Source organism: Sphingomonas melonis, from assembly GCF_013409985.1.
GTDB lineage: Bacteria > Pseudomonadota > Alphaproteobacteria > Sphingomonadales > Sphingomonadaceae > Sphingomonas > Sphingomonas melonis_A.
The window spans coordinates 388,246-444,483 of sequence record NZ_JACCBY010000003.1 but is presented as its reverse complement, the minus strand read 5'-3'; the positions used below and the strand labels follow the sequence as shown (position 1 = coordinate 444,483).

General features: G+C 68.5%; 57 protein-coding genes (2 of these 57 cut by a window edge). 27 read left to right on the top strand and 30 right to left on the bottom strand.

The window, feature by feature from the left end; all coding sequences use genetic code 11:
- Positions 1-281 carry the beginning of a crotonase/enoyl-CoA hydratase family protein gene (locus HD841_RS12935; protein ID WP_179509273.1) on the bottom strand. It extends 646 nt beyond the left edge of the window, so 281 of the gene's 927 nt are visible here — the first part of the coding sequence; the start codon lies at positions 279-281; the stop codon falls past the left edge of the window.
- On the opposite strand from HD841_RS12935, the gene HD841_RS20760 reads away from it, so the two are divergent.
- Positions 280-414 carry a hypothetical protein gene (locus HD841_RS20760; RefSeq protein WP_257015521.1) on the top strand — a complete coding sequence of 45 codons (135 nt, stop codon included), beginning with the start codon at positions 280-282 and terminating at the stop codon, positions 412-414. The genes HD841_RS12935 and HD841_RS20760 overlap by 2 nt on opposite strands.
- A gap of 87 nt (positions 415-501) precedes the next feature.
- On the opposite strand, the gene HD841_RS12930 is transcribed toward HD841_RS20760, so the two are convergent.
- Positions 502-1,206, bottom strand: coding sequence for an HAD-IA family hydrolase (locus HD841_RS12930; protein ID WP_179509272.1), 705 nt, complete (start codon positions 1,204-1,206; stop codon positions 502-504).
- Positions 1,207-1,378: 172 nt separating this feature from the next.
- Between HD841_RS12930 and HD841_RS12925 the strand changes: the two genes are divergently transcribed.
- Complete coding sequence (locus HD841_RS12925; protein WP_257015519.1) at positions 1,379-2,167, top strand: acid phosphatase; 789 nt, start codon at positions 1,379-1,381, stop codon at positions 2,165-2,167.
- A gap of 10 nt (positions 2,168-2,177) precedes the next feature.
- Here the strand turns inward: HD841_RS12925 and HD841_RS12920 are convergent, their stop codons facing one another.
- A complete protein-coding gene (locus HD841_RS12920; protein WP_218845526.1) occupies positions 2,178-4,295 on the bottom strand; it encodes a TonB-dependent siderophore receptor in 2,118 nt (705 codons plus the stop codon).
- 138 nt (positions 4,296-4,433) lie between these two features.
- Between HD841_RS12920 and HD841_RS12915 the strand changes: the two genes are divergently transcribed.
- The 3 genes from HD841_RS12915 to HD841_RS12905 are packed head-to-tail and all read left to right on the top strand — an operon-like array spanning position 4,434 to position 7,845.
- Positions 4,434-5,165: an ABC transporter ATP-binding protein gene (locus HD841_RS12915; protein ID WP_179509270.1), complete on the top strand. Its 732-nt coding sequence runs from the start codon at positions 4,434-4,436 to the stop codon at positions 5,163-5,165.
- The gene (locus HD841_RS12910) at positions 5,162-6,595 is read left to right on the top strand and encodes an ABC transporter permease (RefSeq protein ID WP_179509269.1); all 1,434 of its coding nucleotides are present in this window, start codon (positions 5,162-5,164) and stop codon (positions 6,593-6,595) included. The genes HD841_RS12915 and HD841_RS12910 overlap by 4 nt, the downstream gene beginning before the upstream one ends.
- On the top strand, positions 6,595-7,845 hold the full coding sequence (locus HD841_RS12905; protein WP_179509268.1) for an ABC transporter permease: 1,251 nt from the start codon (positions 6,595-6,597) through the stop codon (positions 7,843-7,845). Before HD841_RS12910 ends, HD841_RS12905 begins: the two co-directional genes overlap by 1 nt.
- Positions 7,846-7,855: 10 nt before the next feature.
- Here HD841_RS12905 and dmeF read toward each other — a convergent pair whose 3' ends face one another.
- Entirely contained in the window at positions 7,856-8,803 is a 948-nt protein-coding gene (gene dmeF / locus HD841_RS12900) for a CDF family Co(II)/Ni(II) efflux transporter DmeF (RefSeq protein ID WP_179509267.1), read from the bottom strand.
- Between the two features lie 8 nt (positions 8,804-8,811).
- Positions 8,812-9,087, bottom strand: a complete 276-nt coding sequence (locus HD841_RS12895; RefSeq protein ID WP_179509266.1) for a metal/formaldehyde-sensitive transcriptional repressor — start codon at positions 9,085-9,087, stop codon at positions 8,812-8,814.
- A gap of 158 nt (positions 9,088-9,245) precedes the next feature.
- Here HD841_RS12895 and HD841_RS12890 point away from each other — a divergent pair, with 158 nt between their 5' ends.
- The 4 genes from HD841_RS12890 to HD841_RS12875 all read left to right on the top strand — a co-directional run bounded on the left by HD841_RS12890 (position 9,246) and on the right by HD841_RS12875 (position 11,959).
- The gene (locus HD841_RS12890) at positions 9,246-9,551 is read left to right on the top strand and encodes an ArsR/SmtB family transcription factor (protein ID WP_179509265.1); all 306 of its coding nucleotides are present in this window, start codon (positions 9,246-9,248) and stop codon (positions 9,549-9,551) included.
- Positions 9,552-9,554: 3 nt separating this feature from the next.
- Positions 9,555-9,725: a metallothionein gene (locus HD841_RS12885; protein ID WP_179509264.1), complete on the top strand. Its 171-nt coding sequence runs from the start codon at positions 9,555-9,557 to the stop codon at positions 9,723-9,725.
- A 122-nt stretch (positions 9,726-9,847) separates the two neighbouring features.
- Positions 9,848-10,228, top strand: a complete 381-nt coding sequence (locus HD841_RS12880) for a hypothetical protein (RefSeq protein ID WP_179509263.1) — start codon at positions 9,848-9,850, stop codon at positions 10,226-10,228.
- 75 nt (positions 10,229-10,303) lie between these two features.
- Complete coding sequence (locus HD841_RS12875; protein ID WP_179509262.1) at positions 10,304-11,959, top strand: thiamine pyrophosphate-binding protein; 1,656 nt, start codon at positions 10,304-10,306, stop codon at positions 11,957-11,959.
- 430 nt (positions 11,960-12,389) lie between these two features.
- Here the strand turns inward: HD841_RS12875 and HD841_RS12870 are convergent, their stop codons facing one another.
- From HD841_RS12870 to thiS, 5 genes are all read right to left on the bottom strand, one after another.
- On the bottom strand, positions 12,390-13,232 hold the full coding sequence (locus HD841_RS12870) for a type 1 glutamine amidotransferase (RefSeq protein ID WP_373563014.1): 843 nt from the start codon (positions 13,230-13,232) through the stop codon (positions 12,390-12,392).
- Positions 13,233-13,256: 24 nt separating this feature from the next.
- A complete protein-coding gene (locus tag HD841_RS12865) occupies positions 13,257-13,448 on the bottom strand; it encodes a hypothetical protein (protein WP_179509261.1) in 192 nt (63 codons plus the stop codon).
- A gap of 72 nt (positions 13,449-13,520) precedes the next feature.
- Positions 13,521-13,805 (bottom strand): hypothetical protein, encoded by a 285-nt coding sequence (locus HD841_RS12860; protein WP_179509260.1) that lies wholly within the window; start codon positions 13,803-13,805, stop codon positions 13,521-13,523.
- Between the two features lie 80 nt (positions 13,806-13,885).
- Positions 13,886-14,068 (bottom strand): CsbD family protein, encoded by a 183-nt coding sequence (locus HD841_RS12855; RefSeq protein ID WP_179509259.1) that lies wholly within the window; start codon positions 14,066-14,068, stop codon positions 13,886-13,888.
- A gap of 105 nt (positions 14,069-14,173) precedes the next feature.
- On the bottom strand, positions 14,174-15,181 hold the full coding sequence (gene thiS / locus HD841_RS12850) for a sulfur carrier protein ThiS (protein ID WP_179509258.1): 1,008 nt from the start codon (positions 15,179-15,181) through the stop codon (positions 14,174-14,176).
- 181 nt (positions 15,182-15,362) lie between these two features.
- Between thiS and aroQ the strand changes: the two genes are divergently transcribed.
- The 6 genes from aroQ (at position 15,363) to HD841_RS12820 (ending at position 21,410) form a co-directional block, all read left to right on the top strand.
- Positions 15,363-15,797 carry a type II 3-dehydroquinate dehydratase gene (gene aroQ, locus HD841_RS12845; RefSeq protein WP_179509257.1) on the top strand — a complete coding sequence of 145 codons (435 nt, stop codon included), beginning with the start codon at positions 15,363-15,365 and terminating at the stop codon, positions 15,795-15,797.
- A 14-nt stretch (positions 15,798-15,811) separates the two neighbouring features.
- The gene (gene accB / locus HD841_RS12840) at positions 15,812-16,312 is read left to right on the top strand and encodes an acetyl-CoA carboxylase biotin carboxyl carrier protein (protein WP_179509256.1); all 501 of its coding nucleotides are present in this window, start codon (positions 15,812-15,814) and stop codon (positions 16,310-16,312) included.
- A gap of 4 nt (positions 16,313-16,316) precedes the next feature.
- Positions 16,317-17,669, top strand: coding sequence for an acetyl-CoA carboxylase biotin carboxylase subunit (gene accC, locus HD841_RS12835; protein ID WP_179509255.1), 1,353 nt, complete (start codon positions 16,317-16,319; stop codon positions 17,667-17,669).
- 398 nt (positions 17,670-18,067) lie between these two features.
- A complete protein-coding gene (locus HD841_RS12830; RefSeq protein WP_137899602.1) occupies positions 18,068-18,406 on the top strand; it encodes a P-II family nitrogen regulator in 339 nt (112 codons plus the stop codon).
- A 96-nt stretch (positions 18,407-18,502) separates the two neighbouring features.
- The gene (gene glnA / locus HD841_RS12825; RefSeq protein WP_179509254.1) at positions 18,503-19,915 is read left to right on the top strand and encodes a type I glutamate--ammonia ligase; all 1,413 of its coding nucleotides are present in this window, start codon (positions 18,503-18,505) and stop codon (positions 19,913-19,915) included.
- Positions 19,916-20,063: 148 nt separating this feature from the next.
- A complete protein-coding gene (locus HD841_RS12820; RefSeq protein ID WP_179509253.1) occupies positions 20,064-21,410 on the top strand; it encodes a glycoside hydrolase family 27 protein in 1,347 nt (448 codons plus the stop codon).
- A 5-nt stretch (positions 21,411-21,415) separates the two neighbouring features.
- Here the strand turns inward: HD841_RS12820 and HD841_RS12815 are convergent, their stop codons facing one another.
- The 6 genes from HD841_RS12815 to rpiA all read right to left on the bottom strand — a co-directional run bounded on the left by HD841_RS12815 (position 21,416) and on the right by rpiA (position 28,289).
- Positions 21,416-22,162 (bottom strand): HAD-IIB family hydrolase, encoded by a 747-nt coding sequence (locus HD841_RS12815; RefSeq protein WP_179509252.1) that lies wholly within the window; start codon positions 22,160-22,162, stop codon positions 21,416-21,418.
- Positions 22,159-22,980 (bottom strand): Cof-type HAD-IIB family hydrolase, encoded by an 822-nt coding sequence (locus tag HD841_RS12810; RefSeq protein ID WP_179509251.1) that lies wholly within the window; start codon positions 22,978-22,980, stop codon positions 22,159-22,161. The genes HD841_RS12815 and HD841_RS12810 overlap by 4 nt, the downstream gene beginning before the upstream one ends.
- A complete protein-coding gene (gene gnd / locus HD841_RS12805; protein ID WP_179509250.1) occupies positions 22,977-23,960 on the bottom strand; it encodes a phosphogluconate dehydrogenase (NAD(+)-dependent, decarboxylating) in 984 nt (327 codons plus the stop codon). The genes HD841_RS12810 and gnd overlap by 4 nt, the downstream gene beginning before the upstream one ends.
- A gap of 354 nt (positions 23,961-24,314) precedes the next feature.
- The gene (gene tal / locus HD841_RS12800; protein WP_179509249.1) at positions 24,315-25,439 is read right to left on the bottom strand and encodes a transaldolase; all 1,125 of its coding nucleotides are present in this window, start codon (positions 25,437-25,439) and stop codon (positions 24,315-24,317) included.
- Positions 25,432-27,507: a transketolase gene (gene tkt, locus HD841_RS12795; protein ID WP_179509248.1), complete on the bottom strand. Its 2,076-nt coding sequence runs from the start codon at positions 27,505-27,507 to the stop codon at positions 25,432-25,434. Before tkt ends, tal begins: the two co-directional genes overlap by 8 nt.
- Positions 27,508-27,587: 80 nt before the next feature.
- Positions 27,588-28,289: a ribose-5-phosphate isomerase RpiA gene (gene rpiA / locus HD841_RS12790; protein ID WP_179509247.1), complete on the bottom strand. Its 702-nt coding sequence runs from the start codon at positions 28,287-28,289 to the stop codon at positions 27,588-27,590.
- A 234-nt stretch (positions 28,290-28,523) separates the two neighbouring features.
- Here rpiA and HD841_RS12785 point away from each other — a divergent pair, with 234 nt between their 5' ends.
- The 4 genes from HD841_RS12785 to HD841_RS12770 all read left to right on the top strand — a co-directional run bounded on the left by HD841_RS12785 (position 28,524) and on the right by HD841_RS12770 (position 35,179).
- Positions 28,524-29,699: an efflux RND transporter periplasmic adaptor subunit gene (locus HD841_RS12785; RefSeq protein WP_373563023.1), complete on the top strand. Its 1,176-nt coding sequence runs from the start codon at positions 28,524-28,526 to the stop codon at positions 29,697-29,699.
- A 5-nt stretch (positions 29,700-29,704) separates the two neighbouring features.
- Complete coding sequence (locus HD841_RS12780; protein WP_179509245.1) at positions 29,705-32,953, top strand: efflux RND transporter permease subunit; 3,249 nt, start codon at positions 29,705-29,707, stop codon at positions 32,951-32,953.
- The gene (locus HD841_RS12775; protein ID WP_179509244.1) at positions 32,950-34,542 is read left to right on the top strand and encodes an efflux transporter outer membrane subunit; all 1,593 of its coding nucleotides are present in this window, start codon (positions 32,950-32,952) and stop codon (positions 34,540-34,542) included. Before HD841_RS12780 ends, HD841_RS12775 begins: the two co-directional genes overlap by 4 nt.
- A 133-nt stretch (positions 34,543-34,675) precedes the next feature.
- Positions 34,676-35,179, top strand: a complete 504-nt coding sequence (locus HD841_RS12770; protein ID WP_179509243.1) for a GNAT family N-acetyltransferase — start codon at positions 34,676-34,678, stop codon at positions 35,177-35,179.
- 67 nt (positions 35,180-35,246) lie between these two features.
- On the opposite strand, the gene HD841_RS12765 is transcribed toward HD841_RS12770, so the two are convergent.
- Positions 35,247-35,666 (bottom strand): phasin family protein, encoded by a 420-nt coding sequence (locus HD841_RS12765; RefSeq protein ID WP_179509242.1) that lies wholly within the window; start codon positions 35,664-35,666, stop codon positions 35,247-35,249.
- Positions 35,667-35,809: 143 nt separating this feature from the next.
- Here HD841_RS12765 and HD841_RS12760 point away from each other — a divergent pair, with 143 nt between their 5' ends.
- Positions 35,810-35,995 carry a hypothetical protein gene (locus HD841_RS12760; RefSeq protein WP_179509241.1) on the top strand — a complete coding sequence of 62 codons (186 nt, stop codon included), beginning with the start codon at positions 35,810-35,812 and terminating at the stop codon, positions 35,993-35,995.
- Between the two features lie 22 nt (positions 35,996-36,017).
- Here the strand turns inward: HD841_RS12760 and HD841_RS12755 are convergent, their stop codons facing one another.
- The 6 genes from HD841_RS12755 to HD841_RS12730 form a co-directional block, all read right to left on the bottom strand.
- Positions 36,018-36,491 (bottom strand): hypothetical protein, encoded by a 474-nt coding sequence (locus HD841_RS12755; protein WP_257015511.1) that lies wholly within the window; start codon positions 36,489-36,491, stop codon positions 36,018-36,020.
- Positions 36,488-36,955, bottom strand: a complete 468-nt coding sequence (locus HD841_RS12750) for a hypothetical protein (RefSeq protein ID WP_179509240.1) — start codon at positions 36,953-36,955, stop codon at positions 36,488-36,490. The genes HD841_RS12755 and HD841_RS12750 overlap by 4 nt, the downstream gene beginning before the upstream one ends.
- Before the next feature lie 45 nt (positions 36,956-37,000).
- The gene (locus HD841_RS12745; protein ID WP_179509239.1) at positions 37,001-37,366 is read right to left on the bottom strand and encodes a hypothetical protein; all 366 of its coding nucleotides are present in this window, start codon (positions 37,364-37,366) and stop codon (positions 37,001-37,003) included.
- Positions 37,367-37,409: 43 nt separating this feature from the next.
- Positions 37,410-38,000 carry a helix-turn-helix domain-containing protein gene (locus HD841_RS12740; protein WP_373563013.1) on the bottom strand — a complete coding sequence of 197 codons (591 nt, stop codon included), beginning with the start codon at positions 37,998-38,000 and terminating at the stop codon, positions 37,410-37,412.
- A 211-nt stretch (positions 38,001-38,211) separates the two neighbouring features.
- Positions 38,212-38,502, bottom strand: a complete 291-nt coding sequence (locus tag HD841_RS12735; RefSeq protein WP_179509238.1) for a hypothetical protein — start codon at positions 38,500-38,502, stop codon at positions 38,212-38,214.
- A gap of 620 nt (positions 38,503-39,122) precedes the next feature.
- Positions 39,123-39,680: a hypothetical protein gene (locus HD841_RS12730; RefSeq protein ID WP_179509237.1), complete on the bottom strand. Its 558-nt coding sequence runs from the start codon at positions 39,678-39,680 to the stop codon at positions 39,123-39,125.
- Positions 39,681-39,857: 177 nt separating this feature from the next.
- On the opposite strand from HD841_RS12730, the gene HD841_RS12725 reads away from it, so the two are divergent.
- From HD841_RS12725 to HD841_RS12715, 3 genes are all read left to right on the top strand, one after another.
- Positions 39,858-40,499, top strand: coding sequence for a L,D-transpeptidase family protein (locus HD841_RS12725; RefSeq protein ID WP_257015509.1), 642 nt, complete (start codon positions 39,858-39,860; stop codon positions 40,497-40,499).
- Between the two features lie 152 nt (positions 40,500-40,651).
- Complete coding sequence (gene acnA, locus HD841_RS12720) at positions 40,652-43,336, top strand: aconitate hydratase AcnA (protein WP_179509236.1); 2,685 nt, start codon at positions 40,652-40,654, stop codon at positions 43,334-43,336.
- A 174-nt stretch (positions 43,337-43,510) separates the two neighbouring features.
- Positions 43,511-43,984, top strand: a complete 474-nt coding sequence (locus HD841_RS12715; RefSeq protein WP_179509235.1) for a DUF2141 domain-containing protein — start codon at positions 43,511-43,513, stop codon at positions 43,982-43,984.
- A 42-nt stretch (positions 43,985-44,026) separates the two neighbouring features.
- On the opposite strand, the gene mtnP is transcribed toward HD841_RS12715, so the two are convergent.
- The 7 genes from mtnP to HD841_RS12680 all read right to left on the bottom strand — a co-directional run bounded on the left by mtnP (position 44,027) and on the right by HD841_RS12680 (position 51,605).
- Entirely contained in the window at positions 44,027-44,893 is an 867-nt protein-coding gene (gene mtnP, locus HD841_RS12710) for an S-methyl-5'-thioadenosine phosphorylase (RefSeq protein WP_179509234.1), read from the bottom strand.
- A complete protein-coding gene (locus HD841_RS12705) occupies positions 44,890-46,284 on the bottom strand; it encodes an amino acid permease (protein WP_179509233.1) in 1,395 nt (464 codons plus the stop codon). Before HD841_RS12705 ends, mtnP begins: the two co-directional genes overlap by 4 nt.
- Positions 46,285-46,648: 364 nt before the next feature.
- Positions 46,649-47,446 (bottom strand): transporter, encoded by a 798-nt coding sequence (locus tag HD841_RS12700; protein ID WP_179509232.1) that lies wholly within the window; start codon positions 47,444-47,446, stop codon positions 46,649-46,651.
- The gene (gene xth / locus HD841_RS12695) at positions 47,443-48,213 is read right to left on the bottom strand and encodes an exodeoxyribonuclease III (RefSeq protein WP_179509231.1); all 771 of its coding nucleotides are present in this window, start codon (positions 48,211-48,213) and stop codon (positions 47,443-47,445) included. The genes HD841_RS12700 and xth overlap by 4 nt, the downstream gene beginning before the upstream one ends.
- Before the next feature lie 3 nt (positions 48,214-48,216).
- The gene (gene erpA / locus HD841_RS12690) at positions 48,217-48,552 is read right to left on the bottom strand and encodes an iron-sulfur cluster insertion protein ErpA (RefSeq protein ID WP_179509230.1); all 336 of its coding nucleotides are present in this window, start codon (positions 48,550-48,552) and stop codon (positions 48,217-48,219) included.
- A gap of 465 nt (positions 48,553-49,017) precedes the next feature.
- The gene (locus HD841_RS12685) at positions 49,018-50,256 is read right to left on the bottom strand and encodes an SLC13 family permease (RefSeq protein WP_179509229.1); all 1,239 of its coding nucleotides are present in this window, start codon (positions 50,254-50,256) and stop codon (positions 49,018-49,020) included.
- An 89-nt stretch (positions 50,257-50,345) separates the two neighbouring features.
- A complete protein-coding gene (locus HD841_RS12680; protein WP_179509228.1) occupies positions 50,346-51,605 on the bottom strand; it encodes an MFS transporter in 1,260 nt (419 codons plus the stop codon).
- A gap of 718 nt (positions 51,606-52,323) precedes the next feature.
- On the opposite strand from HD841_RS12680, the gene HD841_RS12675 reads away from it, so the two are divergent.
- The 4 genes from HD841_RS12675 to HD841_RS12660 form a co-directional block, all read left to right on the top strand.
- Complete coding sequence (locus tag HD841_RS12675) at positions 52,324-54,072, top strand: DEAD/DEAH box helicase (RefSeq protein ID WP_179509227.1); 1,749 nt, start codon at positions 52,324-52,326, stop codon at positions 54,070-54,072.
- Positions 54,073-54,084: 12 nt separating this feature from the next.
- On the top strand, positions 54,085-54,543 hold the full coding sequence (locus HD841_RS12670; RefSeq protein WP_179509226.1) for a YaiI/YqxD family protein: 459 nt from the start codon (positions 54,085-54,087) through the stop codon (positions 54,541-54,543).
- A gap of 182 nt (positions 54,544-54,725) precedes the next feature.
- On the top strand, positions 54,726-55,724 hold the full coding sequence (locus tag HD841_RS12665) for a hypothetical protein (protein ID WP_257015557.1): 999 nt from the start codon (positions 54,726-54,728) through the stop codon (positions 55,722-55,724).
- Positions 55,725-55,939: 215 nt separating this feature from the next.
- Positions 55,940-56,238 carry the 5' portion of a hypothetical protein gene (locus HD841_RS12660; RefSeq protein ID WP_179509224.1) on the top strand. It continues 43 nt past the right edge of the window, so the window shows 299 of its 342 coding nt (coding positions 1-299); it begins with the start codon at positions 55,940-55,942; the stop codon falls past the right edge of the window.

The window sequence follows — 56,238 nt, the reverse complement described above, 5'->3', positions numbered from 1 at the left end:
CCAAGCACCAGATAGCGGATCGGCATCGCCCCTGAGGCATGCGCCTCGGCGATGTCGTTCTGCCAATGCTCGAAGGCGGCGAGCAGCTCGGGATTGAAGCTCGGCCGGCTGCGCTGGCGCATATAGGTCCACAGCGTGCCGAGCTCGGGATCGAACTGCGTCTCGAGGTCGACGAGGTCGAACGGCGCACGCTTGCGCGCCGGATGGTGCAGGTCGGCGCCGGCGGGGCCGTATTGGGTCTTGCGCTGGGCCGGGACGACAGGAGGATATTCGAGGGTCATGACGACGTCCTTCTTCACACGCAGCATCGTGCTGCAGTGCGATCCTACGTCGAATCCGCGCGCTAAGCGGCTGATGGATAAGCCTTCCCTGGTGCAGGAATGGGGCGCCAAGGCGCAAGGTCGCGGCGGATGACCGCGTCTTGCCGACCCGCGGGATCGCCCACCGCCGGCAGCCGCGACCGGCCAGCCGATCCGGGCGGACCAGCGCCGCCGGGCGAGATCAGGCCGGCGCTGCATCCTTATCATGCGCCGCGGCGGCATCGACGATCGTAAGCCCCTCCGGCGCGACCGCGACCGCCAGCCCCCGATAATCGCGGATCGCCGGATGCGCCGTCCCGAGGGGGTGACGGTGGGTGGCGGTGATCGCGAGGCCCGAGGCACCGGCCGCGTCGGCGGCGCTCAGCCCGGCCAGCGTGTCCTCGAACACCAGGCAATGCGACGCGTCCACGCCCAGCCGGTCTGCGCCAAGCAGGAAGCAGGCCGGGTCCGGCTTGCCGCGCTCGACGTCCTCCGACGTGACCAGCACCGGCGGGATGGCGATGCCGGCCTTGCCGAGCCGCGCTTCGGCCAGGGCACGGGAGGCCGAGGTTACGATCGCCCAGCGATCCTGCGGTATGCCGGCGAGGAACGCCGCCGCGCCCTCGATCGCGGTCACGCCCTCGGTATCCTCGATCTCCTGACGGGTGATCCACGCCGCCTCCGCCTGCGGATCGCTGACGCCGAGCCGCGTCATCGTCTCGATCGTGCGCACGCCATGCATGATCGAGAGGACATGGGCCGGGTCGAACCCGCGCAACTCGGCCCAGCGCGTCCAGGCGCAATTGGCGGACTCGATGCTGGTGATCAGCGTGCCGTCCATGTCGAACAGGAACGCAGCGAAGCGGCGGCCGCGATAGGGCGGCGTGGCGGGGACAGGCGCGGTCATGCCGCCGACCGTCTATGGAAAAGCGCGGCACGTGCAACCGCGCGCCGCCGCCGCACTATCCCGCCCCGCCCCGCCCCGCCCCCTGTTCGGGTCGCCGCCGCAATCCTGGCGTCACAATCGTCCGGCACAACGATGATATACTGTCACACGTCGATCACCGGAGACCATGATCATGAACCGCCTTGCCTGTGCCGCCGCCTGCCTCGTCTCGACGCTCGCCGTGGGGGCGGTGGCGCGGGATGTCGCCGGGCCGGCCGGCTATCTCGCGCCCGGCGCGTTCGACGTGCTGGCGGTGCTGCCCCCGGCGCCGCGCCCCGGCGACGCGCGCGCGGCGGCGGACCGCGCGATCTTCGCCGCGACCCGCGCGCTGAAGGACACGCCGCGCTGGCAGATGGCGACGAACGACGTGAAGCTCGCCCCCGACGATCTGTTTCGCGACTTCAGCTGCGCGGCCGGCATGACGATGACGCCGCAGACGGCGCCGCGCACCGCGACGCTGATCCGCCGTGCGCTGACCGACACCGGCGCGCAGAGCGGCACCGCCAAGACCTTCTACAAGCGGTTGCGTCCCTTCCAGATCGACACCGGCCCGATCTGCCAGCCGGCCGAAGAATTGAAGGGCAGCTACGACTATCCGTCGGGCCACACGACCGCGGGCTGGACGGTCGCCACCCTGCTTGCCCGGCTGATGCCGGATCAGGCGACCGCGATCCTCGCGCGCGGGCGCGCCTTTGGTGAGAGCCGCATCGTCTGCGGCGTCCACAATGCCAGCGCGGTGGAAGCGGGCCGCCTCACCGCGGCGGCGACGCTGACCGCGATGGCGGACGATCCCGCCTTTGTCGCCGACCTCGCCGCCGCCCGTGCCGAGATCGCCGCGCTGCGCGGCGCGGCCACCACGCCCAAGCCCGATGCGGCGCGATGCGCGGCCGAGGCGACGCTCGTCGCGCAACGCATCTATTGAGCGAGGCCGCCTACAGCCCCAGCACCAGCCCCGCGCGCACGGTGCGCGGGGCACCGGGGGCGATCCAGTTGCGGTTGTACGAGCTTTCCAGATAATAAGCGTCGAACAGATTGTCGGCGTCGAGGCGCGCCGCGATCCCCTTCGTCACCTGCCATGACAGGTTGAGCCGCGCGGTGCAGTAGCCGGGCAGGCGGAAGCCGGTGTTGGCGTCGTCGCCGGGGCGCGACCCGACATAGGTCAGCCCCGCGCCGATGCCGATCGACCCCGAATCGTTCGCGGCCGAGGTCCAATGGCCGTAGATCGCGCCCGAATGACGCGGCACGTTCGACAGCGGCGCGCCGCTCATGTTCGGCCGTGTGTCGCGGATCACCCGCGCGTCGGTATAGGCATAGACCGCGGTCAGGTCGAAGCGGCGGTCGATGGCGAGCGTCGCGTCGGCCTCGAACCCCTTGCTGCGCGCTTCGCCGGCCGGCTTGGAGAAGCCGCTGCCGGTGCCGTCGCTGATCAGCACGTTGACCTTGTCGATCTGGTAGACCGAGGCGGTGCCGGTCAACGCATGGTCGAACAGCGCATATTTGACGCCGCCTTCCCACGCGGTGCCGCGCTCGGGTGCGAAGGCGCGCGCATCGGCGCCGACGCCCTGGTTGAAGCGGAACGAGCGCCCCCAGCTGACATAGGCGGACACCTCCTCGCTCGGCGCGAAGGTGAAGGCGGCGCGCGGCGACGTGACCGACGGGGTCTGCCGGCTGACCGTGCCGAGCCGGTAATTGGCCAGCCGCTGCGTGATCCAGTCGTGGCGGATGCCGAGCAGCAGGCTGAACCGCCGGTCGAGGACCAGCAGATCCTGCGCATAGAGGCTCCGCCCGCGCTGCTGTTCGAGCGTATCCTGGTTGAGCTGCACCGCCGGCTTGGGCTGGCCATAGACGGGATCGTAGATGTCGATGTCATAGGGGACGGCATCGGTCGGTGCGGAGCGATGATAGACGTTGCGCAGGTCGTAGCTATAGGCGTCGCCGCCGATCCGCGCCTGATGCTCGATCCCCAGCAGCGTACGCCGCACGCTGATCTCGACGCGGCCGGTCAGGTCCTGCCAATCGTAATAATGCTGGCGCAACTGACGACGCGCGCGCGTGCCGACCACCGCCACGATGTGCGAGGCCTGCCCCCGCAACGTGCCGTCGCGATATTGCAAACCACCCTCCAGCGCGACGCCGTCAGCAAGGTCGACCGTCATCGATCCCTGATGCTGGCTGGTGCGCTGATGCGCCTGGCCGTCATTGGGTTCACCCAGGAAGCGCTTCCGCGGCAGTGCCTTGGCGTCGCTGCCGACCGCCAGCACGCCGCGGTCATGGACGAAATCGACGAGATTATATTCGAGCTGGTAGAGGAAGCGGACGCGATCGGAGGCGCGCCAGGCGATCGACGGCGCGATCAGCAGGCGGCTGTTCGGATTATAGTCGCGGAAGCCGCGGCTGTCCTGCCACGTGGCGATCATGCGGGTGGCGAGCCCGCCGGCAGCCGGGCCGCCGACGTCGGCGTTGAGCCGCACCGTGTCGAAACTGGCGTAGGACAGGTTGGCGGCAGCGTGGGTGTGGTCGAGCGGCGCCTTGGTCACGATATTGATCGACCCGCCCGGCTCGCCCTTGCCCGACAGGGCCGCGGCCGGTCCCTTGAGCACCTGAAAGCTCTCGACGGTCGCGATGTCGCGCCGCGGATTATAGCCGCGGTTGGCGTTGAAGCGGTTGACGAGCAGGTCGGGGCCGAGGTTCGGATCGCCCGCGAAACCGCGGATCGCATAGGCATCCCACGCCCCGCCGAAATTGTTCTGACGCGCCATGCTGCCGGCCAGATCGTAGAGCTGCGACAGGTCGGTCACGCCGGTCTGCGCGACCAGCTTGCTGTCGAGGACGCGGACGTTCTGCGGCAGCAGGATGGGATCGATGACGATCCCGTTGATGCTGGCATTGGCGAGCCGCGACCCGGTGACGGTGATATCGTCGCCGGCACGCGGCTCGCCGTCGTCTGGCGCCTCCTGTACGGGCTGGTCGCGCAACGGCGTTTGCGCCGGCGCGACCGTCGGCAGCAACAGGCAGGCCGGCGTGAGCCAGCCGCGGATGATCCCCATCATGTCCCCCATTCGATCCGGTTGGAATTGTCATGTCGATAACGGTCCGATCTCTTGCCTGTCAATGAAATGATATACTATATCGGTTGACAGGGGCCGGGGCCTTGCCGCACCCGCGCAGCACTGAAGGGAGATCATGACGTGCCAGCAGACCAGCCGATACCGATCGCGATCGAGGATGTGACCTTATCCTATGGACCGCACCGGGTGCTCGACGGCCTGTCGCTCCAGGTCGCGGCGGGCAGCATCTATGCGCTGCTCGGGGGCAATGGCGCGGGCAAGTCGACCACCCTGTCGGCGCTGCTCGGCTTCGCACGGCCGCAGGCGGGGCGGATCGCGGTCGCCGGGATCGATCCCGCCACCGACCCCGACGGCGCGCGGCGGCACCTCGCCTATCTGCCCGAGAATGTCGCGCTCTACGAGCATCTGAGCGCGGTGGAGAATGCCGATTACCTGCTCGCGCTGTCGGGGGAGCCGCGCAGCCGGGACGAGATCACCGCCGCGCTCGCCGGCGCAGGGCTGCAGGCGCGCGCCTTCGACCAGCGGCTCGGCGGCTTTTCCAAGGGGATGCGGCAGAAGGTGGCGATCGCCGTCGCGCTGCTGCGCGCGGTGCCGGTGCTGCTGCTCGATGAGCCGACCTCGGGCCTCGATCCGCGTGCGACGCTGGAGTTCAACCAGCTGCTCGGCGCGGTGCGCGCCCGCGGCACCGCGGTGCTGATGGTCACCCACGATCTGCTCAGCGCGGTCGATGTCGTCGATCGCATCGGCTTTCTCGACGGCGGACGGATCGTCGAGGAGGTCGCGGCGACGGGCCCCGACCGGTTCGACATCCGCGCGCTGCACGCGCGCTTCGCGGCGCCGGTGGCGGCATGAGCGCGGTCGGTCTCGTCGCGCGCGACGAATGGCGGTTGATGGCACGCAACCGCGTCGCGCGGATCGGACTGGTGCTGATCCTCGTCCTGACGCTGATCGCGATCGTCACCTCCTGGGCGCAGCAGCGTGCCACTGCGGAGCTGCGCGCCCGGCAGCAGGCGGCGGCGACGCAGGCGTTCGACGCGCAGCCCGATCGCCATCCGCATCGCGTCGTCCACTACGGCCATTTCATCTTCCGCCCGCTCGGCGCGCTCGCTGCCTTCGATCCCGGCGTCGATGCCTTCACCGGCAGCAGCATGTTCCTCGAAGGGCATCGCCAGAACAGCGCCAATTTCGGCGACGTGCGCCAGAGTTCGCTGCTCGTGCGCTTCGGGCAATTGTCGCCGGCCTTCGTGTTGCAGGCGCTGGCGCCGTTGCTGCTCATCTTCCTCGGCTATGGCGTGGTCGCGCGTGAGAGCGAGCGCGGCACGCTGCGCCCGCTGATCCTGCAAGGTGCGACGACGCGCCAGATCGCGCTCGGCAAGGTCGCCGCGCTGGGCCTCGTCGCCGTGGCGATCGCGGCGCCGGCGATCCTCGCTTTGGTCGTGATCGCCGGGACCGGCGCGGCGCCGGGGCCGGTGGCGATGCTCGCCGCCGGGTATCTCGCCTATCTGCTGCTCTGGGCGATCGGCATCGTCCTCGTCTCCGCGCTGGTGCGGCGTCGGCGCGACGCGCTGCTCGCGCTGCTGGCGATCTGGGCGGTGACCGTCGTGCTGCTGCCGCGGATCGGCGCCGATGTCGCGGGCGAGCTCCACCCGCTCGCCAACCGCCTGCAAACCGATGTCGCGATCGGCCGCGAGATGCGCGCGATCGGCGACAGCCATGATCCCAACGACCCGCATTTCAACGCGTTCAAACAGCGGGTGCTGGCCCGCTACGGCGTCGCGCGGGTCGAGGATCTGCCGCTCAACTACAAGGGACTGGTTGCCATGGAAGGCGAACGGATCAGCGCCAGCCTGTTCGACGCGCATGCCGAGGCGAGCTTCGCAGCGCAGGAGCGGCAGAACGCGCTCGTCCGCATGCTCGGGCTGGTCAGCCCGACGATCGCACTACGCTCGCTGTCGATGGCGGCGGCGGGCACCGACTTCGCCGGCCATCGCCGCTTCCTCGAACAGGCGGAGGCCTATCGCTATCACCTGATCCAGCGGCTCAACCGGATGGAGGCGGAGAACGTCCGCTATGCCGACGACGTCGCCGAGGATGCCGACGCCGATCGCCGCCGGCGCGTGTCGTCCGCGCATTGGCGCGCGATGCCGCCCTTCGCCTGGCGCGCGCCGGATAGCAGCGCGCTCGTCGACGCAGCACTGCCCGGCCTCGCCATGCTGCTCGGCTGGCTGGTCGTGGCGGGCGGGATGCTCGTGATCGCCGCACGCCGGCTGGGAGGACGCTGATGCGGATCTGGCTGCATGAGGCGCGGCTGCTGCTGCGCGCCCGTCTGGTGACCATCGCGCTGGTGCTGCTCGCCCTGCTGAGCGCGGCAGCGGTGACCGCGGGGATGATGGAGATCGCACGCCAGCGTGCCGCGATCGCCGCGATCCCCGCCGCGCAGGCGCAGGATCACGGCGCGGTCGCGGCGTCGGTCGCCAAGAGCAAGGATGCGGGCACCGCCGCATATTACAGCTTCCACGCGACCTGGGACCCGCCGTCGCCGCTCGCCTTCGCGGCGCTCGGGATGCGCGACGTCGCACCCTATATCCTGCGGGTGCGCGCGCTCGGGCTGGAGGCGCAGATCTACGACGGCGACATCGTCAATCCCGAGCTGGCGCTGCCCGGCCGGTTCGACTTCGCCTTCGTGCTGGTCTTCCTGTTGCCCCTGTTCGTCATCGCGCTGTTCCACGACCTCGTTTCGGGCGAGCGCGAGGCGGGGCGGCTGCGCATGCTCGATGCGCTGCCCGGCGGCGGCCGGCGGTTGTGGACGCGGCGCGCGCTGCTGCGCGCCGGGCTGCTGTTCGCGGCGCTGATCGTGCCGTTCGTGATCGGTGCGATCCTGTCGGGCGCGGGCGTCGGCGCGATCCTCGCGGTGATGGCGCTGGCGGCGGCCTATCTGCTGTTCTGGATCGTCGTCGCGCTGCTCGTGGCGCGCTGGCGGCGGGAGTCGGCGACCAATGCCGCCATGCTTGCCGCGGCGTGGATGCTGCTGGTGCTGGTGATCCCGACGCTGGCGCATGTCGCGATCAACCGGCTGGTGCCGGTCGCGCAGGGCGCGGAGATCGCGCTGGCGCAGCGCGAGGCGGTCCATCGCGCCTGGGACATTCCGCGCGAGGACACGATGCGCGCCTTCTACGCGCGTTATCCGCAATGGGCCGATTCGGCGCCGCTGCCGGTGAAATTCCACTACAAATGGTATTTCGCCTTCCACGAGGTCGGCGACGAGAGCGTCGCCGACAAGGTCCGCGCCTATCGCCACGGCCTCGAACGGCGCGCCCGCATCGCCAACACCCTGGGCTGGGTGCTGCCCTCGGTCGGCGTGCAGGCGCTGCTGACGCGGCTGGCGGATACCGACCTGGAGGCGCAACTCGCCTATCAGGACCGTATCCGCGCCTATCATGCCCGGCTGCGCGACTTCTACTACGGCTATCTCTTCCGCGACCGGCCGTTCGAGAAAGCCGACTTCGACCGCGCGCCGCGCTGGCAGGGATGAGCCGCGGCGCTCAGCGGCACTCGACGGTCAGGTGCGCCACCGCGGTCACCGGCGAGACGCGGTGGCGGATCGTGTCGCCGGTGACGCCGGGATCGGCGACGACGCTGACGATCGCGGCATGGGCGTCCGGGCCGACGCGCCAGACGTGCAGGTCGGCGATCCGCGCGTCGCCGGGTGCCTCGACCAGCGTCCGCAACGCGCCGGCGACGGGCGCGGCGGTGCGGTCGAGCAACGTCGCCGCCGTGTTGCGCATCAGCGTCCATGACCAGCGAGCGATGACGATCGCGCCGACGATGCCCATCGCCGGGTCCATCCACCCCCAGCCGAGATAGCGCCCCGCCAGCAACGCCGCGATCGCCAGTACCGAGGTCAGCGCATCGGCCAGCACATGGACATAGGCCGACCGCAGATTGTTGTCCCCGCCCGCCGCGCCATGCGCGTGGCCGTGATGATGATGATCGTGGTGGTGGTCATGCGCTTCATGGCCATGATGGTGATGCCCGCCCGACAGCAGGACGGCGCTGGCGACGTTCACCGCCAGCCCCAGCACGGCGATCACCGTTGCCTCGCCGAAGGCGACGTGCACCGGCTCGAACAGCCGCAATGCCGATTCCACGCCGATCCCGAGCGCGATCAGCCCGAGGATCATCGCGGAGGCAAAGCCGGCGAGATCGCCCACCTTGCCCGTCCCGAAGCTGTAGGCGGGATCGTCCGCATGACGCCGCGCATAAGCATAGGCCAGCGCCGCGACGAAGAGGGCGCCGGCATGCGTCGCCATATGGAAGCCGTCGGCCAGCAGCGCCATCGAGCCGGTCGCATAGCCCGCGGCGATCTCGCCGACCATCATCGCCGCGGTGAGCGCCACCACCCAGCGGGTGCGGCGCGCATTCTCGTCATGCGCATGGCCGAGGAAAACATGTGCGTGCGGCAGGGTGCCGCGGTCGGCAGCTTCGATCATGGCGGGCCTCAAGTCCTGTAGCGGCGGATGACGCCAAGCAGTTCTTCGGCGCCCTCTGCCCGGGCGGCATCGGTCAGCCCCGGCCGCGCGACATGCGCCGCGAGATGATCGGCGATGATCTCATCCATCAGCCCGTTCACCGCGCCACGCACCGCCGCGACCCGGTGCAGCACCGTGTTGCAGTCCGCGCCGCCGAGCAGCTCGCGCTCGACCGCGGCAACCTGACCGGCGATCTTGCGCACGCGCACGATGAGTTCCGGGGCGGCATTCGCGGCATGGCTCATACCCTACCCCCCTAGCCTACGGCCCTTATCGTCGCAAGCTCGTGGCGCGGGAGTCCGCCGGCCGACCGCACCGGCCAAAAAAATCTGATACGTCCGAGTCCGTTTGACAGAAACTGCGCTATATACATATTAGCACATGTTCATATATTGATGAGAACATGACACAGGATGAGGGAATTCAGCTCGCGGAACTGTTCCGCCTCCTGGGGGAGCCCAACCGGCTGCGGCTGGTGGTGGCCTGCCTCGACGGGCAGAAATCGGTCGGCGAACTGACGGAAGAGGTCGGCGTCAGCCAGAGCCTGGTATCGCAGCATCTCCGGCTGCTGCGCGCCGGGCGCCTGCTCAAACAGACCCGGCAGGGCCGCAACGTCCTGTACGAGCTGCCCGACTGCCATATCCGAACCATGCTCACCAACATGATGGACCATGTGCTGGAACCCGAAGATCAAGCGAACGAGGATTAGATCATGAGCGTCAATGTCGAAATGGTGAAGTGCGCCTGTGCCGATTGCGTGTGCGTCGTCAGCACCGCCAATGCAGTCGAAGCCGAGGGCCGGATCTTCTGCGGCGAGAATTGCGCCAACCATCACGAGGCGTCGGCCGGCTGCGACCACGCCGGCTGCCCCTGCCACGGCTGAGCCGCCGCAGCGCCGGAAGGGGTCGGTACGCCGGCCCCTTCTCGGCTCCGAACGTCTCTCCGGATCATCCGATGAACCAAGCGCCGCGGCGCTCGTTATGCACCCGTAACAGGGAGGCTCGGATGCTGTTCACCACTACCACGCAATTTGCGGCATTGGCGCTGTGCCTCATCGCCGGCTGGTTCCTCGGACTCGCCAGCAGCAGCGGCGGTCGCAAGTGGAAGACGCGCTACGCCGACGAGCGTGAAGCGCATGCCGGCTATCGCAAGCAACAGGACGGCGCGCTTGCCGACGCCAACCGCCGCATCGCCGAGCTGGAGCGCGAGAACGAACGCCTCGCCCGCGCCGCAGAAACCGCGCCGGTCGCCGCCCCCGTCACGGCTGCCCCGACGCTGACCGAACGCGTCACCGGTCGCGCCCGTCCGGTCCGCACCGTCCGCCCGGCATATCCCGCCGGCACCCGTCCCGGCTGGTTCGACTTCGGCGATCGTCCGCGCGTCTGACCGGCTCGCCGCGCCCGCCGGCCACGATGCGGGAGCGCCCTCGACTTCCGTAGCGTGAGCAGGCAAGATCGCGGGATGGAGACCATCTCGCGCACCGGCGGCCAAATCCTTGTCGATCAGCTACTTGCCCAAGGGTGCGACCGCATCTTCACGGTGCCGGGGGAAAGTTTCCTCGCCGTGCTCGACGCGCTCCACGACACGCCGCAGATCGCCACCGTCGTCTGCCGGCAGGAAGGCGGCGCGGCGTTCATGGCCTGTGCCGACGGCAGCCTCACCCATCGCCCCGGCGTGGTGTTCGTCACCCGCGGTCCCGGCGCGACCAATGCGGCGATCGGCGTGCATGTCGCCCGGCAGGATTCGCAGCCGCTGATCCTCTTCGTCGGCGACGTCGACCGCACCAACCGGGATCGCGAGGCCTTCCAGGAGGTCGATCTTCCCGCGATGTTCGCCCCGCTCGCCAAATGGGCGGCACGGATCGACGATGCCGCGCGCATCCCCGAATATGTCGCACGCGCCTATGCGGTCGCGATGAACGGCCGCCCCGGGCCGGTCGTGCTCGCCCTGCCCGAGGACATGTTGCGCGACACCGCTGTGGTCGCGGACCGGCCGCGCGTCGAACGCCTGCCGCAGGGGTGCGACGAAGCGCCGCTCGAACAGCTCACCGACCTGCTCGCCACCGCCGAACGACCGCTCGCCATCGTCGGCGGGGCCGGCTGGGACGGCGTCGCCGCGCAGGATTTCGCCGCCTGGGCCGACCGCACCGGTGTGCCCGTCGCCACCGCCTTCCGTCGGCAGGACGCGATCCCCAACGACTGCCCGAGCTATGCCGGCAATCTCGGCTACGGCCCCAACCCGGCGCTGGTCGCGCGCGTTCAGGCCGCCGACCTGCTGATCGTAGCCGGCCCGCGGCTCGGTGAGGCGACCACCGACGGCTATACGCTCATCACGCCGGATCATCCCGGCCAGCGCCTCGTCCACGTCCACCCGGATGCGAACGAGCTCGGCATGACCTATCGCACCGATCTGGCGATCTGCGCCGGCATGGCCGAATTCGCCGAGGCGTTGGTGTCGCTCGACGGCCCGCCCCATCCCGGCGGGGCGGAGGCGCATGCCGAGTGGCTGCAATGGTCGACGCCGGCGTCGCGTGACGGCGTGACGCTCGACCTCGGTCCCTGCGTCGCGGCGATGCGCGAACGGCTGCCCGCCGACACGATCATCTGCAACGGCGCCGGCAATTACAGCGGCTGGTGGCATCGCTACTGGCGCTATTGCGCACCGGGCACGCAGCTCGCGCCGACCGCGGGCGCAATGGGCTATGGCCTGCCCGCCGGCATCGCCGCCGCGCTGCGCTATCCCGAGCGGCAGGTCGTGGCGCTCGCCGGCGACGGCTGCTTCCTGATGAACGGGCAGGAGCTTGCGACGGCGGTCCAGCATGATGCGCAGTTGCTCGTGCTGGTCGTCGACAACCAGGGCTATGGCACGATCCGCATGCATCAGGAGCGGGACTATCCCGGTCGGGTGCAGGCGACGACGCTCGCCAACCCCGAATTTGCCGCGCTCGCCCGCGCCTATGGCTGCTGGGCGGAGACGGTCGAGCGGACCGAGGATTTCGACGCGGCGCTGACGCGTGCGATCGAGCAGCGCGGCGTCCGGCTGCTCCACCTGCGCACCGATATCGAGGTGATCACCACCGCCACCACGCTCGCCGCGATCTCGGCGCGGTCCGCCTAGGGCGGATCGCGCGAGGAGGCGGAGACGCGAAGGTGTATCGGGGTGAGAAGAGGGCTGCGACTGTGCAGGGCGTCGCGTAGGGCTTTTTACGCAAGCCCACCGCCTCCTACACGCGCCGCAAACTCTGAAAGTGATCGATACCTCTGCGGACCTACCCCAGTGCTCCTGCGAAAGCAGGAGCCTAGGAGTCCCGCGAACCATAAGGCGTTGTATTCCTTGGCCCTAGGCTCCTGCTTTCGCAGGAGCACTGTGATGCTTCACTGATTTGAGGGGCTTTCCGCAGAGGTCTCGACGTGTTCCGGCATGATGCGCCTTTCTGGGACAAGCCGGGGCGCCCCCAAGATCGATGCGGGTGCGAGGGATCAAATACCCCCCACACCTGCGCAATACCCCATTACCCGCGCGCTGCCCTAAGCGTCCGGGCGAAACCCTACCCCCGCCCGCGCGCCGCGCGCGTCGGCGTCACCAGCCGGTCAAGGAAGTTGCGCAACTCGGTCATCCGCGCGTGCGGATCGGTGACCTGCTCGTCGAGGCCGAGCCGCCACGCCAGATCGCGCCGTTTCGGCTCGCGATGCAGCGCCTCGACCAGCGCCGCCTGCATCTCGACGTCGAGCGCGTCGCGCGCCAGCCCGAGGTCGATCAGATCATCCGCCTGCCGCCGCAGCGCCGCCGCGACCTCCCACAGCGAAATCTCGGGGTGGTATTGGACGCCCCAGAAGATGCCGCCGTCATGGCGGATCTCGGCGGCCTGCACCTCGGTCACACCATTGGATGCGAGCAGCGTGCCGCCGCCGGGCAGGGTCGCGACCTCGTCGCTATGCACCGCCGGCACGTCATACGCCGCCGGCCGCCCGGCGAGCAACGGATGATCCTGCCCGCCCACCCGACGCACGATCCGCCGCGCGAAGCCGGCTTCGCGCCGCTCGCCCATCGCCCGCACCGCGCCGCCCGCCGCCACCACCGCGACCTGCAAACCGGCGCACGATCCGAACGCGGGCGTACCCGATCGATAGACCGCCCGCATGAAGTCGATCTCGCGTCGCGCCTCCGGCGTATCCTCGTACAGGTGCAGCGGCGATCCGGTCAGGATCACGCCGTCATAGCCATCGAGGCCCGCATCGGGTGCCGCCGAATCAGCATCGGCCGGCTTGACCCGGTCGCACAGCGCCCCCGGCACGAGGCCGGCGAGCCGCTTGAGGAAGGTCTCGCCCGAACTGCGCCCGACGCTCTCGCGCCGCCTGTCGCGGGCTGCCGGCGGCTCGCTCTCGGCCACCAGCAGCCTCAATGGCGCCGCCACTCAGCGGTCCGGCTTGGTCGTGACGACCCGGCCGCGTTCGAGCAGCGCGTCGATCGCTTCGGTTTCCAACCGCCCCGCAGTGATCAGCGCGGCCTCAGGCGTCAGCGAGACGGCAACCCCATCGGGACCGTCGACGATGATCTCGCCGTTTTCGTGGCTGACCGAGGATGGCGTGTTGTACGGCGATGTCATCGCTCCCTAACCAAGGGAATTAACCGATGTTTCCGTACGTTAGCCAAATAAACCCCGGTTCGCCCGCGACCCTCAGCGCAGCTTGTCGCTGCCGTTGACCAGCGCCGCCTTCTGGCCGTCCGACATGGCGGCGGCATTGACGTCGGCATCGTCGATCGCATCGGCCTGCTGGCTGCCGCTCTTGCGCTCGGCATCGGCCTGCGCTTCCAGATTGTCGGCGGCGCTCTCCAGAGCATCGGCGCGATTGTCGGCGGCGGCCTTGACGTTGCTGCCCAGGCTGTCGTCGCCCTTGCCGCCGCACGCCGCCAGTGACAGCGCCATCACACCCGCGCCCAGCGCGATCATCGTCTTCTTCATCGTTCGTCTTCCCTGTTGGATAAGGAAAAGGCCGCCCCGCTTCCCCGGGACGGCCTTTCGCCAGTCATCGGACCGTGAGGTCAGATATTGTCGCCGAGCGCGCCCTTGACGCTGCCCTTGAACTTCTCGCCCTTGCCTTCGGCCTGCTGGGCCTTGCCCTCTGCGGTCAGGCTGGGGTCGTCATTGTGCTTGCCGATGGCTTCCTTGGCGTTGCCGATGGCTTCGTTGACGGTGCCTTTGATCTTGTCGGTGAGCTCGCCCATGAGGACCTCCTGCTTTGACCGCGCCCCGCCATCCGGGCCGCTTGATCTACAGCAAGAACAACGGGTTCGGACCGGACCGGTTCCGTGACAAATGTGTTACAAAAATCAGATCAGGCCGGCGAGCGGACTCGACGGATCGGCATAGCGGCGCTGCCCCATCCGCCCGGCGCGATAGGCGAGCCGCCCCGCCTCGACGGCCGACCGCATCGCCGCCGCCATCATCACCGGGTCCTTCGCCTCGGCGATCGCGGTGTTCATCAGCACGCCGTCGCAGCCCAATTCCATCGCCACCGCCGCGTCCGACGCGGTGCCGACCCCGGCATCGACCAGCACCGGCACGCCCGCGCCCTCGACGATCAGCCGGATCGTGATGCGGTTCTGGATACCGAGTCCGGACCCGATAGGGGCGCCCAGCGGCATGATCGCCACCGCACCGGCATTCTCCAGCCGCTTCGCCGCGATCGGATCGTCGACGCAATAGACCATCGGCTTGAAGCCCTCATTGGCGAGGATCTCGGTCGCGCGTAGCGTCTCGTGCATGTCGGGGTACAGCGTCTTCGCCTCGCCCAGCACCTCCAGCTTGACGAGATCCCAGCCGCCCGCCTCGCGCGCCAGCCGCAGCGTGCGGATCGCGCTTTCCGCGTCGAAACAGCCCGCGGTATTGGGCAGATAGGTGACCTTCTTGGGATCGATGAAGTCGGTCAGCATCGGCGCCTTTGGATCGCTGACGTTGACCCGGCGCACAGCGACGGTGACGATCTCCGCTCCCGAGGCTTCGAGCGCGGCGGCGTTCTGCGCGAAATCCTTGTACTTGCCTGTACCGACGATCAGCCGCGAGCGGAACGTCCGCCCCGCCACCGTCCAGCTGTCGTCCGCGATCGGCTTCTGGTGATCGCCGCCACCGACGAAATGGACGATCTCGATGTCGTCGCCATCCTCGACCCGAACGTCCTTCAGCGTCGAGCGCGGCACCACTTCCAGGTTGCGCTCGACCGCCACCTTCTCCGGCACCAGCCCCAGTTCGGTAGCCAGTTCGGCGAGGCTCAGCCCCGCATTGACGCGCTTGTGCGCGCCGTTGACCGTGATCGAAACCGTTCCGTCGCTATGGGGCATAACTTTTTGCAGGAGGCGAACGCCTCCATCCGTTCGGGCTGAGCCTGTCGAAGCCCTGCTCTCCCTATCGGCCCGGTGCGAAAGTGGAGCGCTGCCCTTCGACAAGCTCAGGGCGAACGGACTAAGAGTGATGTGCCGCAACTAGGCACACGATCTTCCCGGTTCAACCGAAAGCGACCCGATGACCGACACCATCTTCGTCCTCAACGGCCCCAACCTCAACCTGCTCGGCACGCGCGAGCCCGAGATCTACGGCGCCGACACGCTCGACGACATCGCCGGCCAGCTCGAGGATCGCGCCCGCGAGCTGGGGCTCGAAATCGACATGCGCCAGTCGAATCATGAAGGGCATCTCGTCGACTGGCTGCACGAGGCGCAGGCGCGCCGCGCCAAGGCGGTGATCCTCAACGCGGGCGCCTTCACCCATACCTCGATCGCCGTGCACGACGCGATCAAGGGCATCCGCACCCCGGTGATCGAGGTGCATCTGTCCAACCCGCACACCCGCGAGGATTTCCGCCACGTCAGCTTCGTCGGGCGCGCGGCGAAGGGAACCATCGCGGGTTTCGGCGCGCTCTCCTACACCCTGGCGCTTGAAGCCGCCGCGCGGTTCTGACAGGAGGCTCCCCCATGACCGATCAGACCAACTCCGGGGCCCAGACCCAATCGATGCAGGTTGACGTGAACCTCGTGCGCCAGCTCGCCGAATTGCTCGACGCCACCCACCTCACCGAGATCGAGGTGGAGGAAGGCGACCGCAAGATCCGCGTCGCGCGCAAGGCCGCCGCCGTCGCCGCTCCCGTGCAATATGCGCCGCAGCCGATGGCCGCCGCGCCCGCGCCTGCCGCAGCCCCCGTCGCTGCCGAGGCCGGCGCGATGGCGCCGACCGTCAGCGCCGCCAATGCGGTCAAGTCGCCGATGGTCGGCACTGCCTACCTCTCCGCCGAGCCGGGCGCCAAGCCGTTCGTCACCGTCGGCAGCACCGTCGCCGCGGGCGACACGCTGCTGATCGTCGAGGCGATGAAGGTGATGAACCCGATCACCGCGCCGACCGCCGGCACCGTCCGCCAGATCCTGATCGAGAACGGCCAGCCGGTCGAATTCGACCAGCCGCTCGTGGTGGTCGAGTAACGGCATGCGCCCGATCAAGAAGCTGCTGATCGCCAACCGCGGCGAGATTGCGCTGCGCATCCATCGTGCCTGTCATGAGATGGGCATCAAGACCGTCGCGGTCCATTCCACCGCCGACGCCGATGCGATGCACGTGCGCCTCGCCGACGAGGCGATCTGCATCGGGCCGCCGGCGGCGACCGACAGCTATCTCAACATCCCCAACATCATCTCGGCGGCCGAGATCAGCGGCGCCGACGCGATCCACCCCGGCTACGGCTTCCTCAGCGAGAACGCGCGCTTTGCCGAGATCGTCGAGATGCACGACCTGCTGTTCGTCGGCCCCAAGCCCGAACATATCCGCACGATGGGCGACAAGGTCGAGGCAAAGCGCACCGCGGGCGCGCTCGGCCTGCCGCTCGTCCCCGGCTCCGACGGCGCGATCAGCGACGTCGCCGAGGCGAAGGCGCTGGCCGATAGCATCGGCTATCCCGTCATCATCAAGGCGGCGAGCGGCGGCGGCGGCCGCGGCATGAAGGTGTGCACCGGCCCCGAGCATCTCGAAACGCTGATGCAGCAGGCCGGTACCGAGGCGAAGGCGGCGTTCGGCGACGCCACCGTCTACATGGAAAAGTATCTCGGCAACCCGCGGCACATCGAATTCCAGGTGTTCGGCGACGGCAATGGCAACGCCATCCACCTCGGCGAGCGCGACTGCTCGCTCCAGCGCCGCCACCAGAAGGTGCTGGAGGAGGCCCCCTCCCCGGTCATCACCGCCGAAGAACGCGAGCGGATGGGCGGCATCGTCGCCAAGGCGATGGCCGACATGGGCTATCGCGGCGCCGGCACGATCGAATTCCTGTGGGAAGACGGCGACTTCTACTTCATCGAGATGAACACCCGGCTGCAGGTCGAACATCCCGTGACCGAGATGATCACCGGCCTCGACCTCGTCCGCGAACAGATCCGCATCGCCGAGGGCCATCCGCTGACCTTGCGTCAGGCGGACGTCCAGTTCCGCGGCCATGCGATCGAATGCCGCATCAACGCCGAGGACCCGCGTACCTTCGCCCCCTCGCCGGGGCTGGTAAAGCAATATCACGCGCCGGGCGGCATGCACGTGCGCGTCGATAGCGGCCTCTACGCCGGCTATCGCGTGCCGCCTTACTATGATTCGATGATCGCCAAGCTGATCGTCTACGGCACCACCCGCGCCGGCGCACTCCGCCGCCTGCGCCGCGCGCTCGAGGAGTTCGTGATCGAGGGCCCGACGACGACGATCCCGCTCCACCAGGCGCTGCTCGACGATCCGGAATTTCAGGACGGCCAATACACGATCAAATGGCTGGAAGAGTGGCTGGCCAGACAGGCCGACTAAGCCACGGTCCGCCCTTCGCGGGGGGGACGATTACACATGGCTGATAGGGTGAGGTTCGCTCGGTTCCCTCATCCTACCCGTCACCCCGGACTCGTTCCGGGGTGACGGGTGGTTAGAAGACGACCGGCTCAAACACACGATCAGACGCGATCGCCCTGCCCTCGCGGCGGGGAACGATGTCTCGCCGAGCGTCCCCTTCGTCATCCCAGCGCGGGCCGGGAGCCATGGACGCGCCCCCCCGATGCCTCCCTGCCCGCGCAACAGGCAACCCCGACCCATCTGCCCGTTTTCCAAGCAGCAATTCGCGCCGAATCCCGGTTGCCCCGAGGGGCCGGGGCTGGCACGTTTGGTGCACTGTCCGCGCTCGGAGCGCGGGCTTCGGTAGGGGGCGTATTGCGGTGAAGAAGGTCGAAGCCATCATCAAGCCGTTCAAGCTGGATGAGGTGAAGGAAGCGCTGCACGAGATCGGCGTCAGCGGCATCACCGTGACCGAGGCCAAGGGCTTCGGTCGCCAGAAGGGCCATACCGAACTCTATCGCGGCGCCGAATATGTCGTCGACTTCCTGCCCAAGGTGAAGCTGGAGGTCGTCGTCGACGATGCGCTCGCCGAGCGGGTGGTGGAGGCGATCGCCAATGCCGCGCAGACCGGCCGCATCGGCGACGGCAAGATCTTCGTCATCCCGGTCGAGGCCGCGCTGCGCATCCGCACCGGCGAACGCGACGAGGCCGCGATCTAAACCGTCACCGAACCGTCACCCCGATGTCCTTCGGGGTCGCCTAGTTACGAAAAGATCCCGGCCGTCGCCGGGGCACCGATAAGGAAAGAGCTGACCATGGCTGCCACCGCCAACGACATCCTGAACAAGATCAAGGACGAGGAGATCGAGTGGGTCGATCTGCGCTTCACCGACCCCAAGGGCAAATGGCAGCACCTCACCATGGTCGCCAGCCTGATCGGTGAGGACGAGCTGACCGACGGCCTGATGTTCGACGGCAGCTCGATCGAGGGCTGGAAGGCGATCAACGAATCGGACATGGTGCTCAAGCCCGATCTCGATGCGGTCTACACCGATCCCTTCTCGGCGACGCCGATGCTGATCGTGTTCTGCGACGTGGTCGAGCCCTCGACCGGCGAGCTCTACGCCCGCGATCCGCGCTCGACCGCCAAGCGCGCCGAGGCGTATCTAAAGACCACCGGCATCGGCGACACCGTCTACGTCGGTCCGGAAGCCGAATTCTTCATGTTCGACAACGTGCAGTTCGACACGAACTATGCCGCGTCCTATTTCAAGATCGACGATATCGAGCTGCCGACCAATACGGGCCGCGAATATGAGGGCGGCAACCTCGGCCACCGTCCGCGCGCCAAGGGCGGCTATTTCCCGGTCGCGCCGGTCGACAGCGCCGTCGATATCCGCGGCGAGATGGTCTCGACGATGATCGAGATGGGCCTGCCCTGCGACAAGCACCACCATGAGGTCGCCGCCGCGCAGCACGAACTCGGCATGACCTTCGGCACGCTGACCACCACCGCCGACCGCATGCAGATCTACAAGTATGTCGTGCACCAGGTCGCCCACGCCTATGGCAAGTCGGCGACCTTCATGCCCAAGCCGATCAAGGAAGATAACGGCTCGGGCATGCACACCCACTTCTCGATCTGGAACGGCAAGACGCCGCTGTTCGCCGGCGAGGGCTATGCCGGTCTGTCGGAGATGTGCCTGTTCTTCATCGGCGGCATCATCCGCCACGCCAAGGCGGTCAACGCCTTCACCAATCCGACCACCAACAGCTACAAGCGGCTGGTGCCGGGGTACGAGGCGCCGGTGCTGCTCGCCTATTCGGCGCGCAACCGTTCGGCTTCGTGCCGTATCCCCTATGGCACCGGCCCCAAGGCGAAGCGCGTCGAGATCCGCTTCCCCGACGCGATGGCCAACCCCTATCTCGCTTATGCGGCGCTGATGATGGCGGGCATGGACGGCATCCAGAACAAGATCCATCCGGGCGAGGCGATGGACAAGAACCTGTACGACCTGCCGCCGGCCGAGCTCGCCCAGGTGCCGACCGTCTGCGGTTCGCTGCGCGAGGCGCTCGACAGCCTGGAGGCCGATCACGGCTTCCTGCTCAAGGGCGACGTCTTCTCGAAGGACCAGATCGAAGCCTATGTCGAGATCAAGCGCGGCGAGGTCGCCCGTTGGGAAATGACCCCGTCGCCGGTCGAATACGACATGTATTACAGCGCCTGAGGTGCGGCGACGACCGCATCGGTGCGCGCAAGCGCACAGGCGCTGTCGGCCAGCCTCATGCAATGAGGACTGACGGCCCGGCTTTGCCGGGTCGTGACTGGGAGGGCGCCCGCAACGATCGGGCGCCCTTTTCCTTTGGAGAGGACTGATGATCCAGCCGCAACTCAACCGCCGTGCGCTGCTCGGCGCCGGGACCGCCGCCGCGCTTGCCGCGACCACCAACGGCACCGCGACCGCCGCGACCGGCTCCCTCGCACCGCGCCCGCCGATGGGCTGGAACAGCTGGAACAGCTTCGCGACGACGATCAACGAGGCGCAGGCGCGCGAGACCGCGGCGATCATGCAGGCCAAGCTGCTGCCCTTCGGCTATGACGTCTTCACCATCGACATCCAATGGTACGAACCCGGCGCGTCGAGCTACACGTACAGCGACACGCCGCAGCCGACGCTCGACGCCTACGGCCGCCTGCTCCCCGCGCCCAACCGCTTCCCGTCGAGCGCCGGCGGCAAGGGATTCGCGCCACTCGCCGCCGACGTGCACGCGTTGGGCCTGCGCTTTGGTATCCACCTGATGCGCGGCATCCCGCGCCTTGCCGTCGAGCGCAATCTGCCCATCCTCGGCACGCGCTACCGGGCGAAGGATATCGCCGACACCACCAGCATCTGCCCGTGGAACCCGGACATGTACGGCGTCGACATGACCCGCCCCGGTGCGCAGGCCTATTACGACAGCGTCTTTGCGCTCTACGCCGGCTGGGGCGTCGATTTCGTCAAGATGGACGACATGAGCCGTCCCTATGACGCGCACGCGCCTGAGATCGAGGCGGCACATGCGGCGATCCAGCACAGCGGTCGCCCGATCGTGCTCAGCCTGTCCCCCGGCGAGACGCCGGTGGCGCGCGCCGACCACGTCCGCCGCCACGCGCAGATGTGGCGGATCAGCGACGATTTCTGGGACGAATGGCCGATGCTGGAGGCGCAGTTCACCCGGCTGGAGAACTGGCATGCGGTCGACACCAGCGGCGGCTGGCCGGACGCCGACATGCTGCCGCTCGGCCGGCTGGCGCTCGGCGCCCGCGCGACCAAGTTCACGCCCGACGAACAGCGCACGCTGATGACCTTATGGGCGATCGCCCGCTCGCCGCTGATCATGGGCGGCGACCTGCGCCACCTCGACGCGGCGACGCTGGCGCTGCTCACCAACCGCGCGGTGCTCGCGGTCAACCAGGCCAGCCGCGACAATCGCCCGCATTTCGTCGCCGACGGCACCCGCATCTGGTCGGCGCGCCCAGTGGATGGCGCCGGTGCCTATGTCGCGCTGTTCAACACCACCGCCAAGCCGAAGGAGGTCGGCATATCTCTGTCGATGCTCGGCCTGCCCGCCACGGTCACCGCGACCGACCTGTGGAGCGGACAGACGATCGGCCGGGCAAGCCATCGCTTTGCCCGGCCGATCCCGCCCCACGGTGCGGGGCTCTACCGATTGCAGCCCTGAGCGGCTTACTTCTGGCAGGCGACGATCGCGGTGATGACCGAGATCGTCTCCTCCGGGTCGCGGACGCGGACCGTGTCGAGGCCGAGTTCCTTCGCCGGATAATCGTTGCCGCCGGGGAAGATCGCGTCGCCGATGAACATCATGCTATCCAGCGGGATGCCGCTCTCGTCGCGCAGCTTCTTGAGGCCATAGGCCTTGTCGACGCCCTCACGGGTGACGTCGATCGAGGTGGCGCCGCCCATGTTGATCGACAGGCCTGGCAGGCGCTGCTTGAGATCGGCCTGGATGACCTTGCGCTTCTCGAACTTGGGATCCCAATGCTCCTTCTCCTTGATCGGCGCTTCCTGGCCGAGCGCGGAGAAGGTGATCTGGCTGCCGCGGTCCTCGATCCGCTCGCCCCAGGTCTGTTCGGGGGTGAAACCAGTCGCCTCAAGCGATTCGTCGAACGCCTTGAGGATCTTCGCCTTGGTCTCGTCGTCGAACAATTCGGCGTAGACCGACGTCCACTGGCCCTCGCGATAGGTGTAGAGCTTGGTGCCGGTAGTCGGCATCAGCCACAGCTTGGACAGATCGGCGCGCGCCGGCAGACGGCTCGCCACCTGCTTCTGGAACTGCGGCCAGTCGCCACCCGAGATCACCGCGACATGCGCCACGCCGAGCAGGTCGGCGAGCGCTTCGCCCATCGGCTCCTGCAAGGGCTGCTTGCTCTCGGCCAGCGTTCCGTCGAGGTCGAAGGCAACCAGTTGTTTCATGCAGCAACTCCAATGCGGGGAAAGATGATGGTGTCGATCGCGTGCGCGACGCCGTCGGCGTCATTGCCGCTCGTCACCTCATGGGCAACAGACTTAACCGGATCGGGCGCATTGCCCATGGCAATTGCGAGGCCGGCGCGTTCCAACATTGGGACATCGTTATATTGATCGCCGAGCACCGCCACCGCGTCGAGCGGCTGGTCGAACGTCTTGGCGAGCGCCAGCAAACCGTCGCCCTTGTTGGCGACCAGCGCCGTCACATCGAGATAATAGACCTGGCTCTGCGCGATCGTCGCGTCTTCGCCGTGCTTCGCCTTGCAGCGGTCGGCAAGGTCGGCGAGCATGGCATGATCGTCGCTGACGAAGGTGATCTTGTCCGCACGGTCGAGCAGCGCGGCGAAATCATCGGTGACGATCGGATCCTGGTTGGACGCGCGCCGCTCGCTGTCGACATGCGCGCCGACATCGGTCGAGGCATACCAACGATCGTCGGCGAACACCCAGATGTCCGCCGGACTGTCGCCTGCGATATCCATCACGCCATGCGCCACCGCCGCATGCACCATATGATGCTCGGCGATGCTGCCGTCGCGGCGGAAGATGATGCCGCCGTTGAACGCCGCCATCGGCGCGTCGATCGCCAGCGTCTCGGCGATCGGCATGATCCCCGACATCGGCCGCGCGCTGATCACCGTGAAGCCGATCCCCGCCGCCTCCAACCGACGCACCGCGGCGGTCGTGGCGGGAGTGAGCTGCTTCTGCTTGTCGACGAGCGTCCCGTCGATGTCGGACACGACCAACCGGATCGGCGGACTCACTGCGGCATCTCGACGTGCCCGCCGAAGCCGAAGCGCATCGCCGAGAGCACCTTGTCGCCATAGGTATGCTCGACGCGGCTGCGATAGCGCGCGAACAGCGAGGCGGTGAGCACGTTGGCCGGCACCTTCTCCTCCATCGCCGCGTCGATCGTCCACTGGCCCTCGCCCGAATCGGCGACGCTGCCCGAAAAGCCTTCGAGCTTCTCGTCCTTGGCGAGCGCGATCGCGGTGAGATCGAGCAGCCAGGACGAGATGACGCTGCCGCGGCGCCAGACTTCGGCGATGTCGGTCATGTTGAGGTCGAACCGCTCGTCCTCGGGCAATTTGTCGCTGTTCTTGGACTTCAGGATGTCGAAGCCCTCGGCATAGGCCTGCATCAGGCCATATTCGATGCCGTTGTGGATCATCTTGACGAAATGGCCGGCGCCAGCGGGACCGGCATGGATATAGCCCTTTTCGGCGCGTTCATCGACGACCTCGGCGACGCGGCCGGGGGTGCGCGGGATGGTGCCGAGGCCGGGCGCCAGCGCATCGAAGATCGGATCGAGCAGATTGACCGTCTCGGTGTCGCCGCCGATCATCATGCAATAGCCGCGCTCCAAGCCCCAGACCCCGCCCGACGTGCCGACGTCGACATAATGGACGCCCTTCTCGGCCAGCGCCTTGGCGCGGCGGATGTCGTCCTTGTAGAAGGTGTTGCCGCCGTCGATGATGATGTCGCCGTCCTTGGCGCCTTCGCCGATCGCGCTGATCGTGTCTTCGGTCGGGCCGCCGGCGGGCAGCATCACCCACCAGATCGCCGGGCTGCCGAGCTTCGCCCGCACGTCGTCGAGCGAATTGGCCGCCTCGGCGCCGTCCTTGGCGAGGGCCTGCACCGCTTCGGCGCTGCGGTCATAGGCCACGATCTCATGCCCCGCCTGCATCAGCCGGCGCGCGATATTGCCACCCATCCGGCCGAGGCCGATCAGTCCGATCTTCATGCTTGCTGTCCTGCCGATTGTTACGATGTCATAGGATAAACGGAACCGCGCCGCCGGGGTTGCGATGCGCCACGAGACGCTGCGTTTCGCGGAAGGTCATCGAACGCCCCGGGGTCCGCCTCGACGGGGTTCGGGACATGTGTCCCCTCCACCCGTCACCCCGGACGTGTTCCGGGGTCCACCGGGCCGCGGGGGTGTCGCACGCGCCTCCAGCCGCTCTCCTCGCCGCGAAGTGGACCCCGGAACGAGTCCAGGGTGACGGCGGGAGCGGATTGCCGCCCCGCGTGACGACGGGCGGGGTGACGGAGGTTTCGCGGCGGGTCGCCCCGCCCTGTATCAGGACGGGGCGGCGGGTCATGCCGTCGCCGGCTGCTTGGCGGCGATCGAGCCCAGCAGGTCGTCGAACGCCTTGGCGAAGGAGGCGACGCCCTGCTCGACCAACGTATCGGTCACGCCGGTCAGGTTGAGGCCGAGGCGCTCCGCCTCGGCGAGCACGCGGCGCGCGTCCTCGACGTCCTGGGTCAGCGTTTCGGCGACGGTGCCGCGCTCACGGAAGGCGTCCATCGTTGCCGGCGGCATCGTGTTGACCGTGTCGCGGCCGATCAGCGTGTCGACATAGAGCGTGTCGCGATAGGCCTTGTCCTTGACGCCGGTCGACGCCCACAGCAGTCGCTGCGGCTGTGCGCCCTTGGCGGCGAGCGCCTGCCAGCGCTCGGACTTCTCGAAGTCGAGGAACCACTGATACGCCATCTTCGCATTGGCGATGGCGACCTTGCCGCGCAGACCCTTCAGCGTCTCCGCCTCGGGATCGTTCTCGGCGACGCGACGGTCGATCTCCTTGTCGATGATCGAATCGATGCGGCTGACGAAGAAGCTCGCGACGCTGGCGATCTTGTCGATCGGCTGCCCCTGCCGCACCCGCTCCTCAAGGCCCGCGGCATAGGCCTCGGCAACGCGGATATAAGCATCGAGCGCGAAGAGCAGCGTCACGTTGACGTTGATGCCCTTGGCGATCGTCGCGCTGATCGCGGGCGCACCGGCGAGCGTGCCAGGGATCTTGATCATCAGGTTGGCGCGGTCGACCGCATGCCACAGCTTCTCGGCCTCGGCGATCGTCGCATCGGTATCGTCGGCGATATAGGGCGACACTTCAAGGCTGACGTAGCCGTCCTTGGCCTCCAGGCGATCGTAGACCGGCTTGAGCGTTTCCGCCGCCGCCTTGATGTCCTGGATCGCGAGATGCTCGTAGCGGTCGATCGTCGCCGCGCCGGGGTTCTCCTTGTCGAAGGCGGCGAGCGTCGCGTCATAGGCGTCGCCATGGCCCATCGCCTTCTCGAAGATCGACGGGTTGGAGGTGACGCCGGTCAGGCTGTCCTCCTTCACGAGCTTGTCGAGGCCACCGGCCTCGAGGAACTTGCGATCGACGAAATCGAGCCAGACCGCGGTACCCGCAGCGCTCAGGTCGTTGAGCTTACCCATTGTTGGTCTCCAGCATCTCACGGACCACCTTGACGACATTGTCGAGGGTGAAGCCGTATTTGTCCTGCAGCTTCGATATGGGGGCGGAGGCACCGAACGTCGACATGGTGATCGTGCGACCCTTCAGCCCGACATAGCGATGCCAGCCCATCTCGCCCGCCTGCTCGACCGCGAGCCGCGACGGCACCGACGAGGGCAGCACGCTTTCCTTATAATCTTCCGACTGCAGCTCGTAGCGATACCAGCTCGGCATCGACACGACGCGGCTCTTCACGCCGTCGGCGAGCAGCTTCTCATGCGCCTGGACGACCAGCGCCAGCTCGCTGCCGGTGGCGATCAGGATCACCTCGGGCGTGCCGTCGCAATCGGCGAGGACATAGCCGCCCTTCAGCGTGCCCTCGGCCGGCGCGTATTTGCTGCGGTCGAGCGTCGGCAGCGCCTGACGCGAGAAGATCAGCGCGGTCGGACGGCTCGCATCCTCCAGCGCCGCGCGCCATGCATAGGCGACCTCGTTGGCGTCGCCCGGACGGATCGTGTCGAGCCCCGGAATGGCGCGCAGCGTCGCGAGATGCTCGATCGGCTGGTGGGTCGGGCCATCCTCGCCGACACCGATCGAATCATGCGTGAACACCCAGACGCTGGCGAGCTCCATAATCGCCGACAGGCGGATCGGTGCGCGCATGTAATCGGCAAAGACGAGGAAGGTCGAACCATAGCTGCGCAGGTGCGACAGCGTCATGCCGTTCACCACGCCGCCCATACCGTGTTCGCGGACGCCGAAGTGGAAGTTCTGGCCGCCGTAATTGTTGGCCTCGAACGACGGCGCGCCCTTGATGTCGGTCTTGGTCGACGGTGCGAGATCGGCCGAGCCGCCGATCAGCCACGGCACCCGCTTGGCGAGCGCGTTGAGCACCTTGCCGCCCGAATCGCGGCTGGCGAGGCCCTTTTCGTCCGCCGGGAATTCGGGGATGTCGGCATCCCAGCCCTCGGGCAGCTTGTCCTTGAGCATCAGCTCCAGTTCGCCGGCGAGTTCGGGATAGGTCTCGCGATATTTGGCGAAATTCGCCTCCCATTCCTCGCGCAGCTTGGTGCCGCGATCGGCGATCGACCCGTGGAAATGCTCGGCGACACCCTCGGGGATGTAGAAGTCCTTGTCCTCGGGCCAGCCGTACGCCTTCTTGGTGGCGCGGACATTGTCCTCGCCGAGCGGCTCGCCGTGCGCCTTCTCACTGCCTGCCTTGGGGCTGCCCCAGCCGATCACCGAATGGACGACGATGAAGGTCGGCCGGTCGTTGGTCGCCTTGAAGGTCTCGATCGCCTTGGCGAACGCCTTGGTGTCGTTGGCGTCGTCGAGGTGGATGACGTTCCAGCCATAGGCCTGGAAACGCAGGCCGACGTCTTCGTCGAACGCCAGTTCGGTGCCGCCCTCGATCGAGATGTGGTTGCTGTCGTAGATCCAGCACAGGTTCGACAGCTTGAGGTGACCGGCAAGGCTGGCGGCCTCGGCGGCGACGCCCTCCATCATGTCGCCGTCGCCGCACAGCGAATAGACGTCATGGTCGAACAAAGTGAACTCGGGGCGGTTGTAGCGCGCGGCGAGCCAGCGCTCGGCGATCGCCATGCCGACCGAGTTCGAGCAGCCCGCGCCGAGCGGACCGGTCGTCGTCTCGACGCCGGTGGTGTGGCGATATTCAGGATGGCCCGGCGTACGCGAGGCAAGCTGGCGGAAGCCCTTGAGGTCGTCGAGGGTGAGCGCCTGACGCCCGGTCTTCTTGCCGTCCGCGTCGATCTCTTCGATCCCGGCGAGGTGGATCAGCGAATAGAGCAGCATCGACGCATGGCCGACCGACAGCACGAAGCGGTCGCGGTTGGGCCAGTCGGGCTTGGAAGGATCATAGCGCAGGAATTGCGACCAGAGCGTGTAGCCGACCGGCGCGAGCGCCATCGGTGTGCCGGGGTGGCCGGAATTGGCCTTTTGCACCGCGTCCATCGACAGGGTGCGGATCGTATCGATCGTGAGGCGTTCCAGCGAACCGTCTTCGTGGATCGCGGTGTTGGTATCGGTCATGGGATTAAAGGCCCTCGCTCTTACCCTGCGTCGAACGCCTGCACGCCCGATCTGTTGCGGATGCGCCGGCCTTAGCGAGACTAATCGAGCCGTTCCAGCCGCGAAACGGTCCCATCCTGGGCAAAATAGGCCGCATCGACCTCGTCAAGGAACAGTCCGTGCCCGAGGACGCCGGCAATTCCGTCAAGCCAAGCCGCTGATTCGCGAGGATTTTGCAGATCGAGCCGGCAATCGATGATCATGTTGCCATTGTCCGTCACATAGGGCTCGCCACCCGCCAGCCGCAGCACCGCCCCCCGCCCCTGCCCCTGCCCCTGCCCCTGCCCCTGGCCCAGTTGCGCCAGCAGCGAGGCGCGCGCGAAGGGCAGGATCTCGACGGGAACGGCGGCTGCCGCGCCGATCGCGACGACCCGTTTCGAGCCATCGGCGATCACCACCATCCGGTCCGACGCGGCCGCCACCACCTTCTCGCGCAGCATCGCGCCACCGCCGCCCTTGATCGCGAAGAAGCGCGCATCGATCTCGTCGGCGCCGTCGATCGTGAGGTCGAGCCGCGGCACGTCGGCGAAGTCGAGCATCGTGATGCCGAGCCGCCGCGCCAGCGCCTCGCTGGCGCGCGAGGTCGCGACCGCGCGGATGCGCAGGCCGCGCGCCACCCGCTCGCCGAGCGCCGCGATCAGATGCGCCGCGGTCGATCCGGTACCGAGCCCGACCAGCATGCCGTCCTGCACTTCCTGCGCCGCCGCCGCCGCGGCGCACGCCTTGTCCGTATCCGCGTTCATGCCGGTCTCTTTCCCTACTGCGACAAATTGCGACATTAATAACATGGGGGTCGGGTTGCATTTGCGCCACGATCGCCGCCAATGGGCCAGCAAGAGCAACCAATCGCCATGGCCGCGCATTGTCGCGCCGGTCACGGCTGCGCGAGTCGAGACACGAGCCGGGTGACATACTTGACCACATTATCGTTTCGGGGCCGCCGGCTAGGTGCCGGCGCCGCTACTGCCGTGGTCCTGCTGACCCTCGCCGCCTGCGGTGGCGGCAGCGAGTCGCAGCAGAAGGGCAAGGGCGGCCCCGGTGGTCCGGGCAAAGGTCCGACGACGGTCGGCTATGTCGTCGTCCAGCCGACCGATGCGGCGATGGTCACCGAACTCGCCGCGCGCACCAACGCCTATGAAAGCTCGGACGTGCGGCCGCAGGTCAACGGCATCATCCGCCGCCGCTTCTTCACCGAAGGCTCGCTGGTGAAGCGCGGCCAGCCGCTCTACGAGATCGACCCGCGGCTGTACCGCGCCGCGGTCAACGAGGCGCAGGCCAATCTGCAAAGCGCGCGCGCCATCCAGGAAGCGCAGCGTCTCCAGGCGGCGCGCTACAAGCCGCTCGCCGCGATCCAGGCGGTCTCGCAGCAGGAATATACCAACGCCGTCGCCACCGCGCGCCAGGCGACCGCCTCGGTCGCGCAGACCAGTGCCGCGCTGGAAACGGCACGGATCAACCTCAAGTTCACTACCGTGCCGGCGCCGATCAGCGGTCGCATCGGCCGCTCGCTGTTCACCGTCGGCGCGCTCGTCTCGGCGAGCCAGACCGATCCGCTCGCGCAGATCCAGCGGCTCGACCCGATGTTCGTCGACATCCAGCAGTCTGCCGCCGACATGCTCGCGCTGCGCCGCAGCCTGTCGCAGAACGGCATCGTGCCGACCCGCGCGCAGGTCCGCCTCAAGCTCGAGGATGGCAGCGACTATGGCCAGACCGGCAGCGTCGAATTCTCCGAAGCGCTGGTGAACACCGAAACCGGCACGGTGACGTTGCGCGCCAGCATCCCCAATCCGCAGGGGTTGCTGCTCCCCGGCATGTTTGTCCGCGCCCGCTTCGCGCAGGCGATCAACCAGCGCGCCTTCCTCGTGCCGCAGGAGGCCCTGACCCGCGACGCCAAGGGCAATGCGACGGTGATGCTGGTCGGGCCGAACGGCAAGACGGTGCAGAAGCCGGTCACCGCCTCCCGCACGCAGGGCCGCTATTGGGTCGTCACTACCGGCCTCAATGCGGGCGACAAGGTGATCACGCAAGGGCTCAACAACCTGAAGCCGAACGCGCAGGTCAAGGCGGTGCCGGCCAACAGCCCGCAGGTGGTCAAGCCGCCGCAGCAGGGCAAGGACGGCCAGCAGGGTAACGCCCAAAGCAAGGCGGGCTGAGCCCGATGATCAGCCGTATCTTCATCGACCGCCCGATCTTCGCGTGGGTGCTGGCGATCATCGTCATGCTCGCCGGCGTCGGCGCGATCCTCAGCCTGCCGATCGCGCAATATCCCGATGTCGCGCCGCCGCAGGTGTCGATCCGCGCCACCTTCCCGGGCGCCAATGCGCAGACGCTGCAGAATTCGGTGACCCAGATCATCGAGCAGCAGCTGACCGGCATCGACGGCCTGCTCTATTTCAGCTCGTCCTCGTCGAGCCGGGGCCAGGTGACGATCACCGCGACGTTCGAGAAGGGCACCGATCCCGACATCGCGCAGGTGCAGGTCCAGAACCAGGTGCAGCAGGGCGTCGCGCGCCTGCCGCAACAGGTGCAGCAGCAGGGCCTCGTCGTCCGCAAGTCCAACCCGGACAATCTGCTGATCGTCGGCGTCTATGACGAAACCGATCAGCGCACCAACATGGACGTGTCGGACTATCTCGTCTCCAATTTGCAGGACCCGCTCGGCCGCGTGCACGGCGTCGGCGACGTCAACGTCTTCGGCTCGCAATATGCGATGCGCATCTGGCTCGATCCGGCACGGCTCGCCAGCTATTCGCTGATCCCCGCCGACATCAGCACCGCGATCCAGAACCAGAATACCGAAGTCGCGGCGGGCGAGGTCGGCGGCCTGCCCTCGGCGGCGGAGCAGATGCTCAACGCGACCGTCACCGCGCAGTCGCGGCTCCAGACGCCCGAGCAATTTCGCCAGATCATCGTCAAGACGCTGCCCTCCGGCGCGACCGTGCGCCTGTCCGATGTCGCGCGGATCGAACTGGGCGCGGAAAGCTACGCCTCGGTCAGCCGCATCAACCGCCACCCCGGCGCCGGCATCGCCGTGCTGCTCGCCCCGGGTGCCGACGCGCTCGAGACGGCGGAGCTGGTCAAGGCGGAGGTCGCGCGCGTCGCCAAGACCTTCCCCGCCGGCCTCAAGGTCGCCTATGCCAACGACACCACGGCCTTCATCGAACTGTCGATCGAGGAAGTCGTCAAGACGCTGATCGAGGCGGTGATCCTCGTCGTCATCGTGATGTTCGTCTTCCTGCAAAGCTGGCGTGCGACGCTGATCCCGACGATCGCGGTGCCGGTGGTGCTGCTCGGCACCTTCGCGGTCTTCTATCTTGCCGGCTTCTCGATCAACACGCTGACGCTGTTCGGCCTCGTCCTCGCCATCGGCCTGCTCGTCGACGACGCGATCGTCGTCGTCGAGAATGTCGAGCGGCTCATGGAGGAGAATCCCGACATGAGCCCGCGCGAGGCGACGATCGAGTCGATGAACGAGATCACCGTCGCGCTGATCGCGATCGCGCTCGTCCTGTCGGCGGTGTTCCTGCCGATGGCCTTCTTCGGCGGCTCGACCGGCGTGATCTATCGCCAGTTCTCGCTGACCATCGTCGCCGCCATGGTGCTGTCGGTGCTCGTCGCGCTGATCCTGTCGCCGGCGCTGACCGCGTCGCTGCTCAAGCAGAAGTCGCAGGAGGCGGACGAGGCGCAGGGCTTCAAGCGCCGCTTCCCGCGCGTCGCCGGCTGGGGCACCAAGGCATCCACCTGGTTCAACACCAATTTCGAAAGCGGCGTCGAGCGCTACACCAATGCCGTGCGCGCGGTGGTCGATCGCAAATGGCTGTTCCTGCTGATCTACCTCGGCCTCGTCGCGCTGCTCGCGATCCTGTTCATGCGCCTGCCCACCGGCTTCCTGCCGACCGAGGACCAGGGATCGGCGATCGTCCAGTTCCGCCTGCCGGCTGGCGCCACCCAGGCGCGCACCATCGAGGTCCAGAAGCAGGTCGAGAAGTATTTCATCCAGAATGAAGGCAAGAACGCCTCCGTCCTGTTCACCGTCGCCGGCGGCGGTGGCGGCGGCGCCAGCGGCCAGAATACGGGCCAGGGCTTCCTCAACTTCGTCGACTGGTCCGAGCGCAAGGGCAAGGAAAACACCGCCGACGCGATCACCGGCCGCGCCTCCTCCGCCTTCCGCGGACTGCGCGATGCGCAGGTGTTCGCGCTCGTCCCGCCGGCGGTGCGCGGCCTCGGCCAGTCCGACGGCTTCACGATGGAATTGCAGAACACCGGCGGCCTGTCGCAGGACCAGTTCAACGCCGCGCGCGACAAGTTGCTGGCGATGGCCAATGCCGATCCGATGCTCGCCTCGGTGCGCCTCACCGAATTGCCCGACATCGCGACGCTGCGCGTCGACATGGACCAGCAGAAGCTGTCCGCGCTCGGCCTCACCCAGAGCAATGCCAACAGCACGCTGACCACCGCCTGGGGCGGCCAGTACGTCAACGACTTCATCGACCGCGGCCGGGTCAAGCGCGTCTACGTCCAGGGCGATGCGCAATATCGCGCCTCGCCCGAGGACCTGAAGCAATGGTTCGTGCGCGGCTCGAACGGGCAGATGGTGCCCTTCTCCTCCTTCGCGCGCACCGACTGGGCGACCGCGCCGACCACGCTGTCGCGTTTCAACGGCATATCCTCGTACGAATTCCAGGGGTCGGCGGCGCCGGGCAAGAGTTCGGGCGACGCGATGACGCGGATGGCCGAACTGGCGTCGCAGATCCCCGGCACGTCGGTGTCCTGGGCCGGCCTGTCCTATCAGGAACGGCTGTCCTCGGGTCAGGCGCCGTTGCTGTACGGCCTGTCGATCCTCGTCGTCTTCCTGTGCCTCGCCGCGCTGTACGAAAGCTGGTCGATCCCGTTCGCGGTGCTGCTCATCATCCCGCTCGGGCTGATTGGCGCGATCGCCTTCGTCACGCTGCGCGGGCTGACGAACGACGTCTATCTGCAGATCGGCCTGCTGACGACGATGGGCCTCGCCGCCAAGAATGCGATCCTGATGATCGAATTCGCCGAACAGGCCGAGCGCAAGGGCGCGCGCGTGTTCGACGCCGCGCTGGAGGCCGCCAAGATCCGCCTTCGGCCGATCCTGATGACCAGCTTCGCCTTCATCTTCGGCGTGCTGCCGCTGGCGATCTCGACCGGCGCGGGTGCCAACAGCCGTATCGCGATCGGCACCGCGGTGATCGGCGGCATGCTGTCGGCGACCTTCCTGGCGATCTTCTACATCCCCCTGTTCTTCGTGCTCGTCCGCCGCGGCGTGCGCGACGGGCTCGCCAAGCTGCGCGGCCGGCCGACCGGCCATCAGGGCGGCAAGCATGATGAGGAGCCGCCCGCCCCGCCGATGCCGCCCGCCGAGCCGGAGCCCGCCCGATGACCCGCCCTATCCTCGTCCTGGCGCTCGCCGCGACGGCCTTGTCCGCCTGTTCGATGGAGCCGAAATACGTCCGCCCCGAACCGCCGGTGCCGACCTCGTGGCCGGTCGGCGACGCCTATCTGCGGCAGAGCGAGGCGGCACTGCCCGCCTTCACCTATCGCGACATCTTCCGCGACCGCCGGCTCCAGACGCTGATCGATCAGGCGCTGGTCAACAACCGCGACCTGCGCGCCGCCGCCGCCAATATCGCCGCGGCGCGCGCGCAATATCGCATCCAGCGCGCCAGCCTGCTCCCCACCGTCAACGCGTCGGGCCGCTACACTTATTCGGGCGGCGGCAACGGCGCGCGCAGCACGGCGAGCAGCGGCAGCACCGGCAACGGCGGAACGGGCACCGGAACGGGTAACACCGGCTCCGGCAATACGGGGACGGGCACGGGCGTCGGTACGGGTACCGGCACCGGCAACGACACTACCGGCACGATCACTACCACCGGCAACGGCAACAGCGCCTTTTCGGCGCAGCTTGGCATCACCGCCTTCGAACTCGACCTGTTCGGCCGCATCCGTTCGCAGTCGCGCGCCGCGCTCGACCGCTATTTCGCCACCGAAGCGGCGGCGCGCGCGACGCGGCTGACGCTGGTCGGCGACATCGCCGACGCCTGGCTGACCTATGCCGCCGACCGCAGCCTGCTCAAGGTCGCTCAGGATACGGCGGCCAGTGCGCAGGTGAGCGTCCGCCTCACCCGTGCCCGGCTCGAAGGCGGGATCAGCGCGCGTACCGATCTGCGTCAGGCCGAGCAGATCCTCGAAACCGCCAACGCCGATCTCGCCGAACAGCGCACTTTGGTGGCGCAGGACGTCAACGCGCTGCAACTGCTCGTCGGCGGCCCGATCGATACCGCATTGCTGCCCGCCTCGATCGACGAGGCGCAGGCGACGATCGCCACCCTTCCCGCGGGCCTGGACAGCGGCGTGCTGCTGCGCCGGCCCGACGTCGTCCAGTCCGAATATCAGCTGCGCGCCTACAATGCCGAGATCGGGGCGGCGCGCGCCGCATTGTTCCCGCGCATCTCGCTGACCGGGCTGGTCGGCTTCGCCAGCACCGCGCTGTCGTCGCTGTTCAGCGGCGGCGCGTTCAACTATTCGGTTGCGCCGTCGGTGAGCTATCCGATCTTCCAGGCCGGCGCCGCCCGCGCGAACGTCCGCTATACCGAGGCGCAGCGCGACGCCGCGCTCGCCAGCTACGAAAAGACGATCCAGACCGCCTTCCAGGAGACCGCCGATGCGCTGGCACGGCAGGGCACGATCGCCGACCAGTTGCGCGCGCAGAGCAATTTCCAGGCCGCGGCGGCAGATACGTTGCAGCTCGTCAACGCGCGCTATCAGGGCGGCATCGACACCTTCCTGTCGAGCCTCGACGCGCAGCGCTCGTTCTACACCGCCCAGCGCACGCTGATCACCACGACGCTGACCGGCGCCAGCAACCGCGTGACGCTCTACCGCGTGCTCGGCGGCGATTCGACGCTGGAGGCGACCGCGCAGGGGCCGCAACCCGTGACGCCGACCGGCACGCCACGCGCCGGTTGACGGATCGTCATTGCATCCCCGATGGTTAGGGGATGATGACGACGTGTCGATCCCCTGCCCCGCACGCGCCGACCCCGGCGATCCCCGGCGGACCCGGACGGCTGCCGACACGCACCAAACGGGAGTTGCCTGCGTGAGCCATACCATCCGCCGCTTCCGCCCGACCGACGATGCGGCGATGCTCGCCTTCGCCGCGACCTTGCCCGAGCACGACCTGCTGTTCCTCGGTCGCGACCTGCGCCACGAGCGGGTCATCGAGGCGTGGCAGCAGGCGATCGGCGAAGGCTGGATCGACAGCCTCGTCGCAGAGGATGGCGGCCGCATCGTGGCGACCGGTGCGCTGGTCCGCGACCCGCTCGGCTGGAGCGGCCATGTCGGCGAGATCCGGCTGCTGGTCGCCACCGACCGGCGCGGCGCGGGGCTCGGTGGCGATCTGCTCGAGGCGCTACTCGCGATTGCCCGCGCGCATGGCCTCGCCAAGCTCAGCGCGACGATGACGCCCGATCAGCTCGCCTCGATCGCGCTGTTCGAGGGATTGGGGTTCCAGCGCGAAGCGCTGCTCGCCGGCCATGTCCGCGCGCGCGACGGCGTCGCGCACGACCTGCTCATCCTCGCCCGCCCGATCCCGGTCGGCTGACGCCCCTCTCCCACCGGGAGAGGGAGGGACGTCGCATGTGACCGCCGGGACCGGTGCGGCCGGTGGCTCAGCCCGGCTTGGATTCGCCACCCGGACGCAGCGGCGACACCGCCTCGCGGCCGAACTGCATGATCAGCTCGCCCATTTCCCGCGCCTGGTTCATCGACCGCTGCCCCTGTTCGCGCAGATACTCGCCCTGGATGCGCAACACGTCGCTGAGGTCCTTGGCCTTGGCGGCCTCGCGCATCGCCTCGAACGCCTGCCGCGAATTCTGCTCGGCCTGCTCGATGATCTTGAGGCCGATCGTCGCGCCATTGTCCGCCGCCTTCTGGCCGGACGCGCGCATCGCCTCGCCCGCGCGCCGTGCGGGGTCGATCACATGGTCGGAAAAGGTCGCGCGTGCCCGCTCGGCGGCATCACGCATCGCGTCTGCCGCGCCCGCAGCCGTACCTGCACCGCCTGCCGTCGCACCGACATCCTCGACCATGATCGCTCTCCTCTTATCCTGGGGCGGCGCCCACCGGCGCCCGTTAACGTACCGCAGCATCAACGTTTAAGGAGTAGCTTGGCTCCGGACAGCCGTCGCGCCTGACGTTGCGTCCTGCTTGCGTACCGGTAGAAGGCCAATGCATGTCCACCACCCAAGACTCGCTGCCGCCCCGCATCCGCGGCGAACTGCTCTACCGCGCGATCGGCCTCGGCGAGGAACTGATCCGGCTGTCCGATGACCTGGGCCTCGCCGTCGCCGGCCTGCACATCTGTCAGGGTGTCGAGGTGATGCGCGAAGAGGCCGACCGACTGCTCAGCCGGACCTGACGCCCGGCATCACGCCCGCGCATCACGCCGCGGCGATACAGCGCAGGGTGAAGACCATGCCCTCGTCGGTCAGCGCGACCGGTGTCGTATCGCGCGCGCCGGCGCCGTCCCAGCGGATCAGCCCGCGCGCCTGCATCACCTGCAGCCAGCGCCTGCCGACCGCGGCACGCACGCCGGTTTCGGCGAGCAACGGCCCGCTGGTCACCGTCCGCCCTTCCTCATAGGCGACGAAGAGGATCAGCAGGATGTCCCAGCCGGGTTCGCCGAACAGTTCGGCGAGCGGCCCCGCCGCCGCGTCGCGGCTGCGCCGCTGCGCGAGCAGCGCACGGGCGCGATCGGCATCGTCGGGCTCCTCGGGTCCGACGAACGCGGAAGCGACGATCTCGCCGCGCCCCTGCGCCGCCGCGGTGCGCACGCGCGAGATGGCAGCGACGAGGCGCTCATGGTTTTCGCGGTCACGGTCGGGCCAGCGCAGCAGCCGGATATCGGTGTTCATGAATGTTCATAGTCCGGTGTACGCAGCGGCGACCAGTCACGATCGCTGCCAAAACGGGCCAAGCGGTGGCGATGCCGCAACGCGCCGACCGCGAGCAGCACGAGCATGGGATAGGCGATCTTGGCGCTCGCCCCGGCATACATCCATGGCACCAGATTGGGCTCCAGCGCCTTCACGCCATGGATCGCGATGGTGATCAGGTGCAGCGCGGCGACGTACAACGGCCAGAACCGGTCGGCGCGCAGGGCGATGCACACCAGGCCGAGCAAGACGGCGCAATCGACCGCAAGGATCATCATATGCACCGAATGGTAGCTGATATGCGGCTGAAACGGCAACAAAAACGTCATTGTCGCGCCGGCGAGGAAGACCGCCGCCGTCCACCGTTCGGGCGCCCCCCCCGCCACCAGGGCATAGGCGCACGCACCGAACAGGACGACATTGAAGAGGATGACATGTGTCATGGCTTGACCGGCCAAAGGAGCAATCTGGTGGCCAAGCCATGACACCTAGGCGGCAACGCGCAGATGACTGGCGTCGACGCCCGTCGGGGCGAAGTCGGGCTTCGGCTGTTCATCGCCGAAACTCGTCTCGTACCCGATCTGCTTGCCCACCTTCTCGATGACCCGGTGACCGGCGACGGTGTGACCGCGCGCCGTACCGATGGCGAGAATGGCTTGACTGAGAACTTCGAAGGCCTGCTGTCCGGCGATCGCCGGCAGGTTGGCCGCATGGCGTGCGCGCGGCAGCGCGGCGAGCAGCTCGCCGCCGGTCGCAAAGGCTTCGTCCAGCTGCGTCTCCAGCTGCCACAACAGCGCGGCGACGGCATCGGCTGCAACCTGGGAATTCGCATAACGGACGTTTGCGTAGGACATGGCCACCTTTCCACCCCCCCGAAGAGGTGCTTTCGCTGAAACATCAGGAAAGGCGGCGGGCGATCGTCTCGATGATGCCGGTGAGGACCTGGAGCCCGGTCATCAGCATGCCGAACCCGATGGCGAGGCTGATGGCGATGGCCGGTATCCAGATCAACCGGTCGCCGACCGAAAGGTCGTTGCCCCGCTGTCCCTTCCGCCGGACGGGCAGCCGTAGTCCCGGGGAGCGCTGCCTCAAAGGCGGCTCCCCGGAAACCCCCGGTGCCCTGACGATCGTCTCGTCCGGCACCACCGGCAATGGCAGGTCGATCACCGGATCGACTAGCCGTGCAGAATCACCCCCCATTTTATGGGGGGCGGTTTCCGGCGCATCCGCGGCGGCAATCGCGGCATTTTCGGGGGGCGGGGGCAGCGGGCTGGCCGTCGCCTCCTCGTGCGCGGCGAGGCGCAGCGCGGCGTCGCGCCGGTTGCGCGCGCCGATGACCTTCACCGCCTCGGTCAGATATTTGTCGACGGTGCTCTTTTCGATGCCGAGCTCGTCGGCGATCTCCTTCGATCCCTTGAGCTCGCGCACGCCGCGCAGGCACTCGCGATGGCGGCGCGTCAGGCGATGGAAGGGGGCGGTGTCGGTCACTTCGCCCCTGTCCCGCGGGACGGCGGGCGACGCAAGCGGTTCACCATCCACGGCGGTCGTTTCACCGGGGCGGGAAGGTCCAACATTTCGGTCGGTCGACATGCGGAGCGCTGCGGGCAAGATCGTCATTTCACACGGTGTTGGAGGATCGCCTCCTACCGCGCTTCACCCGCCGCCGCCAGCATCGTGCGGGCGGCGGCGGGCGTTCGGATCAATCCTGTGCGGGCTTGGCGGCTTTCTTGCGCGCCGCCTTGCCGCTATTCGCCTTCTTGCCATGGCGCGTGGCGACCGGCGGCTTGTCGCCACGCAGCAGCGGCACGGCGATCGCCGCGGCGGCACCGGCGAGGATCGTGCCGCCAATCGCCAGCCACGCGCCGGTGCCGAGGCCGCCCGACTGCGGCTTGCCCGACTTGCCCGACTTCGGTGGCTTGGGCGGCGCCTTGTCCCCGCGATGCTCGTCGTGATGGTCGTCGTCGTGATGGACCGGGCCGGCGTGTTTCATGGCGGAACTCGGAATGTGGGACATGGATGATCCTTTCTGCGCCATCCAACCCCATCCCCCGACGCAATGTTCCGCGACCGCAACGCTTTGGTCGCTCGCCGCCTCGGGGCTCATCGATCACCGGATCGGCAATTTGCGGAATTGTTCGCGCAGAGGCGCGGAGGACGCAGAGGTATATCGCGCGGGGCAGCCCGTACGCGCTCATCACAAAGTGTGTCGGACCGCGCCGCGGACGCCCACAAGCGCAACACCTCTGCGTCCTCCGCGCCTCTACGCGCACGATCCTCTTTGGTTGGCATGCGCTTCCGCACGTGGCGCGCGGAGATTCGTTCTGAACCGGACATTCAGCCCGATCCCCCCGGAAGGGCTATTGCTTATGGCTGCAATGATTGAGGTTCGATCGGCTTCCTTCCCGTATCCGTCACCCCGGACTTGTTCCGGGGTCCACCCTGCGGCGAGGAGAAAGGCTTGATGGGATACCGTTCTCCTGCGGACCGGTGGACCCCGGAACAAGTCCGGGGTGACGGGTGGAGGTGGAAGGCGGCGGACTCGAGCGAACGTCCATGTGCGACAGCCCTGCTCTAACGGAGAGGAGTGTTCCCCCGAGCTTGCATGTCGATCTAACCCTCGCCGCCCTTCCAGCGGCGCATCGCACGCGCGTAGGAGTCGGCCGCCGCCTGCTGCGCCTCCGCCAGCGCCGTGCGTTCGTCCTGCTGCGCGCGCTCCATCGCCCGGCGGCGCTTGGCGAGTTGCGCCTCCTCGGCCCGCAAGGCGCGATCCTCGCTGCGATGCCGCGCCTCCGCCTCCGACAGCGCCCGGTCGGCGGCATCGAGCGCATGCCGGTCCGGCTTGGGTGCAGGCTTCGGCGCCGGCTTCGGCCGCGCCTTGGGCGCCGGCGCGTCCGCCTCGTCAGCCTGCGGGGCACGTGGCGTCCGCGCCGGCGTCTCCGGCAGCGCCGCGATCTGCTCGGCCGCACTGCCGCGCGAACGCTTGATGACGGTGCCCGGCTGCGCCAGCGGCGCTTCGGTCAGCGCAGGGTCGGTCACCACCTCGGCGATACCGCGCGCGAAGAGGTCCCGCTCGCTGCCCCAGGCCTGCAACGCCGCCTTCTGGCTCGCCGCCGCGACATAGGCGTCATGGAACCCGATCGGAGTGCGGTAGACCTTCAGCTTCGCCATGGCCCGAACCTAACCGGGCAGGCCGCCGATGGCTTCCCCCCATTTTCGTTACCGTTGCCGCACCGGCATCACGGTTGACGCCGCGGCGCCCCGTCCCGCGCCGGCACAATGCCGTCAGCCCCTCTAGCCAAGTGCCTGCAACCAGAGCATTCCCGCTCGGTCCACCGGGAGCGCACCATGGCTGCACGTCGGGCCCTCGCGGCCAAGCTCATCCTCGCCGGCGTGGCGATCGCCGCCGCCGCCGCCGCGACCGTGCCGGCGCTGCGCCCTGCCGCCACGCCGCCGCCGCGCGCAGCCCCGACGCCGCCGCATGCCGCGCCCGCGGCACCGACGCCCCGCCCCGCGCCGCAGCCCACGCCCGATCCGCTGATGGTGAAGCGCGTGCTCGACATCGGCCCGATCGCGTTCGGCGATTATAGCTGGGACGATGCCGGGGTGCCCGCCGGCCCGCTGATCATCACCGTCGATCTCGCCGCGCAGACGCTTTCCGTCTTCCGCGACGGCTATGAGATCGGCGCCACCGCGATCCTCTACGGCGCGGACGACAAGCCGACTCCGCTCGGCAGCTTCCCGATCCTGATGAAGGACGCGCACCACGTCTCCAGCCTCTACGGCGCGCCGATGCCCTATACGATGCGGCTGACCGACGACGGCGTCGCGGTTCACGGCACCGAAGTCGCCTGGGGCTATGCCACGCACGGCTGTATCGGCGTGCCCACCGCCTTCGCCAAACTGCTGTTCCGCGAGGCGAAGGTCGGCGACCGCGTCATCATCACCCGCGGCAAGACGCTGGCGACCGGGCAAACGCTCGCCTCTTGAGAGTCATCCGCAGGTGGGCATAGGCGCTTCCCCCATCGGATCGCCCTTGCTAAGGCCGCCGCGACATACGCTTTCGCTGAAGCGCTCTCGCGCGCCCGCGCGGCCCTCTGGCCGCCTCCCCGAGCGCCCTGGGCCAAATAGAAGGGATCATAATGACCGCCATCGGCCAGGACAGCCTGAACACCCGCACGACCCTGACGGTCGGTGACAAGAGCTACGCATACTACAGCCTCGAAAAGGCTGCGGAGAAGTTCGGCGACATCAGCCGCCTGCCCTTCTCGATGAAGGTGCTGCTCGAGAATATGCTGCGCTTCGAGGACGGCAAGACCGTCACCGAGGCCGACGTGCAGGCGATCATCGACTGGCAGAAGGAGCGCCGCTCCGACCGCGAGATCCAGTATCGCCCGGCGCGCGTGCTGATGCAGGATTTCACCGGCGTGCCCTGCGTCGTCGATCTCGCCGCGATGCGCGACGCGATCACCAAGCTCGGCGGCGACGCCGCCAAGATCAACCCGCAGGTGCCCGTCCACCTCGTCATCGATCACTCGGTGATGGTCGACGAGTTCGGCACGCCGCAGGCGTTCGAGGATAACGTCGACCTCGAATATCAGCGCAACGGCGAGCGCTACGAATTCCTGAAATGGGGTTCGGCCGCACTCGACAATTTCAAGGTCGTGCCGCCGGGCACCGGCATCTGCCATCAGGTCAACCTGGAATATATCGGCCAGGCAGTCTGGTCGTCGGAGAGCGTCGGCGAGCACGGTGACGGCACGCCGGTCGCCTACCCCGACACGCTCGTCGGCACCGACAGCCACACGACGATGATCAACGGCCTCGGCGTGCTCGGCTGGGGCGTCGGCGGCATCGAGGCCGAAGCGGCGATGCTCGGCCAGCCGGTGTCGATGCTGATCCCCGAGGTCGTCGGCTTCAAGCTGACCGGCGCGTTGCGCGAAGGCATCACCGCCACCGATCTGGTGCTCACCGTCACGCAGATGCTGCGCGCCAAGGGCGTGGTCGGCCGCTTCGTCGAATTCTTCGGCCCCGGCCTGTCGTCGATGACGCTCGCCGACCGTGCGACGATCGCCAACATGGCGCCCGAATATGGCGCGACCTGCGGCTTCTTCCCGATCGACGACAAGACGATGGACTATATGCGCCTCACCGCGCGGTCCGAGGACAATATCGCGCTGGTCGAGGCTTATGCCAAGGCGAACGGCTTCTGGCGTCACGACGACGCGCCCGAGCCGCTGTTCACCGATACGCTCGAACTCGACATGGGCACCGTCACCGCGTCGCTCGCCGGCCCGAAGCGTCCGCAGGACCGCGTCAGCCTCGGCAAGGTGGACGAGGTGTTCAACGGCGATCTGTTCAAGATCTACCACAAGGAGCGCCCGCAGCGCGTCGAGGTCGCCGAGCGCGGCCATGACATCGGCGACGGCGACGTCGTGATCGCGGCGATCACCAGCTGCACCAACACCTCGAACCCGTCGGTGCTCGTCGCCGCCGGCCTCGTCGCGCGCAAGGCGAACGCGCTCGGCCTCAAGCCCAAGCCCTGGGTCAAGACGTCGCTCGCGCCCGGTTCGCAGGTGGTCACCGACTATCTCAACAAGGCCGGCCTGACCGAGGATCTCGACGCGATCGGCTTCAACCTCGTCGGGTACGGCTGCACCACCTGCATCGGCAATTCGGGCCCGCTGCCCGGCCCGATCTCGGCCGCGATCAACGAGAACGACCTCGTCGCCGCCTCGGTGCTGTCGGGTAACCGCAACTTCGAGGGCCGCGTCTCGCCCGACGTGCGCGCCAACTTCCTCGCCTCGCCGCCGCTCGTCGTCGCCTATGCGCTCAAGGGCACGGTGACGCTCGACATGACCGAGACGCCGCTCGGCCAGGGCAAGGACGGCCAGGACGTCTATCTGAAGGACGTGTGGCCGACCAACCAGGAGGTGGCCGACGTGATGGCCGCCAACATCGACGACACGATGTTCCGCTCGCGCTACGGCAACGTCTATGCCGGCGACGCCAAGTGGCGCAGCATCGAGGTGACCCAGTCGGACACCTATGCCTGGCCGTCGGGTTCGACCTATGTCGCCAACCCGCCCTATTTCGAGGGCATGGAGATGACCCCGAAGCCGGTCACCGACATCATCGAGGCCAAGCCGCTCGCGATCCTCGGCGACTCGATCACCACCGACCACATCTCGCCGGCCGGCTCGATCAAGGCCGACAGCCCCGCGGGCAAGTGGCTGATGGAGCGGCAGGTCAGCCGCGCCGACTTCAACAGCTATGGCGCGCGTCGCGGCAACGACCATGTCATGGTCCGCGGCACCTTCGCCAACATCCGCATCAAGAACGAGATGGTGCCGGGGATCGAAGGCGGCATGACCAAGTTCGACGGCGAGGTGATGCCGATCTTCGACGCGGCGATGCGCCACAAGGAGAATGGCACGCCGCTGGTCATCGTCGCGGGCAAGGAATATGGCACCGGCTCCAGCCGTGACTGGGCGGCGAAGGGCACCAACCTGCTCGGCGTCCGCGCGGTCATCACCGAGAGCTTCGAGCGTATCCACCGCTCGAACCTCGTCGGCATGGGCGTGCTGCCGCTCCAGTTCGCCGAGGGCGTGACGCGCCAGACGCTCGGCCTCGACGGGTCGGAGACGTTCACGATCACCGGCGTTGCCAATTTGCGTCCGCGTCAGACGGTCGAGGTCAAGCTGACCCGCGCCGACGGCAGCAGCGAGACGTTCGAGACGCGCTGCCGCATCGATACCGTCAACGAGCTGGAATATTTCCTCAACGGCGGCATCCTCCAGTACGTGCTGCGCAACCTGGCCGCATAAGCCGGGCCGCAGCGCCTGGCGCCGCAGGAATCGGGGGAGGCACCGCAAGGCGCCTCCCCTTTTTCATGCGTGACGTATCGTGCCGCGCGCGGCCTGCCACGATCCGCCAAGCCCCGGCCACACCCTCGCCACATCCCCCGGTATAATCACGCTTTTCCGGAGCGTTACCGCCGCATGGCCCGTTTCATCCTCCCGTTCGTCCTGCTGGCGCTCGCGACGCCGGCGGCCGCGCAGCACAGCACGGCCGGCTGTACCGCGGCGACGCCGCACCGGCTGCTCGTGACCGTGCGTGGCATACGCGCCGGCAGCGGCGATATCCGCGTCCAGCTCTACGACGAACCCGGCTTCCTCCAGAAAGGCCGCTGGCTCGGCCGTGTCGAGGTGCCGACCAACGGCCGCCGCACCCTCGACGTCTGCATCCCCGTGCCGCGTCCGGGAACCTATGGCGTCGCGGTCCGCCACGACGCCAACGCCAACGGCAAATCCGACGGCGGCGACGGCGGCGCCTTCTCGCGCGATCCCGCGCTGTCGCTGCTCAAGCTCAAGCCCGCCTTCCCGCAGGTCGCCATCCCCCTCGGCGCCGGGGTCAGCCGGATCACGATCACGATGAACTACCGCCACGGCTTCTCGATCGGCCCCGATCGCTGAGCGGCGGCACCCGCGCCTTGCTGGCCCGGGTGCCTCACCCGCCTACCGCAACCCCATCGCTCGCCACGCCACCGCATCGAGCTTCGCCACCAGCGCCGGATCGCGCGTCCCCTTGGCGGTGATGATCGCGCTGTCGAGGCACGTGTCGATCGGCGACGGCGTGCGTTCCGCCGGCAGCGTGCGCAGCAGCTGCACCACCATCGCGCGCGCCTTGGCGGCATTGGCGGAGAGTTGCGCGATCACCTGTGCGACATCCACCGCCGCCTCGTCGGCCCGCCAGCAGTCATAATCGGTGACCATCCCGACCAGCGCATAGGGCAGCTCCGCCTCGCGTGCGAGCTTGGCCTCCGGCATCGCGGTCATGCCGATCACATGACAGCCCCATTGCCGGTAGAGGTGGCTCTCCGCCCGCGTCGAGAAGTGCGGCCCCTCCATCGCCAGATAGGTGCCGCCGCGCGTCCCGCCGGCGCCGATCGCCGCGGCGACATGGCCGCTCAACCGCGGGCAGACGGGATCGGCCATCGAGACATGGGCGACGCAGCCGGTGCCGAAGAAGCTCGACGCGCGCCCCTTGGTCCGGTCGATGAACTGGTCGACGATCGTGAAGCTGCCCGGCGGCCGCGCCTCGACCAGCGAGCCGACCGACGACACCGCGAGCACGTCGGTGACGCCGAGCCGCTTGAGCGCGTCGATATTGGCGCGCGCGTTGATCGCCTCGGGGCTGATGCGGTGGCCGCGGCCGTGGCGTGGCAGGAACGACACCGCGACAGGCCCGACCCGCCCGCTGTAGATCGCGTCCGACGGCGCCCCCCAGGGCGTCGTGACCTCGACCCAGTGGCCGTCCTCGACGCCCTCGACATCGTAGAGGCCCGAGCCGCCGATGATCCCGATATGCCAGCCGCTCGTCACCGCGCGATCTCCGCCCGGCCACGGGCATAGAGGAAATAGACCAACAGCCCGAAGGCGTTCCAGCCGAAGAAGGCGACCTGCGTGCGCACCTGCAAACTGGTGAACAGGTACAGGCAGCCGGCGATCGCCAGCGGCGCGACGACGATGGCGAGCGGGGTACGGAACGGCCGCCGCGCATCGGGATCGCGCCGCCGCGAGACGAGCACGCAGGCCGCCACCGCGATGAAGGCGCACAGCGTGCCCGCATTGGCGAGGCTGGCGATCACGTCGAGCGGCGCGAGCCCGGCGATGACCGCGACGAACACCGCGGTCATCGCGGTGATCCGCTTCGGCGTGCCGCGCTTGTCGACCTTGGCGAGGCTGACCGGCAGGAAGCCGTCACGCGCCATCACGAGGAAGATGCGGCTCTGCCCGTAGAGGAAGGCGAGCAGCACCGTCGGCAGCGCGATCGCCGCGGCGGCGGCGACCACCGTCGCCACCCGCGGCTGGCCGAGCTCGCGCAGGATCAGCGCCAGCGGCTCCGGGCTGCTGCCGAACCGGGTATAGCTCAGCGCGCCGACCGCGGCGGTGGCGACGATCATGTAGATCGCGGTGCACGCCAGCATCGACCCGACGATGCCGATCGCCAGGTCGCGCTCGGGGTTCTTCGCCTCCTCGGCCGCGGTCGAGATCGCGTCGAAGCCGTAGAAGGCGAAGAAGATGATCGCCGCCGCGCCCATCACGCCATATTTCACGCCCCCCGCCCCGGTCGGGCTGCCGAAGCCGTAGGGGGTGAACGGATGCAGGTTGGCGGCATCGAAATGCGGCAGCGCGACGCCGACGAACAGCGCCAGCGTCACGATCTTGATCAGCACCAGCACGGTGTTGATCCGCGCGCTCTCGCGCGTGCCGAGCATCAGCAGCCCGGCGACCACGGCGATGATCGCCACGGCCGGCAGGTTGACGACGCCGCCCAGCCCCGGCCCGCTCGCCAGCGCCACAGGCACCGTCACGCCCAGCCCCTTGAGGAACCCGACCGCATAGCCCGACCAGCCGACGGCGACGGTCGATACGACCAGCGAATATTCGAGGATCAGGCTCCACCCGACCACCCAGGCGATCACCTCTCCCAGCGTCGCATAGCTGTAGGTATAGGCCGATCCCGACGCGGGGATCATCGTCGCCATTTCGGCATAGCAGAGCGCCGCGCAGGCGCAGATCGCACCGGCGACGACGAAGGCGACGATCACCGCCGGCCCGGCACGGTCCGCCCCGACGCCGATCAGCGTGAGGATGCCGGTCCCGACGATCGCGCCGACCCCCAGCGCGACGAGGTGCGGCCAGCCCAGCGTACGCGCGAGCTGCTGCTCGGGCGGCCGGGGATGGATCGTCTTGCGACGCAATAAACTCATGCGGTCCCTCCCTTGGTGGCGGAGGTATAGGCCGTCGCCCGGCACCTGTAAGCCCCTCCCCTCGAGGGGCGGGTCAATCGCATATGGCTACACGGATAGGGTTCGATCCCTCATCGGATCCGTCACCCCGGACTTGTTCCGGGGTCCACTCTGCGGCGAGGAGAAGAGCTTGATTCGACACGCGCCTCTTGCGGCGGGGTGGACCCCGGAACAAGTCCGGGGTGACGGCGTGGGCTTGGACGTCAGCGCGCGTCATAGGCGATAGCCTGCCCTTCAGGGGAAGGGCCGGGGGAGTCATCCAGCGTGGCTCTCGGCGAAACACGCCCCACCCCCAACCCCTCCCCTGAAGGGAGGACTTGAACACTCAGAACCGCCGCGAGATCCCCGCTGCCAGCTCCACATCCGGCGCCGCATGGTTGAGCCCCAGCGTCGTCTGCATGTCGAACTGCCAGTCTTTCCGCGGTTTCCACGTCACCGAGGCGGCGCTCAGCCATTGCGTGCTGCGCTCGTCCGGGTCCTCGTCGCGGATCACCTGCGCTTCGAGCGCCGCCGAGACCGTCTTGGCCAATTTGACGGTCGCGCCCCCCGCACTGCTGTAGCGCAGATGCCGTCCGGCGCGTTCCTCGTCGGGCTGCGCGTCGATCTCGGGCGTCGCATCGAGATGCACCGTATCGTTGAGGCGGAAGGTGACCGGCACCAGCACACCCCCGCCCGCAACGCGCGACCCGATCGTGCTGCCGCCAACCGGCAGCGTCACATAGGGCAGCAGCGACAGCGACAGGCCGTTGCCATCGGGGTGCAGCAGCCCCGCCTTCATCCCCAGCGAGACGTCGCCGCTCTGCCCGACGCGATCGATCGTCCCCGTCGCCCGGTCGCGCACCCGCTCGTGGCCATACGGCGTCCAGCCGATCCGCGCCTCGATCTGGTCGGCGACGCCGACGCGTACCAGCGTATCGCCGATCAGCACGGTATCGGTGCGGCTGTCGGGCTGGCGATCGAGCGTCCAGTCGACCACCCCCGTCTCCACCGAGACGCGGCCGCGCTCGACGACGCATGCCGGCGTGTCGAGACCGGGCCGTTCGGGGCAATAGCTCTTCTGCGCCAGCGCCGGCGCGGCGGCGAGCATCATCGCGAGCCCGCCCGCCGCGGCAAGGCGCCTCACGTCAGGCGTGCCCAGGTCGGTGCATGGTCGCTCGCCTTCTCGCGGCCGCGATACGCCTTGTCGACGCCGGCATCGACCAGCCGGTCGGCGGCCTGCGGGCTGAGCAGCAGGTGATCGATGCGGAAGCCGGCGTCGCGCTGCCACGCCCCCGCCTGATAGTCCCAGAAGGTCCACACGCCGCCGGTCGGATGCCGCGTGCGCAGCGCATCCGTCCACCCCTGCGCGACGAGCCGGCGATAGGTGGCGCGGCTCTCCGGCTGCATCAGCGCGTCGGTCGCCATCGCGCGCACCGAGAAGGTGTCGTCGTCATTCGGGATGACGTTGTAATCGCCCATCAGGACGGTCGGCACCTCTTCGTCGAGCAGCACCCGCGCGCGCGCCGCGAGCCGCTCCATCCAACGCAATTTGTAGTCGAACTTGGGGCCGGGCTGCGGATTGCCGTTGGGCAGATAGATCGACGCGACCACCAGCCCGCCGACGTCGCACTCCAGATAGCGGCTATGCTCGTCCTCGACCTCGCCGATCAGCCCGCGCTGGCGCTCGACCGGCGTCTGTCCGCGCGCGAGCACCGCGACGCCGTTGAACCCCTTCTGCCCGTGCCAGACCGCGCCATAGCCCAGCGCCTCGATATCGCCGGACGGAAAGGTGTCGTCGCTGCACTTGATCTCCTGCAGGCAGACGATGTCGGGCTGCTGCTCGGCGAGATATTCGAGCAGTCGGGGAAGGCGCGCCTTGATCCCGTTGACGTTGTAGGTGACGAGCTTCAAGCGTCAGATCGCGAAGCTGGAGCCGCAGCCGCAACCCGATGCCGCATTGGGATTCTCGACCTTGAACGCCGCGCCGCCGAGCGATTCGACATAATCGACCTGGCAGCCGCGGACGAGGTCGAGGCTGACGCTGTCGACCACCAGCCGCACGCCGTCGGTTTCGGCGACGGTATCGTCGCCTTCGGGCGCATCGGCGAAGCCGAACTTGTACTGGAACCCCGAACAGCCGCCGCCATCGACCGACAGGCGGAGGATCGCGGGCTTGTTCTGCTTGCCGGCAATCGCCGCGACCCGCGCCGCCGCGGCAGGAGTGAGCAGGATCTCGGGTGCGCTAGCCATGCCGGGGAGATAGGCGCGGCGAGGGCGCGGGGCAACAGGGGATGGCGGCGGTTGCTGTTCGCGCTGGCGACCGTGAGGGGGGCTGCGGGTTGGTTGAGCAACACCGCGCGCTGTGCCCTGCCGTCACGCCGTCGGCCTGCCCCTCTGGCGGGCAAGGCAATCGCATAGAGCTGCGCGGATGGGGCTCGATCGGCTTGTTCATCCGATTCGTCACCCCGGATTTGTTCCGGGGTCCACCCCACCGCAAGAGAATCGTGTCGAATCAAGCCCCTCTCCTCGCCGCAGAGTGGACCCCGGAACAAGTCCGGGGTGACGGAGTGGGCGTGGAAATCGACGCGCGTCCAATGCGATCGCCCTGCCTGCCGGAGAAGGAATCCGGGTCGTCGGCAAGAGTTGACACAGCGCGCTAAACCGGCGCCTCTCCATCCTCCCGCGCTCCCGCGGAAGTGCAGGGCCGGTCACGCCCTACCCCATCACCACCCGCACCCCGATCGCCAGCACCAGCGCCGGCACGGTCGTCACCACGCCGACGCGCAGGAACTGCAGGAAGGTCACATTCTCTCCCTCGCGGCGGATCGCGATCAGCCACAGGATCGTCGCGAGCGATCCCGTGATCGACAGGTTCGGCCCGAGATCGACCCCGATCAGCAGCGCATCGACCACCAGCGCCGGCGGATGCGCCGCCGCGATCGTCTGCGCCGCGATCAACCCCGCGGGCAGGTTGTTGACGAGGTTGCTGCCCACCGCGAGCATCCCGCCCGCCGCCGCGGCCGCCAGCCGCGGATCGGCCGCCGCCGCGCCAGAGAGCTGCGCGGCGAGCCAGCCGATCAGCCCGGTCTCGGCAAGCGCTTCGACCATCACGAACAATCCGGCGACGAGCAGCAGCACCAGCCACGACACGCCCTTGACCAGCGGCAGGAGCGACTCGCGCGCGCGCAGCTGCACCACCAGCGCGGTGACCACGCCCGCACCGAACGTCGGCCAGCCGAGATCCCAGCCCAGCGCCGACGCCACCGTCAGCAGCACCGCCGTCGCGCCGATGCCGATCAGCGCCATCCGCCCGTTGCCCGACAGCGCCGCCGCCTCGCCGCGCTCCGCCCGCCCGGCAAGGTCGCGGCGGAACAGCCAGCGCAGCCCCAGATAGGTCGCACCGATCGCCAATATCGACGGCAGCGCGAACGCCGCCAGCCACGCGCCGAGCCGCGGCAGCGCGCTGGCGTAGAGCACCAGATTGGCCGGGTTGGAGATCGGCAGCACGAAGCTCGCCGCATTGGCGACCAGCGCACAGGCGAACAGCAGCGGCAGCGGCGCCACCTTCGCCTGTCGCGCGACCGCATAGACCGCCGGGGTCAGCACCACCGCCGTCGCGTCGTTCGACAGGAACACCGTCACCGCCACCCCGACGAGGAAGACCAGGGTGAACAGCCGCGCCGCCGAGCCGTCGGCGCCCGCCGCGGCACGATGCGCCACCCAGTCGAACACGCCATGCGCGCGCGCCGCTTCGGAGAGCAGCATCATGCCGATCAGGAACAGATAGACGTCGCCGCCCTTCAGTACCGCCGCCCAGGCGTTCGCCGGCGCGATCAGCCCGAGCGCGAGCAGCAGCAGCGCGCCGCCGACCGCCCACACCGCTTCCGGCCAGCGGAACGGCCGGATGATGACCCCGGCCGTCGCTGCCGCACAGATTCCCACGGTCGCGATCATCGCTCCCCCTTCCCCAGACAGGTCATCTTAGCGGCAGAACGCGGACGCGCGCCATCGCCGCGCCCGGCCGCCGTCCCGGCAGCGCTCCCTCACGCCGACTTCGTCTCGGGCATCGCCAGCGCATACAGCGCCAGCCCCGCACCCGCGATCCCCGCCAGCGTCAGGAAACCCGCGGCATAGCCGGCGCCGACGATGATCGTGCCGGCAAGCGAGGCGCTCAGCGCCGCGCCCAGTCCCTGCGCGGTCGCCACCGCGCCCTGGCTCACGTTGAACCGGCCGGTGCCCTTGGTCAGGTCGGCGATCACTACCGGGAACAGCGCGCCGAAGATGCCCGCCCCGACCCCGTCGAGCGCCTGCACGCCGACCAGCCACCACGGATCGTTCGACATCGTGTACAGCGCCCCGCGCGCCGCCAGCACGCCGAACGCGATCAGGAACAGCGGCTTGCGCCCCCAGGTGTCAACGGTGCGGCCGACCGCCACCGCCACCGGCACCATCACCAGCTGCGCCGCGACGATGCAGGCGGCGGTCAGCGAGGTCGCCGAATCCTTGCCCACCGTCTTGGCGAGCAACTGGCTGACCGAGGTCAGCATCGCCGCATTGGCGAGGTGGAACAGGAAGGCGATCGCCGCGAACAGCAGCAGCGGCCGGTTCTCGACCAGCACCGTCCACCCGCCCGGCTCGTCGCAGCCGTCGTCGGCCTCGCAATCGAGCCCGCGTGCCACGGCATTGTCGATATCGCCGTTCCGGATGCGCAGCGCCGCGAAGATGCTGGCGACGGTCAGCGCGCCCATCAGCCAGAACACCACCACCGGCCCGAACTTCCACGCCAGCGCGCCGGCCAGGGCCGCGGAGACGGCGTTGCCGGCATGGTTGAACGCCTCGTTGCGCCCAATCCGCTTGGAGAACAGCTTGGGCCCGAACAGCCCCAGCGTGATCGCGCTGATCGCCGGCGCGAACACGGCGCCGGCCACCGCGGCGATCGACTGCGTCGCCGCGACCATCGCGAACCCGCTGACGAACGGCAGCGACACGCTGCTCAGTGTGACCAGCAGCGCCGCAAGGATGACGATGCGCGGCTTGTTGCGGCTGCGGTCGATCAGCCCGCCCGCCGGCGTCTGCGAGATCAGCCCGACGATCCCGGCGATGGTCAGCACCGCGCCGACGGTCGCCTCATTCCAGCCATGTGCCGGCCCGCGCACCGCGAGCAGGTAGATCGCAAGATAGGGCCCGAGCCCGTCGCGGACGTCGGCGAGGAAGACGTTGAGCGCATCGAGCGTCCGCCCCGCGTCGGGCGCCGGCCGGGCGTCCGGCGCGTCGGGCCGCGCGGTGGGGGCAAGACTGGCCATAAGCGTACTCCACCGCGTTCGGCCCACTCTGGTCCTTCTCCGCGTCGGCGCTTAACGTCGATCAATGCGGGTTGATCCCGCTTCGGACCGATAAATGTTGCACAACATTGCCGGGCCGGATCGAGCCTCCACCCAGTTCCTCCCCGCTAAGGCCGGGCCATCACATATGTCGCTTCATTCAAGCGCGCCGACCTCCAAGCCCACGCCGTCACCCCGGACTTGTTCCGGTGTCCACTCTGCGGCGAGGAGAAGCGCTTGAGTCGACATCATTCTCTGGCGGCTGGGTGGACCCCGGAACGAGTTCGGGGTGACGCACCTGATGAGGAAACCGATAGACCCTCACCACCCCAGCCACATGCAATGGCCCTGCCCGCCAGGAAGCATCCGCCCCAAACCCTAGAACGTCGCCCCCCTAAACCGCCGTCCCGCCGCGCCAAATCGCCCGCCATCGCGCCGGCGAGTTGCGCCCCGCGCGGTTTCCGCCTATAGGGACAGGGCGGCCTCGCTCGGCCTCGGCTTCGCGGATTAGGCGGTGCAGGGTCTCTGGGGTCACGGAAACGGCCATGATGCGCGCGATACAAGCGCCACATTGCGTCCGTATTGCCGCCCGCGATTGGCCCGCGATCTTCACGGACTCGCGACTGTACTGTCCTCTGCCGCGCCCCAGCTTTGGCCCCGAGCCATGCTGTCGGGGCGCCGCTTCCATTTAGGTTACCCGATGCCCTTTTCTTCGCTCCCCCCGCTTCTCGCCGAAGCGCTCGTTGCCCGTGGCTACGAAGCCCCCACCGCCGTCCAGGCCTCGGTGATCGAGCCTGAGGCCGCCGGCCGCGACCTCATCGTCTCCGCCCAGACCGGTTCGGGCAAGACCGTCGCCTTCGGCCTCGCCATGGCCGCCGAGCTGATGGCCGATGGCGTGCTGCCGCCGCCGGGCAAGCCGCTCGCGCTCATCATCGCGCCGACGCGCGAGCTTGCGCTCCAGGTCAGCCGCGAGCTGATGTGGCTGTACAAGGAGGCGCATGCCCGCATCGCCACCTGCGTCGGCGGCATGGATGCCAGCAAGGAGCGTCGCTCGCTCAGCCACGGTGCGCATATCGTCGTCGGCACGCCCGGCCGTCTGCGCGACCATCTCGAGCGCGGCGCGCTCGACCTGTCGGCGCTGCGCGTCGCGGTGCTCGACGAGGCCGACGAGATGCTCGACATGGGCTTCCGCGAGGATCTCGAGCAGATCCTCGACGCCTCGCCGACCGAGCGCCGCACGCTGATGTTCTCGGCGACGATGCCGCGGCCGATCGTCGCGCTCGCCAAGCGCTACCAGCGCGACGCGCTGCGCATCTCGACCGTCGGTGAAGACCGCGGCCATGGCGACATCGCCTATCAGGCGGTCACCGTCGCGCCCGCCGACATCGAACATGCCGTCATCAACCTGCTCCGCTTCCACGAGGCGGAGACGGCGATGCTGTTCTGCGCGACGCGCGACAACGTCCGCCACCTCCACGCCAGCCTCGTCGAGCGCGGTTTCGCCGCCGTCGCGCTGTCGGGCGAGCATAGCCAGAACGAGCGCAACCAGGCGCTCCAGGCACTGCGCGACCGCCGCGCCCGCGTCTGCGTCGCCACCGACGTCGCCGCGCGCGGCATCGATCTGCCCTCGCTCAGCCTCGTCGTCCATGTCGAGATGCCGCGCGATGCCGAGACGCTCCAGCACCGTTCGGGCCGCACCGGCCGCGCCGGCAAGAAGGGCACCGCGGTGCTCATCGTCCCCTATCCGCGCCGCCGCCGCGTCGACATGATGCTCAAGCAGGCCAAGATCGCCTGCGAGTGGATCAAGGCACCCTCGGCCGACGACATCCGCGCGCAGGACCGCGAGCGACTGATCACCACGCTGCTCGCGCCGATCGAATTCGACGACGAGGATCGCGAGCTGGCGACGCGCCTGATGGCCGAGAAGAGCCCGGAGGATATCGCCGCCGCGCTCGTCCACGCGCACCGTGCCGCGATGCCGCAGGCCGAGGACCTGCTCGACTCCGCCGCCCCGCAGCAGTCCGATCGCACCCAGGGCCACCGCCCCGGCTTCGAGGACACCGTCTGGTTCCGCATGGACATCGGCCGCCGCCAGAACGCTGACCCGCGCTGGCTGCTGCCGCTGATCTGCCGCCGCGGCCATATCACCAAGGCGGAGATCGGCGCGATCCGCATCAACCCGAACGACACGATCTTCGAGGTGCCGCGCACCGTCGCCGACCGCGTCCTCGCCAGCGTCCAGCGCACCGCCAATCCGGAAAGCGACGAGGGCAGTTTGCAGATCGTCCCCTTCACCGGCAACCCGCGCGAGGCGGGCGGCAGTGACCGTGGCGAGCGTAGCGATCGTGCACCGCGCACCGGCTCGGGCGCACCGCGCGCGCGCAGCGGCCCCGGCGGCGCCCCCGCCCGCCATCAGGCGAAGCCCTATCGCAAGGGCCCGCGGGGCTAACGGGCGCGGCCGATGACCGCGGGCGTCCGCATTCTGGTCGATGCGGACGCCTGTCCGGTCAAGGACGAGATCTACAAGGTCGCCTGGCGCCGCGCAGTGCCGGTGACGGTCGTCAGCAACAGCCACTTCCGCGTGCCGCAGCATCCGCTGGTCAGCCGCGTCGTCGTCAGTGACGGCTTCGACGCCGCCGACGACTGGATCGCCGCGGCGGCGGATGCGCAGGCGGTCGTGGTCACCGCCGACATCCTGCTCGCCGACCGCTGCCTCAAGGCGGGCGCGAGCGTGTTGAGCCCGACCGGCAAGCCCTTCACCACCGCCTCGATCGGCGGCGCGATCGCGACGCGCGCGATCATGGCCGACCTGCGCGCCGGCGGCGACCAATTGGGCGGCCCCAAACCCTTCGCCGCGCAGGACCGCAGCCGCTTCCTGCAGGCGCTCGATACCATCCTGGCGAAGCTGCAACGGGGCTAAGTCGCGGGCAGCGTCCCGCGTCTTGCGCGACCCAAGGCAAAAACGACGAACTGGTATCCGACTCCGGCCCGAAGACGTAACCCGGTTGAAGGTCGCGTGCCCCAATAGGCCCGCGCAGCCATCCCAACACCTTAGCCGTCCGCCCTGTCCTATTTGGAACCGATATGGTTCGCGTGCGACTCATGAGGAACCGCCGCCCCCATCCGCCCGAAGCCCGCCCCGCCCCGGACGCCTTCGCCCCTGTCCCCCGCCTGCGCGATCGCCACGACGGCTGGACGCCCGAGCGTCAGCGCGCCTTCATCGCGGCGCTCGCCGATTGCGGCGCGGTGCGCACCGCCGCCAACATGGTCAACATGTCCGCGGAAAGCGCCTATGCGCTGCGCCGCCATCCGCAGGCCGCCAGCTTCCGCGCTGCCTGGCATGCCGCACAGGGTCTGGGCGTATTGCGCATCAAGGATGAGGCGTTCGAGCGCGCGCTTCACGGCGAACTCGTCCCGGTCATGTCCGCGGGCAAGCTGATGGGCTTCCGACGCAAGCGCAACGACCGTTTGCTGATGTTCATCCTGCACCATTACGGTGCGACGCCGGACGACCGTCGCCACACCATCCGCCACATCACCGCGCAGGCGACCGCCGTCGCCGTCGCGACCCACCCGGACGGATCGCCGTCCGCCGCCGACCCCGCTTCCACCGCCGCGCCAGCCATGACGCAGGCCGCCGCGCAGACGACGATCACCGCCGCCAGCCAGGCCGCGCCGGACGACGACGAGGCCCATGCCGCCACGCTTGCCGCTTTCGCCGGCGTGCCGCTCGACTCCGCGGCACAGGCCGAGGTGCTCGCCGCGCTCGCCGCCAACGCGGCCCGCGCCCGCGCCCTGCCGCCGGAAGACGATCCCGACATCCCCTATCTGCCGCTCGACGACGCCGGAGACCATCCTGCCCTGCTCGAAGGCGGCGGCGAGCCGCTCCCCGCCCCCTTCATCCCCGACGAACCCGATTGGCGCCTGCTCGACGACCCCGCCGCGCTCGATGCGATCGACGCCGCGACGCAGCGTGTCGCCGCCGCAAGAACCAACGGCGACTGGGACCGCGAAGGCGCGATGCTGGCCGCCGATCGCTCCCGCAAGGTGGAGCGCGACGCACAGCAGGACATTGACTGGGAAGATTACGAAGAAAAATGAGGCTTCGACCAACGCGTATTACGGCTGATCCCGGCAAGGGCGCGTACGGCCTGGTTTATCCCGGCGCCGTTCACTGCCCGCCCCAGTCGGCATCGATCAGCATCATTGGCGCAGATATCCTCTATAATGTGGAATGATGACCGGAGACTCGGTGTCGTCTTCGGACGGTTTCACGATCTTATGGCTGAAAGTCCTTGTGAATTTCGGAGGGAACGATGTCGATCACGTCTATTCTCGGCGGCAATGGTTTGAGCGCCTCCTCGGTCGGCTTGAATGCGACAAACGCACCGGGAAGGTCCGCCTCCACCCGATCATCGTCCCAGACCGATACGACGCTGCGGGCCGATCAATGGGCCGCCGATTTCCTCAAGGAAGCCAAAAAGACACCGATACAGCGCATCAGGGAGGAGATCCTCAAGCGCCACCATCTCACCGAGGCGGAGTTTGCCGCACTGCCAACCGAGGAGCAGGCCAAGATCCTGCGGGAGATCGAAGAAGCAGTCAAAGCCGCGTT

Bases quoted from the DNA above. Each gene is read 5' to 3' on its own strand.
- HD841_RS20760 (WP_257015521.1), top strand. From the start codon at position 280: ATGACGACGTCCTTCTTCACACGCAGCATCGTGCTGCAGTGCGATCCT.
- HD841_RS12930 (WP_179509272.1), bottom strand. From the start codon at position 1,206: ATGACCGCGCCTGTCCCCGCCACGCCGCCCTATCGCGGCCGCCGCTTC.
- HD841_RS12925 (WP_257015519.1), top strand. From the start codon at position 1,379: ATGAACCGCCTTGCCTGTGCCGCCGCCTGCCTCGTCTCGACGCTCGCC.
- HD841_RS12920 (WP_218845526.1), bottom strand. From the start codon at position 4,295: ATGATGGGGATCATCCGCGGCTGGCTCACGCCGGCCTGCCTGTTGCTG.
- HD841_RS12910 (WP_179509269.1), top strand. From the start codon at position 5,162: ATGAGCGCGGTCGGTCTCGTCGCGCGCGACGAATGGCGGTTGATGGCA.
- HD841_RS12905 (WP_179509268.1), top strand. From the start codon at position 6,595: ATGCGGATCTGGCTGCATGAGGCGCGGCTGCTGCTGCGCGCCCGTCTG.
- dmeF (WP_179509267.1), bottom strand. From the start codon at position 8,803: ATGATCGAAGCTGCCGACCGCGGCACCCTGCCGCACGCACATGTTTTC.
- HD841_RS12895 (WP_179509266.1), bottom strand. From the start codon at position 9,087: ATGAGCCATGCCGCGAATGCCGCCCCGGAACTCATCGTGCGCGTGCGC.
- HD841_RS12890 (WP_179509265.1), top strand. From the start codon at position 9,246: ATGACACAGGATGAGGGAATTCAGCTCGCGGAACTGTTCCGCCTCCTG.
- HD841_RS12885 (WP_179509264.1), top strand. From the start codon at position 9,555: ATGAGCGTCAATGTCGAAATGGTGAAGTGCGCCTGTGCCGATTGCGTG.
- HD841_RS12880 (WP_179509263.1), top strand. From the start codon at position 9,848: ATGCTGTTCACCACTACCACGCAATTTGCGGCATTGGCGCTGTGCCTC.
- HD841_RS12875 (WP_179509262.1), top strand. From the start codon at position 10,304: ATGGAGACCATCTCGCGCACCGGCGGCCAAATCCTTGTCGATCAGCTA.
- HD841_RS12865 (WP_179509261.1), bottom strand. From the start codon at position 13,448: ATGACATCGCCGTACAACACGCCATCCTCGGTCAGCCACGAAAACGGC.
- HD841_RS12860 (WP_179509260.1), bottom strand. From the start codon at position 13,805: ATGAAGAAGACGATGATCGCGCTGGGCGCGGGTGTGATGGCGCTGTCA.
- HD841_RS12855 (WP_179509259.1), bottom strand. From the start codon at position 14,068: ATGGGCGAGCTCACCGACAAGATCAAAGGCACCGTCAACGAAGCCATC.
- thiS (WP_179509258.1), bottom strand. From the start codon at position 15,181: ATGCCCCATAGCGACGGAACGGTTTCGATCACGGTCAACGGCGCGCAC.
- aroQ (WP_179509257.1), top strand. From the start codon at position 15,363: ATGACCGACACCATCTTCGTCCTCAACGGCCCCAACCTCAACCTGCTC.
- accB (WP_179509256.1), top strand. From the start codon at position 15,812: ATGACCGATCAGACCAACTCCGGGGCCCAGACCCAATCGATGCAGGTT.
- accC (WP_179509255.1), top strand. From the start codon at position 16,317: ATGCGCCCGATCAAGAAGCTGCTGATCGCCAACCGCGGCGAGATTGCG.
- glnA (WP_179509254.1), top strand. From the start codon at position 18,503: ATGGCTGCCACCGCCAACGACATCCTGAACAAGATCAAGGACGAGGAG.
- HD841_RS12820 (WP_179509253.1), top strand. From the start codon at position 20,064: ATGATCCAGCCGCAACTCAACCGCCGTGCGCTGCTCGGCGCCGGGACC.
- HD841_RS12815 (WP_179509252.1), bottom strand. From the start codon at position 22,162: ATGAAACAACTGGTTGCCTTCGACCTCGACGGAACGCTGGCCGAGAGC.
- gnd (WP_179509250.1), bottom strand. From the start codon at position 23,960: ATGAAGATCGGACTGATCGGCCTCGGCCGGATGGGTGGCAATATCGCG.
- tal (WP_179509249.1), bottom strand. From the start codon at position 25,439: ATGGGTAAGCTCAACGACCTGAGCGCTGCGGGTACCGCGGTCTGGCTC.
- tkt (WP_179509248.1), bottom strand. From the start codon at position 27,507: ATGACCGATACCAACACCGCGATCCACGAAGACGGTTCGCTGGAACGC.
- rpiA (WP_179509247.1), bottom strand. From the start codon at position 28,289: ATGAACGCGGATACGGACAAGGCGTGCGCCGCGGCGGCGGCGGCGCAG.
- HD841_RS12780 (WP_179509245.1), top strand. From the start codon at position 29,705: ATGATCAGCCGTATCTTCATCGACCGCCCGATCTTCGCGTGGGTGCTG.
- HD841_RS12775 (WP_179509244.1), top strand. From the start codon at position 32,950: ATGACCCGCCCTATCCTCGTCCTGGCGCTCGCCGCGACGGCCTTGTCC.
- HD841_RS12765 (WP_179509242.1), bottom strand. From the start codon at position 35,666: ATGGTCGAGGATGTCGGTGCGACGGCAGGCGGTGCAGGTACGGCTGCG.
- HD841_RS12760 (WP_179509241.1), top strand. From the start codon at position 35,810: ATGTCCACCACCCAAGACTCGCTGCCGCCCCGCATCCGCGGCGAACTG.
- HD841_RS12755 (WP_257015511.1), bottom strand. From the start codon at position 36,491: ATGAACACCGATATCCGGCTGCTGCGCTGGCCCGACCGTGACCGCGAA.
- HD841_RS12750 (WP_179509240.1), bottom strand. From the start codon at position 36,955: ATGACACATGTCATCCTCTTCAATGTCGTCCTGTTCGGTGCGTGCGCC.
- HD841_RS12745 (WP_179509239.1), bottom strand. From the start codon at position 37,366: ATGTCCTACGCAAACGTCCGTTATGCGAATTCCCAGGTTGCAGCCGAT.
- HD841_RS12735 (WP_179509238.1), bottom strand. From the start codon at position 38,502: ATGAAACACGCCGGCCCGGTCCATCACGACGACGACCATCACGACGAG.
- HD841_RS12730 (WP_179509237.1), bottom strand. From the start codon at position 39,680: ATGGCGAAGCTGAAGGTCTACCGCACTCCGATCGGGTTCCATGACGCC.
- HD841_RS12725 (WP_257015509.1), top strand. From the start codon at position 39,858: ATGGCTGCACGTCGGGCCCTCGCGGCCAAGCTCATCCTCGCCGGCGTG.
- acnA (WP_179509236.1), top strand. From the start codon at position 40,652: ATGACCGCCATCGGCCAGGACAGCCTGAACACCCGCACGACCCTGACG.
- HD841_RS12715 (WP_179509235.1), top strand. From the start codon at position 43,511: ATGGCCCGTTTCATCCTCCCGTTCGTCCTGCTGGCGCTCGCGACGCCG.
- HD841_RS12705 (WP_179509233.1), bottom strand. From the start codon at position 46,284: ATGAGTTTATTGCGTCGCAAGACGATCCATCCCCGGCCGCCCGAGCAG.
- erpA (WP_179509230.1), bottom strand. From the start codon at position 48,552: ATGGCTAGCGCACCCGAGATCCTGCTCACTCCTGCCGCGGCGGCGCGG.
- HD841_RS12685 (WP_179509229.1), bottom strand. From the start codon at position 50,256: ATGATCGCGACCGTGGGAATCTGTGCGGCAGCGACGGCCGGGGTCATC.
- HD841_RS12680 (WP_179509228.1), bottom strand. From the start codon at position 51,605: ATGGCCAGTCTTGCCCCCACCGCGCGGCCCGACGCGCCGGACGCCCGG.
- HD841_RS12675 (WP_179509227.1), top strand. From the start codon at position 52,324: ATGCCCTTTTCTTCGCTCCCCCCGCTTCTCGCCGAAGCGCTCGTTGCC.
- HD841_RS12670 (WP_179509226.1), top strand. From the start codon at position 54,085: ATGACCGCGGGCGTCCGCATTCTGGTCGATGCGGACGCCTGTCCGGTC.
- HD841_RS12665 (WP_257015557.1), top strand. From the start codon at position 54,726: ATGAGGAACCGCCGCCCCCATCCGCCCGAAGCCCGCCCCGCCCCGGAC.